Origin of the sequence: Nocardia sp. NPDC056100, assembly GCF_042266325.1 — a bacterium.
GTDB lineage: Bacteria > Actinomycetota > Actinomycetes > Mycobacteriales > Mycobacteriaceae > Nocardia.
Genome location: NZ_JBHJVY010000006.1, coordinates 1 through 56,912 on the forward strand (window position 1 = coordinate 1; position 56,912 = coordinate 56,912).

The following is a 56,912-nucleotide window of genomic DNA, read 5'->3' on the forward strand; positions in this document are numbered from 1 at the left end:
CGCGCACCCCCCCGGCGGGCGCCCTCCCCCGCCCCCCCCCCCCCGCCCGCCCCCCCCCACGCCGCACCCGTGTCCGGTGTACCCCGCTCGCGGTTCCGGCATAGGGTTTGCGGGGTGAGCAATCCGTTCTTCGAACCCAGCACCCTGCCGTATCAGCTGCCGCCGTTCGCGGAGATCCGCGAGGAGCATTATCTGCCCGCTTTCGAAGCGGGCATCGCGCAGAAGCTGGCCGAGATCGACGCCATCGCGGCCACGGCGACCGCGCCGACCTTCGCCGATACCGTGGTGGCGCTGGAGCTTTCGGGTGCGATCCTGACCCGGGTCGCGAATGTGTTCTTCAATATCTCCTCCTCGGATTCCACGCCGGGCAGTGAGGCCATCGAATCGGAGATGTCGCCGAAACTGGCCGCGCTCAGCGATGCCATGCTGCTGAATCAGGACCTGTTCGCCCGCATTCGCACGCTGTTCGACCAGCGTGACACGCTCGGGTTGAGCGCCGAGGAATCGCGACTGCTGGAGCGCTACTACAACCGATTCGTGCGGGCCGGTGCGGCGCTGAGCGCTTCCGAGCGGGATCAATTGCGCGCCTGGAATATGGAATTGGCCTCCGCCACCACCGAGTTCAAGCACAACATCATGGCCGCCACCAAGGCCGCGACCCTATTCCTGGACAGCGAAGGCGAATTGGCCGGGCTAGCGCCCGCCGCGGTCACCGCCGCCGCCGAGAACGCGCGCTCGCTCGACCACGATGGCTGGGCGCTGAGTTTGCAGAATGTGTCCAATCAGCCGGTGCTCGCCGAACTGGCCGATCGCGAAGTCCGCCGGCGCATGATGATGGCCTCGCTGGGTCGCGGCTTCGGCGATAATCCGAATGCCGAACTCGCGGGCCGTATCGCCCGCCTGCGTGCCGCGCGCGCCGCACTGCTCGGCTATCCGGATCACGCCTCGTATATCGTCGCCGATCAGACCGCCACCACCACCGACGCCGTCGAGGAAATGCTGAGCCAGCTCATCGGCCCCGCCGTCACCAATGCCGAACGCGAGGCGGCGGAATTGACGACCGCCATGCGCGCGGGCGAGGCGTCCGGCGATGCCGAATTGCGTTCCTGGGATTGGCAATTCTGGTCGGAGAAGGTGCGGGCCGAACGCTTCTCGGTCGACGCGGACGCCCTGCGCCCCTACCTCGAATTGGAGCGGGTACTGCGCGACGGCGTCTTCTACGCCGCCGAACAGGTGTACGGCCTGACGTTCTCGGAGCGCACCGATCTGGTCGGCTATCACCCCGAGGTGCGGGTTTTCGAGGTCTTCGACGCCGACGGCAGCGGCCTGGGCCTGTTCCTCGGTGATTTCTTCGCCCGCCCGTCCAAGCGCGGCGGCGCGTGGATGAATGAACTCGTCGGCCAGTCCGAGCTGATGGGCACCCGGGCCGTGGTGGTGAACAACCTCAATATCGTGAAGCCGCCCAAATCCGAACCGGCACTGCTGACCTGGGATAACGTCCGCACGCTCTTCCACGAGTTCGGCCACGCCCTGCACGGCCTGTTCTCCGATGTGCGGTACCCGTTCTTCGCCGGAACCGCCGTGCCACGGGATTTCGTGGAATTCCCGTCCCAGGTCAATGAGATGTGGGCGAGCCGCCCGGAAATCCTGGCCAACTACGCCCGGCATGTGGAGACCGGCGAGCCGATTCCCGCCGAACTACTCGAAAAGCGCGCGGCGGCAGAACGATTCGGCGAAGGCTTCCGCACCGTCGAATACCTCGGCGCGACCCTGCTGGATTGGGCCTGGCATCGCATTACCGCCGACCAGTCCGCCGATATCGACGCCGAGCTGTTCGAAGAGGCGGCGCTGCACAAGGCCGGGCTCGCACTCTCGGCGATTCCGCCGCGCTATCGCACCGGCTACTTCGCGCATATCTTCGCGGGCGGTTACGGCGCGGGCTACTACTCCTACATCTGGAGTGAGGTGCTCGACGCCGACACCGTGCAATGGTTCGAAGACGGTGCGGCGCCGATCCGCGAGAAGGGTGAGCGATTCCGCCGCGGCCTGCTCGCCAAGGGCGGATCGGTCGATCCGCTCGCGGCGTACGAAACATTCCGGGGGCGCGCTCCCGAAATCCAGCCGCTGCTGGCCCGGCGCGGTCTGACGGGCTAGTCAGCGAAAAGCATCGGCGTGCACCGTTGCCCACTGGGCGAAGGTGCGCGGTGCACGTCCGGTGATCTCCTCGACGGTGTTCCGCACAATGGATTCGTCGATCGCGCCGTCGACATAGAAATCGAAGAAGGCGTTCACGTAGTCGACCGGGGTGGTGCGCAGCATTTCCGTGCGCGCCTCCTCATCGGACAGTCCGACACAGTGCAGGTCCCGATCCAGGATCTGCGCGAGGATGGCCACCTGATCCGCGGGCCGCAACGCTTCCGGACCGGTAGGCCACAGGATTTCGCCGCGATAGCCGTCCTCGCGCAGCGCGTGCGAGGCCACCGCCGCCAGATCGTAGGAATCGAGCGAAGCGGTGCGGACCTCAGGGAACGGGGCACGCACCACATCACCCGCCGCGAGCTGCGGCAGCCAGCGCAATGCGTTCGAATCGAAGGCGCACGGCCGCAGAATCGTCCAGGCCGCACCGGATTCGGTGACCTCGCGCTCGGAGGCCATCATGTAGCGCGTCACCGCATTGCCGGTATCGCCGGTCGCCGCCGACACCCCGGACAGTTGCACGATATGTTCGACGCCCGCCTTCGCGGCCACCTGGGCGACGCCCGGATATCCCGGCAGCAGGAATAGCGCACGCGCGCCCTCGAATGCCGCCGCGAGACTGTCCGGAGCCGTCAGATCGGCCGCGCGGCTTTCGATTCCGGCCGGCAGCTCCGCCCGTTCCGGATCGCGCACCAGCGCCCGGACCGGCTCCCCGCCATCGGCGAGCGCCGCCACCAGATCCGCGCCGACATTGCCGGTCGCGCCCGTCACCACGATCATGCTCATCCCCTCAACGGTGGCTCCCCAACCGGTCGCCCAGATCAAGAAATACACGAAAGCAACACGGGTGGAACAGATTCGAAGTGAATACTTACGATAAGCGACGCCCGATCAAGCGCTTCGCACCGCCGGAACCGAGAAGATCTCCAGCAGCAAATCGGCGAAGGCCTCCGGCTCATCGGTGAAGCCGCTGTGACCGCCCGGGAATTCGGTGACCTCCATTCCGAGTTGGTCCGCCAGCACGGCCGCCGGGCGCGCGGGCAGGTGCAGGCCGGTGTCGCGGCCCGATGCCAGCACCAGGCGGTCGGTCACCGTCACCAGCGCGTCCATATGCGGGATATGTGAAGTGAACTGCCGCAGTTCGTGTTCCAGCATGATCGGGCCATTGGCGACGAGCCGCGCCATCATGGCCTGTGCTCGCGGCGGCAATTCCGAGGAGTCCGGCAACGGCTTCATCGTGCCGCCGATGCCCGCCAGGAATCGGGCACCGGCCGCACCCGGCCCTTCGGCGCGGAACAGCGCGTACACCTCATCGATGAAGGCGCGCTGTACCGCCGCATCGGGAAGGATTGCGAAACAGGGCGGTTCGTGCGCGACCAGCCGATGCACCCGCTCCGGATAGCCCGCGAGCAGATCCAGGCCGACGATCGCGCCGCTGCTGCCGCCGAAGACATAGGCGGGTTCATCGGTCAGGTGGGTGATCAGCCGGTGCACATCATCGCTCTGCACTTCGACGCGCTGATCCAGCGGTTCCCCCGCATCGATGGTGCTGCGCGAATACCCGCGCGGATCCAGGCAGGCGACCGTGAAGTGGGAGGCCAGTCGATCCGCGATCGGGTCCACCACCGCGGCGTCACCGCCGCCGCCCGGAATCAGCAGCAGCAATGGACCATCGCCGCGCACCTCGTAATAGATGGTCGCACCGGCCACGCGCAGGGTATCGGACCTCATATCGCCTTCTTCCTATGATTCGTAGGTTGAAACCTAATATACATAGGAACAAGGTTCGGGCAAACCCGGTTACAACGCCGCGAGACAGGCCTGCGCCACCTCCACGTCCTGATCCGCCGTACCGCCCGAAACACCGACCGCACCGATCACCCGCCCCCGCGCATCGGTGATGGGCAGGCCGCCACCGAAGGACACGAGCCCGTCATTGCTCAACTCGATGCCGTAGATCGGCCCGTCCGGGCGGGACAGCGTGCCCAGCAGGGCGCTCGGAATATGAAAGAGGATGGAGGTCTTGGCTTTCCGCTGCGCGAGATCGATGGAGCCGAGCATGGCGTCGTCCATCCGAACGAAGTGCAGCAGATGTCCGGCGGCATCCACGACCGCGATATTCATCGGAGTGTCGATGGCGGCGGCGGCCTTCAGTCCGGCGGCGGTGATGCGGGCCGCGGAGTAGAGCGAAATATTCGTCATGCCAATGAGATTCGCCGGACTCGGCACCTCCGACCAGGGTGCTGTCGTGGCTGGACTCGCCGTTCCGGGGGATGGCACCCCCAGGAACACCCGCTCCCGCAATGCGAGACTGACCCGGTGAGCGAGTTGGGCGAATTCCTCAAGGCCAAGCGGGCGGCGATATCCCCGGCGGATGTCGGCCTGCCGGCCATCGGAAATCCGCGCCGGGTCAAGGGATTACGCCGCGAAGAGGTGGCGCTGCTGGCCTCGGTCAGCGTCGACCACTACACGCGGCTGGAACAGGGGCGCGTCGCGGCTGCCTCGGAGAATCTACTGACGGGCATCGCGACCGCACTGCGGTTGAGCGCGGCCGAGCACGAATATCTGCGCATGCTGGTGCAGGCGCGGCCCGTGCGTGGCGGCCACGCCGCGCCGGAGGTGAGCCCGCCGCTGCGCGATCTGCTGGATACCCTCACCGCACCGGCGTTCGTCCTGGGTCCGCGCACCGACATCCTGGCCTGGAATGCCGCTGCCGCAGCGCTTTTCCTCGATTTCGGTGAGATTCCCGCCCACCAGCGCGCCCTGGTGCGGCTGGTATTCCTGGAACCGCGCATGCGGGCGGTGTTCCGCGATTGGGAGGCGGTGGCCGCCGAGGCCGTGGACCGGCTCCGGATGGCAGCGGCCCGCACCCCGGGCGATCCCCGGCTACTGAGCTTGGTCGGCGAATTATCGGTGTGCGACGCCGACTTCCGGCGCTGGTGGGCGGGGCACAGCGTACGGGCGGTGGCGGGCGGACGCAAACGCCTGCGCCATCCCGTGGTCGGCGATCTGGAATTGGATTGGCAAGTGCTACAGGTGCTTTCCGCCAGCGAACAGTCCCTGGTCACCTATACCGCGCCGATCGGCTCAGCGAGTCACGAGGCGCTGCGCATCCTGTCCTCGTGGGCGGCGCGACCGCCGGAAACGCGCACTAACGCCGCCGCGGCACCGCACACAGCCGAGGAAATCGACTCGGTCGATCCGAGCCGATGAATAACGTCCCGGCGTACCGTCTGCATTGGTATCCGCGCAGTTAGCTCGCTGGGAGAAACCATGACCTCACCCGCCCCCGTCACATCCGGATTCCTGACCGTCCCCGATGGTCGTCTCTACTACGAAACCCGAGGCAGCGGACCGCTTGTCGCCCTCGTCGGCGCGCCTATGGATTCGGTCCCGTTCGCCCCGCTGGCGGAACTGCTGGCGACCGATTACACGGTGCTGACGCCGGATCCGCGCGGGCACGGTCAGAGCACCCTCACCGATACCGAACAGGACTCCACCCCCGAATTGCGGGCCGATGATCTGGCTCGCCTGATCACCAACCTCGATGCGGGACCTGCCATCGTCATCGGGTCCAGCGGCGGTGCGATCACCGGTCTGGCGCTGGTCCTCGATCACCCCGAAGTGGTGAGCACGTTGATCGCGCATGAGCCGCCGCTGCGTGAGCTGCTCGACGATCGCGTCGAGCACCGCGCCGAGGCGGATGACATCATCGCCACCTATGCCCGCGGCGAGATTCTTCCCGCGGTCCGCAAGTTCTTCGCCAGCACCGGGCTGACGCTGCCGGAACCGGTTTTCCAGGAGGTCTTCGGCGGTGAGCGCAGCACCGAAGACCTTGCCTCCGAACGGTTTTTCTACCTGCACGAGTTTCAGGGCACCGCGGGCTGGCGGCCGGATCTGGACGGATTGCGCGCCACTCCCGTGCGGATCATCGTCGGGATCGGCGAAACGTCCGCAGGTCTGTTCTGTGATCGCACCTCGCGCCAGCTCACCGCCGCGCTCGATATCGAGCCCGAACTCTTTCCCGGCGGGCACGGCGGATTCATGGAGGATCCCGAAGCCTTCGCCAAACGCGTACGCGAGCTGCTGTAGTCAGGATTTGGGAGTGGGCGGGACCCTCCAGCGGGCGTAGGTGTTCTCCGGGGTGACGGTGATGAGGTCGGCGACCTCGACCAGGGGGTCGGGGATCTCGCCGTCGAAATGATCCAGGCTCGGGGTGATCACCGCATCGGCTTCGGCCTCGGTGATGGCCGTGCGCACCTCATCGATGAGTTCGCCCGTCTCCGGCCCCAGGACGAGTGTCTGACACAGGTCGTATCCCAAACGTTTTGCCAGCTGGTGCATTTGAGCCTTATCCCAGCGCTGGTGCGTGCCCGACACATCGTGGCGGAGAAATCCGATCGCCGCCGGTTGTTGCCGCATCTGCCCATCCCTTCGTGTCCGGGCCCGGTGAAACTCCACGTTATGGCACGGTCGTGCTTCGCATATTCGAAGTTGCCGAAGTGCCGGATAATTGCCGAGGTCAGGGATGCCCTGCACCCGGTGCCGGGGCTTGCACGGCGAGGATTCGGCCCGTCCTGTTTGCGAGTGTCATCCCTTCTGCCCCTTTCCATTCCGCCGCAACGATATACAGGGTTTCGGCTCCGAGCATGCAGGCGAACGGCGCACGGTCGAGTTCGACCCGGGCGAGGACCCGTCCGCCTTCCTCGATGCGCAGGCAGCGCTCCATCGCAGCCGCCCATACCGCGCCCTCGGCGTCGAGGCAGATACCGTCCGGATAGCCGTCCACCTCGGCCCATACGCGCCGGTTCACCAGGTCTCCGTCGGCGGCGATATCGAAGGCGGTCAGCCGTTTGGCATGCGATTCCGCGACGATCAGTGTCGAGCCGTCCGGGGTGATCACCATGCCATTGGGGAAACGCAGGTCATCGGCGATCTGCCGCACCGCGCCGTCCGGCGAAACCACTGCCAGCACACCGGGTTTGGGGTCCTCACCGCTCATCATGTCGAAGCCGATCGAGTTGATGTACGCGTTTCCGTGCGCGTCCACCACGATCTCGTTCCACGGATAGGGCGATACGTCGGCGAGTTCGGCGTGGATGACCAGCGTGCCGTCGGCCTCGCGACGTAACAGCTTGCGCCCCTGGTCATTCGACAGAATCAGCAACCGGCCGTCCGGCAGCCAATCGAAACAGAACGGTAAGCCCGACATCTTCAATTCGACGGTCGGCACTCCCGCCGCATCGACCGACATCACCTCACCGGCGAGCCAATCCGAGAGCCACAGCCGTCCCTCGTGCCACCGCGGCGATTCACCCACCGCCAATCCTTCCAACAGCACACTCGGCACCAACACCGGACTTTCAGCCATGCTCCACCTCCGAATAGAGTGATCCGCTACTTCAGACGTCGCAGCACGGCGAAAATCATCGCGTCCGATACCGGCTCGCCGTGGGCTACTGATCAGGGTTGGCGCGTTTGATCTTGGTTTGGCGCGGGAGCCAGGGGTTGCCGTCGGCGAGCAGGGCTCCGGAATCGACGAGCGATTTGACCCGCCAGAAGAGCGGGGAGTCGCCGACGTTCATATCCGCCATCACCGGGCCCACGGCTCGGGCGATGACGGTCCACTCCGATCCGGCGGCTTCGAGAATCGCGGCGTCATAGTGGTCGGCCGGGGCCGAGGACAGTCCGGCACGGGTGATGACGCGAAACGGCTGGTTCTGTTGTTCGAGGGTGTGCCAGTCGCGAATCGCCGCATCGTGTTCGGCTCGGGTGAGCGGCCGGATCTCGGAGAGCGATTTCGCCAGCGATTCCGGCGATTGCGCACCGACCGCGCCGGGAATCTCGACCACATCGAACGCCGTGTCGGGGCGGGTGGCGCAGATCTTGTGGAACATCGACTGTTCGGCGACGTTGTCGCGGCCGTACCAGATGACAGGTGACCGGGCGCTGTCCACCTGTTCCCAGAAGGCCGCAAGTTCCCCTGGCAGTTCGCCCAGCGGGGCGAAATGGCTGCCGGTTTGCGCGAGCACCATTTCGGTAAGCCAACCCCACCATTCGACGCGGACCGCGGGGTCATCGGGTTGCAGCGGTCCGCAGTCCAGACTGTCCGGGAATTCGATGACGGTGTCCTGGCGACGACCGGCATCGGCGTCGAGCGCGATGCGCAGGGATTCGGCAGCGGCGGAGCCGCCCACCACATGCAATCTATCCATCCTGCAAGTGTGCCTAGTGGTAGCTGATTCGCGCCTCAGGGTTTCCACCCAACATTGTCGCTAATCAGGGCATATCGATGACCGGCTCGGACCGTTCCCGTGCCCGGGTCAGCAGTTGCGGATCGTGGGCGTTGACGAGCGTGAGGGTGGGGTCGGCGGCGGTCCAAAGTTCTTTCAGGAGTTGATGGTTGGCGCGCACGCGAGACCAGTCGGCAGCGACCAGGCGTTCCATCGCGGTGAGGCTGAGCGGGGCCGTATCCGTACCGTCGAGTTGGGCGTGATGGTAGAAGGCGTCACCCGCGTGCAGAATCCACCGCGAACCGGCGTCGACGGCCACCGCGGCATGACCGCGCGTGTGCCCGGGGAGGTTGATCAGCACTACGCCCGGTGCGATGGCGGTGAGTTCCCGGGCGCTCTCGAAGCCGTGCCAGGCTTCGCCGGTCGGCTCGTAGGCGATGAGATCGGGGGTGTGTGAGCGCTGGGCGGGGCGGTAGCGCTGTCGTTCGACCAGGCTGCGCGGATGGCGGGCGGCGAGCGCTTCCGCATCGGTGAGATGCACTCGTGCCCAAGGGAAATCGGCGAGTCCGCCGACATGGTCGGCGTCGAAGTGGGTGAGCACGATATCCCGGACGTCCCGGGGATCGAACCCGAGTCCCCGGATCTGGGTGATTGCCGCCTCAGCCGGATCGAAGAGCGGCCGGACGTAGTGACGGGCGAGGCCGAAGCGCGCGCCGGGGGAGTCGGCGTCGTGCAGTCCGAGTCCCGAATCGACCAGTGCGAGAGCGTTTCCGGTCTCGATGAGCAGTACGTGACAGACCAGCCCGCCGGGTGCGGCTCGCGGGCGCATGGTGCCGCAGTTCAGGTGATGGACTCTCATCGGACCGCGAGATCCGCCGCCGGGGTGTCGACGAGCGCGGGGTTGGGATCGCCTGTCATGGCGAGTAATCCACGCAGGGCGCGAATGACCAGGGGCCAGGTGCGTGGGTCGCGCAGATTCAGTCCGCCGATGAGCTGTTTGAGCATGGTCAGGGTGTCGAAGTAGATGCGCTCGGCGATCAGCTTCTCGTCCGCGTCGAAGACGAAGTAGGCCGTCATGCGGGTGCGGTGCCGGGAACCGGTCGGCGGGATCGCGCCGAGCGGGCCCGAATGTGTTCCCAGTAGCCAGAATTCGACGATGACCGCATCGGCGCTGTGCCGCAGGGCGATGATCTCGTGATCCTGATCGGGGAAGGCGACACGAGTGTCGTGGTAGTAGCCGCGCACCGCGGTATCGCCGTCGTGGACGGTGAGCGTGGGAATGATCTCGTAGCGCGGATGCGGGAAGGTGGCGAGTACATCGTCCCAGTCCTGGCGCACCTCATCGTGGAAGTGGTCGAGGACGAGCTTTTCGCGCGCACGCAGCACTTCGGCGGACGGCATGGCGAACCGGTCGGTCATGAGGATCTCCTGTAAACCCACGACGTGGGAATAGTCGCCAGATTAAACCCACGCCGTGGAAATATGCAATGGTGGAACCATGACCGATCCGGCTATCCCACCTCGGCGCGGCCGCCCGCCGAAGCATGAGACGCAGCTCTCGCGCGCGGCGATCCAGTCGGCGGCGCTCACGGTGATCGATACCGAAGGCATCGCGGCGCTGGGTATGCGATCCGTCGGCCGGGTGCTCGGCGTGGACGCCAAGAGCCTGTACCACCATGTGGACGGTAAGGACGACCTGCTCGACGCCGTCGCCGAATACATTCTCGGCCAGCTGCGGATACCGCCGCAGACCGATTCGATCGAGGCCGATCTGCGTGCCCTCGCGCACGAATTCCGCCGTGTGACGCACGCGCATCCGGAGGCGGCGACGCTGGTGCTGACCCGTCAACTCTCCTCGACGGCCGGGCTCGCACCGACCAACGCGATTCTGGCCCTGCTGCGCCGAAGCGGAAGAGATCCGGGCGAATCGGTCCATCTATTGCGAACGCTGCTGGCCACTCTCATCGGAACCTTGCTTCGTGAGGTCTCCGCCGGGCCGACCTTCGGCACAGCCGATATCGAGGGCATCGCCGAACGCCGCCGCACCCTGGAGGAGTCCGGACTGCCGCAACTGGCCGCGGCCGCTTCCGAATTGGCTCGCTTCGACCGCGATCGCGAATTCGAGTACACCCTCGATCTCATGGTGCGGATGGTCACGCGGCCGGAATGAGACCGGCGTATTGCGCTGGTGCGCGCTGATTTTGATCACGATTCGCGCGAGATGCGACGAATGGCGGCAGGATGGCGGGATGCGTCTTCTGATTCAGCTTCGCCCGTCGGCCGAACTGGTTGCGGCGGTGGCAGATCCCGGGATCACGGTTCGCTCGTCCGAGGTGCTGGGCGAATCCGGCGGGTTCACGCTCGATGATTCGTATACGCCGGTGCTGCTGCCCGGGGTGGGGCCGATCGCCTCCGCATCCGGTGGGGCGACCTACTCGGCGGCGCTCGAGGACGCGACGGTGCTGGTGCGCGGGGAGATTCCCGATGACGAGATCACGCCCGGCATTCGGCTGTTGAATCGATCGGCCACGGTCACCGGGGTGTTCGCGGATCCGGTGATCGAGAACAACCTCACTTGCGGCGGAACTCCGGCCGTCGGAACCTGGCACGATATCGAATCACGTTTGCACACAACTCAACTCGGGACCGCGGGGCTTACCGGGGCGGGTGTGGCGCTGGCGATTCTCGATACCGGCATCAATGCCGCGTTCGTCGGCAAGGTGCGGGGCACACCGCCTGCCATCGATGCCAAGCGCAGTTGGAATCCCGCCGGTGTCACCGGTGCGCCGGGCGAGTTCCCGGTCGCGCACGGATCCATGTGCGCGTTCGACGCACTCATCGCCGCACCGCAGGCGACGTTCCTGGACTATCCCGTATTGCAGAGCGCCCGGCACGGCGGCAGCGTGATGGACGGCTTGCTCTCCGATGCGGTCGCCGCCTTCGCGCAGCTGCGGACCGTGCTGAGCGATCAGCCCGAAGCCACTCGCGCCCTGGTCGTCAGCAACAGCTGGGGGTCGTTCTCACCGCAGTGGGACTTCCCGGTCGGCAACCCCGGGAACTACTCCGACAATCCCTCGCACCCGTTCAACGTGATCGTGGGATCGCTCGAATCCGCCGGAGCCGATATCCTTTTCGCCGCCGGGAACTGCGGTCGCGACTGCCCCGACGGCCGCTGCGCGTACAAGGATCAACCCATCGGCGGCGCGAACTCGCACCTCAGCGCGCTGAGCATCGGCGGCGTCGACAACACCGGCACCCGCGTCGGCTACTCCTCCCAGGGCCCCGGCCGTCTCAGCGCCCGCAAACCCGATATCTGCTCGTACACGCACTTTCTCGGCTCAACGGCCTTCGGGGCCACCGAACCCGATACCGGCACCTCCGCCGCCTGCCCGGTCGCCGCGGGCGTAGTGGCCGCCATCCGCACCCAATGGTCCGCGACCGCCCTCCCACCTGCTCGTCTGCGAGACCTGTTGCGCAACACCGCAACCGATCGCGGCGCGCCAGGCTTCGACAACGACTACGGCTACGGTGTAGTCGACACGGCCGCTCTGCTCGCGGCACTGCAACGCACAGCCGCCTCCGTCTGATGACGGTGTTCGAGCGCGTCTGCGCCGCAGGAGAATTCGTGGTCTCCGCCGTCTCTCGCCGAATGCCCGGCGCATCGGCGGGCCCGGAAGGGATTTCGTTCGCGAAGGGCGGCCTGGCCCGCTACAACCTCGTGTACGCGACCGTCGAACCGAATCGCGATCTCGCACTGGACCTGTACACCCCCGATGCGGCGCGGTGGCCGGGGCCGCGCCCGACGGTCGTCTACATCCACGGCGGAGCCTTCGCCGCATTCGACAAGACCGGGTTGCTGCCCATCGCAGGCTTTCGCAACTCGCTGAGCATCTTCGCCGATCTGGTCGATCGAGGCTATGCGGTAGCGAGCCTGGACTACCGCCTATCCGGCGAGGCCCAATTCCCCCTACCGCTGCACGACGTGAAAGCCGGAGTCCGCTGGTTGCGTTCCACCGCAAAGGAATTCAACCTCGACCCCGACCGCTTCGCCTCCTGGGGCGAATCCGCCGGCGGCTGGTTCTCCGCCATGCTGGCCACCACCGGCGACGTAGCGGAACTCGAAGGCGAGGTAGGTGTCACCGGCCTCTCCAGCCGAGTCCAAGCCGCCGTCGACTGGTACGGCCCCACCGATTTCGCCCGCATGGACGACCACCTCATCCCACCGGTCCTGCTCCGCCACGACACCGAGAACTCACCCGAATCACACTTCCTGGGCCGCCTCCCTTCCCAATCTCCAGACCTCAACCGCGCCGCCAGCCCCCTGACCCACATCACCCCGAACACCGCCCCAATGCTCATCCAGCACGGCGCAATAGACCACATAGTCGCCCCCGACCAAAGCATCCTCCTCGACCGCGCCCTAACAGCAGCCCAGGTCCCACACAACCTGATCATCTACCCCCGCGCCGACCACCTCTTCCTCGGCTACGGCTTCCTATACCCCTCCCGAATAACAACCCCATTCTTCGACTTCCTCGACACTCACCTGTCGCCTGACCGTTGAGACTCGAAACGTGCGGTGTCCCATAGACATACCAGTCCGCTACCCTCGTCCGCGGTGGCGAGAAGCTTGCCGTCCGGGCTGAAGGCGATCGAGTTGGCAGTCGCGTCCAACTCACCGACCAAGGTCCCTGTCACCGGGTTCCACAGTCGCACTCCGCCATTGACCCAGCCATTGCGGCGGGCAGTCGCCAGGAGATGACCGGCGGGGTGGAAGGCGATCGCATGGGCACCTTCGTCGCCGATGCGGCGGATCTGCTCACTGCTGAGGCCCGACAACCACACACCGCTCTTACTAGCAGCGGCCAACAGATCACCGTCGGGGCTGATGGCGAGGTGCTCGACGAACCGCTGATTCTCGATCCGCAGATCGCGAATGCGCTCGCCCGTGGCCGAATCCCACAGCCGCACAGTCGGATTCTCCATGGGTTCCTTATCCCGGCGCTCGGTGCAGGTAGCCAGCACCCCCGGTCCCACCGCGATGGCGGTGACTCGCTTGGCGAAGCGGTCCGCGGGCTTATCCGGATCCAGGACCAGTACGGGGTCACCGGTGCCGATGCTCCACGTCGTCTCGCCCGCGAGCAGCGTGCCATCCGCGAGAAAGGCTACGCCACTGCCGTACTCGGATTCCGTACCGATTTCGCGCAGGCGATCTCCGGTGGCCGTGTCCCACAGGCCCGCTCTACCCCAGCCGTTCGCGGCGAGCATGGTGCCGTCCTCGCTGAAGGCGAGAGCAGAGACGAGGTACTCCGTATCCAGGGTGTGCAGGTGCTCGCCGCACGTGGCACTCCACAGGACGATCGCGTGGTTATTGCCGTCGCAGGTGGCCAGCATGGTGCCGTCCGGACTGAAAGCGACCGCCTGGAATCCTCCGGCGCAGTGCTCGAATGCTCGCAGTTCCAGCACCGGTCGCTCGCGGCGCAACTCCACTCGCAATCGCTCCTCGGCGACGTGGTCACCCGCGGCGATCAGCGCCCGAAGCTCGGCGACCGCTTCGTCGTATCGTCCCTGTATGAGCAGCAATCCGGCCAGTGCCCGGCGACCGATCGGATGACTCGTTCCACCCAGCAGATCTATGGCTTCATCGCGCAGATGGAGTCGGCGGACCCGCCACCGGTTCGCGGTCCATACCATGCGAATATCGATACCGTCGTGCTGCGGCAAACCCGGATCGAGATCGGTCAGCAGATCGACAGCCTCCGCGAAGCGCGCGTAGTCCCACAGTCTCTCTACCGCGTACACGAGTTGCGCTGCGGCGGACGAGTCTCCGGTCGCCGCGAGTTCCCGGAGCAGATCGAAGCGGCACTGGCTTGCCGCCCACGTCGCGGCCTTCCCATACCGGTGCGGTTCGGGCACACGCTCGAGCTGCGCGATGGCCTCCTCGACGTGCCCCTGCCCGGCAAGCAGCCGCGCCAGCCGCCTCCGAGCACCGACGCCGCCGGACTCGGCCACCACCCGCATCACCTCGATCGCCTCATCGAACCGCTTCTCCCGTGCCAGCCAATTCGCCAGTGCGCGAGCCGAATAGAGGTCTCCTCCCGCCATCCGCTCCCGAACGTCACCGATCCGCCCAGCACGGACCAGCGCAACAGCCAATTGCCTGCACCCCTGCGGATCCCCGTTATCGGCCCACTTCCGCAATTCCGCCAGCTGATCCGTCCTCGCCAGCCGGATCGCTGCCTGTCGTTTCAGAAACGAATCCACATCAGAGTCCTAGCACGCTGTATGCGGGTTCCGGAAACGAAAAAGTCCCGCCGCGAGAGTCGCGGCGGGACTGGGGGTTTCGGAGTCAGTGAGCGAAGGTGGCCGCGTGATCGGCGAGGTCCAGCAGGGGCTGGGGGAAGATGCCGAGGACGAGCGTTGCGGCTGCGGTCATGGCTATGACCGTTGTTGTGAGGGTGGGGGATACGACGGTTGGGGCGGTTGTGGGGGCGTCGGTGAAGAACATGAGGACGATTACTCGGATGTAGAAGAAGGCGGCGATGGCGCTGCTGAGGACGCCGACGATGACCAGGGGGGTCATGCCGCCCGCGGAGGCTGCGGCGAAGACGCTGAATTTGGCGATGAAGCCGCTTGTCAGCGGGATGCCGGCGAAGGAGAGGAGGAAGAGGGAGAAGATGGTGGCGAGCCAGGGGGAGCGGCGGCCCATGCCCGCCCAGGCGGGCAATGCGGTTGCCTCGTCGCCGTTTTCGTCGCGGACCAGGCTGACCACGGCGAAGGCGCCGAGGGTGCCGAGACCGTAGACGGCGAGATAGAACAGGACCGAGGAGACGCCGGAGGAGTTGGCCGCCACCAGGGCCGTGAGGATGAAGCCCGCGTGCGCCACCGAGGAGTAGGCGAGCATGCGCTTCATATCGGTCTGGGTGATGGCCAGGACCGCGCCGACGACCATGGTCGCGATGGCGACGGCCGCCAGGATCGGACGCCAGTCGTTGCGGAGGCCGGGGACCGCCACGTACAGCACGCGCAGCAGCGCACCGACAGCCGCGATTTTGGTTGCGGCGGCCATGAATCCGGTGATGGGGGTCGGTGCGCCCTGGTAGACATCCGGCACCCAGGACTGGAAGGGCACCGCGCCGATCTTGAAGAGCAGGCCGACGGCGAGCATGGCCACACCGAGAATGGCCAGGGTGTGCGAATTGCTGGTGTCGCGGGCCACCGCGTCGGCGATGCCGCCCATGCGCACGGTTCCGGCGTAGCCGTAGAGCAGTGCCATGCCGTAAAGGAAGAACGCAGAGGAGAACGCGCCGAGCAGGAAGTACTTCAGCGCCGCTTCCTGCGAGAGCAGCCGACGACGGCGAGCGAGCCCGCACAGCAGGTACAGCGGCAGCGAAAGCACTTCCAGCGCAATGAACATGGTGAGCAGATCATTGGAGGCCGGGAAGAGCATGAGCCCGGCGACCGCGAACAGCGTGAGCGGGAAGACCTCGGTGGTCGCCACGCCCGCCTTGGTCGCCGCGATCTCATCGGAGCTGCCCGGCATGGCGGCGGCCTGCGGTGCGAAGGCGTCCACCCCGCGCGAGGCGGCCAGACTCCAGGTGCCCGGTCCCTCCTTGTGTATCGGCATCCGATCCGCACGCCGCTCGGCGATCAGCAGCAGCCCGAGAATGGATACCACCAGAATCGTGCCCTGCAAGAACAGCGTCACGCCGTCGATGGCGACCGCGCCGACCACCGCGGTCGAATTGGTGCCGCGCAGCCCGATCACCGCGCCGAGCGCGACACCCATGCCGCCGAGCCCGAGCACCATATGCAGCACATACCGGGATGCCCTGGGCGCGAACGCCTCCACCAGCACCCCGACCACGGCCACACCGAACACGATCAACATCGGAGACAGATTGCGATACTCGATACTCGGTGCGGGCACGGCCGCGGCGAGGATCAGGGGTGTAGCACTCACTTGTGAGCACCTCCGCTAGACGTCTGGGCGGCTTCGGGTTTCACTGCCGGAGCCGGATCATGCTGTCCGATCGTGGTGAGCGTGCGCGCCACCGCCGGATCGATGCGATCGAGCACGGGCTTGGGGTACGCGCCCAGGAACAGCAGCGCGATGATCAGCGGCGCGACCACGAGCATCTCGCGCGGCAGCAGATCGTAAAGCCGCTCATTGCCCTTCTTCACCGGGCCGGTCATCATCCGCTGGTACATCCACAGGATGTACAGCGCGGCGAGAACCAGTGCGGTGGAGGCGAATATGGCCGCCACCGGGTACCGGGTGAACGTCCCGATCAACACCATGAACTCACTGATGAACGGCGCGAGCCCGGGCAGCGACAGCGTCGCCAGACCGGAGATGAAGAAGGTGCCCGCCAGAATCGGCGCGACCTTCTGCACCCCGCCGTATTCGGCGATGAGCCGGGTTCCCCTGCGCGACACCAGGAATCCCGCGATCAGGAACAGCGCCGCGGTGGAGATGCCGTGATTGACCATGTACAGCGTCGCCCCGGTCCCGCCCTGCGTGGTGAGCGCGAAGATGCCGAGAATGATGAATCCGAAGTGCGAGATCGAGGTGTACGCGATCAACCGCATGACATCGGTCTGCCCGATGGCCAGCAGCGCACCGTAGATGATGCCGATCACCGCGAGCACGCTGATCACCGGCGCGTAAGTCGCTGTGGCCGAAGGGAACAGCAGCAGGCAGTAGCGCAGCATGCCGAAGGTCCCGACCTTGTCGACCACCGCCATCATGAGCACCGCGCTGGCCGGGGTGGCGGCGACGGCCGCGTCCGGCAGCCAGGTGTGCAGCGGCCACAGCGGCGCTTTCACCGCGAACGCGAACATGAAGCCGAGGAACAGCGCGTTCAGCACCACCGGTCCGGCGCCGAGTTGCCCGGAATTGGCGGCCTCCATGACGGTCCGGAAGTCGAAGGTGCCATTTCCATTGCTGCCCAGCTTCTCTCGCGCGGTCAGCACATAGAGTCCGATGACCGCCGCCAGCATGATCAACCCGCCGAACAGGTTGTACAGCAGGAACTTCACCGCGGCCCGGGATCGCTGCGCCCGCACCGCCGGATCGCCGGTGCGCGGCCCGAATCCGCCGATGAGGAAGTACATCGGGATAAGCATGACCTCGAAGAACACGTAGAACAGCAGAATGTCCAGCGACACAAAGGAAATCAGCACCATTGCTTCCACGACGAGCATGAGCGCGACGTAGTAGTTCACGACGCGTGGCCCATTGCCTACTTCGCGTTCGTCCTGCCAGCCCGCGAGCATGAGCAGCGGCATGAGCCCGGCGGTGAGCAGCACCAGCACCAGTGCGATGCCGTCCATGCCGAGCGTGTAGCCCGCCCCGAACGCCGGAATCCATTCCCGCGATTCCACGAATTGGTATTGCGCCCCACCGGCTTCGAACTGGGTGGCGAGCCAGATCGCCACCCCGAGCGTGCCGACGGACACCGCGAGCGCGAACGATCGCGCTCCGGTGCGCCAGGCGGCGGGGAAGAACAGCACCAGCGCGGCTCCGACGAGCGGAACCGCCCAGAGCGTCGTCAGCCAGGGAAAGTCACTCAAAACAACCTCACCGCCAGCAGGGCGGCGGCCACCAGTGCCGCGCCGGTGAACATGGACAGGGCGTACGAGCGCACGAAACCGGTTTGCACGCGCCGAACTCGCGCGGACAGGCCGCCGATGACGGCGGCGGTGGTGTTGACCAGACCGTCGATCCCGCGATTGTCGACGAAGACCAGCGAACGGGTCAGATGCTGACCCGGGCGCATGAACGCGGCCTCGTTGAACGCGTCACCGTAGAGATCCTGTCGCGCGGCCGCGGTGAGCGGCGTTCCGGCAGGAGCGGTTTCGGGAACGGGATGCGCGGAGTACTGGTCGTAGGCCACCCATACGCCCGCCGCGACCACGGCCAGCGCGAAGAAGGTGATGGCCCACACCGGAATGATCGGTTCGCCGTGATGCGTGCCGACCACGGGAGCCAGCCAGTTCTGGAGCGAGGAACCGTAGGCGAGCAGCGCACCCGAGGCGACGGAACCGAAGGCCAGCAGAATCATCGGCCCGGTCATGGAAGCGGGCGACTCGTGGGGATGAGTGCCTTCCTTCCAACGCTTCTCACCGAAGAAGGTGAGCAGCATGACCCTGGTCATGTAGAACGCGGTGATACCCGCACCGGCGAGCGCCGCCAGCCCGGTGATGATGCCGCCGAATCCGCCATGCGCGAACGCCGCTTCGATGATCCGGTCCTTGGAGAAGAACCCCGCGAACGGCGGCACGCCGAGAATCGCGAGATACCCGAGCCCGAAGGTGACATAGGTGATCGGCAGCAGCTTGCGCAGTCCGCCGTACCGCCGCATATCGGTCTCATCGTTCATGGCATGCATGACCGATCCCGCGCCGAGGAACAGTCCGGCCTTGAAGAATCCGTGCGTGAGCAGATGCATGATGGCCGCCGCGTATCCGACCGGGCCGAGGCCCGCGGCGAGAATCATGTAGCCGATCTGGCTCATGGTGGACGCCGCGAGGGCCTTCTTGATGTCGTCCTTGGCACAGCCGATGATCGCGCCGTAGAGCAAAGTGACTGCGCCGACGGCCATTACGGCGGCCTGCGCGCCCGGGGCGAGATCGAAGATCGGATTGGATCGCGCGATCAGGTACACACCCGCGGTGACCATGGTGGCCGCGTGGATGAGCGCCGAGACAGGTGTCGGCCCCTCCATCGCGTCCCCGAGCCAGGCTTGCAGCGGCACCTGAGCGGATTTACCGCAGGCACCCAACAGCAGCAAAAGCCCGATGGCCGTGAGGGTTCCGTCGCTGGCCTGCGAGGCTGCCCCGAACACGGTTCGGAAGTCGATGCTCCCGAACGTCGCGAACATGATCATCAGCGCGATCGCCAGGCCCATATCACCGACGCGGTTCACCACGAACGCCTTCTTGGCAGCCGTTGCGGCAGAAGGCTTGTGGTACCAGAACCCGATCAGCAGATACGAGGCCAGACCCACGCCTTCCCAGCCGAGATACAGCACCAGGAAGTTGTCCGCGAGAACGAGCACCAGCATCGCGGCAAGGAACAGATTCAGGTAGGCGAAGAACCGCCGCCGTCCCTCATCGTGCGCCATGTACCCGATCGAATAGATGTGGATGAGCGATCCGACACCGGTGATCAGCAGTGCGAAGCACATCGACAGCTGATCCAATTGCAGTGCGGCATCGACCTTCAGCCCGGTGACCGGCACCCAGCTGAACAGGTTGTAATGCACCGCTCGGGTGGCATCGGAGCGACCGAGCATTTCCGAGAACGCCCATACCGCGACGCCGAAAGAGCCCAGCGCCAAGGCGGTTCCGACGATATGCCCCCACTTATCGCTGAATCGTCCCATCAGCAGCAGGAATACAGCGCCCGCGAGGGGCAGCGCGGGCAGCAGCCACAGCATCATCTGCGCAGTGTCCATGTCAGTACCGCAGCAGATTCGCATCGTCGACCGAGGTCGAGCGGCGGGCACGGAAGATGGTCATGATGATGGCCAGGCCGACCACGACCTCGGCGGCGGCGACCACCATGGTGAAGAAGGCGAACACCTGCCCGTCCAGATTGGCGTGCAGCCGGGCGAAGGTGACGAAGGCCAGATTGACCGCATTGAGCATGAGCTCGATGCACATGAACACCACGATGGCGTTGCGCCGCACCAGGACTCCGGCGGCGCCGATGGTGAAGAGCAGGGCGGAGAGATACAGATAGTTGTCCGGGTTCACCGCAAGCCTTCCTCGGGAGAATCGTTGCCGCCGTTGCCGCTCGTCGAGTGGTCACTGCCGTTGCCGACGGTCCGCACCACGGCTTCCTCATGGGCACGATTGCGGCGATGCCGCAGAATGCTGCTGACCGACAGCTCCTCGAAGGAGCCGTCCGGCAGTCGAGCAGGGGCGTCGACGGCATTGTGGCGGGCGTACACGCCGGGCGTCGGCAGCGGCGTGACCCGCCTACCGTCCCGGAAGCGTTCTTTGGACAGCGTGCGCTGATCGGTGCGCGGCCCGAACTTCTCCCGGTGCGCGAGCACCATCGCGCCGATGGTGGCGGTGATGAGCAGCGAACCGGTCAGCTCGAACGCCCATACGTAGCGCACGAACAGCAGTTCGGCGAGCGCCCCGATGGCATCGTTACCGCCGAGCCCCGGTCCGGTCTCGGCCACGCTGGTCTCGTTCATGCCGCGGGCGACCGCCGCGATGACCAGCATGCCGAAGCCGATGCCGACGATCAGCACGGCGATGCGCTGCCCGCGCAGGGTCTCCCGCAGCGATTCCGAGGAATCGACGCCGACCAGCATGAGCACGAACAGGAACAGCATCATGACCGCGCCGGTGTAGACGACGATCTGCACGATGCCCAGGAACAACGCGTTCTCGGCGATGTAGAACGCCGACAGCGTGATCATGGTGGCGGCCAGGCAGAGCGCGGAGTGCACGGCCTTGCGGGCGCACACCATGCCGAGCGCGCCCACCACCGCGATCACCGAGAGAATCCAGAACTGCACGGCCTCACCGGTGGAGGTGTGCGTGACCAGCTGCGGGGCAGGCTGGGCCAGGAGCGAGAGCACTACTTCTTCCCTCCTTCGACGCCAGCGAGTTCGCTTGGCGCACCGGGGACTTCACCGCGGTAGTAGGAACCCTCGTCCGCACCCGGGTACATGGCGTGCGGTGCGGGGGCCATACCCGGCTCCATCGGCGCGAGCAGATTCTTCTTCTCGAGAATGAGGTCGGCGCGATTGTCATCGGCCAGCTCGTACTCGTTGGTCATGGTCAGCGCCCGCGTCGGGCACGCCTCGATGCACAGGCCGCAGCCGATGCAGCGCAGGTAGTTGATCTGGTAGACGCGGCCGTAACGCTCACCGGGTGAGTAGCGCTCTTCCTCGGTGTTGTCCGCGCCTTCGACGAAGATCGCGTCCGCCGGGCAGGCCCACGCGCACAGCTCGCAGCCGATGCACTTCTCGAGTCCGTCCGGATGCCGATTGAGCTGGTGCCGGCCGTGATAGCGCGGCTGGGTCGGAGTCTTGACCTCCGGGTACAGCTCGGTGTTCGGCTTCTTGAACATGGTCGCGGCGGTGACGTAGAAGCCTCCGAGGGGCTCCAGCAGACCGGGCTTCTGCACCGGCGCGCTCGCCTCGGCGGGCATCGGCGGCACCGGGAAGTCCGAATACGCCGTTGTCGCATCGGCATCCGGTGCGGCCTTGTTCCGATCGTCGCCCGCGTGCCCGGCTTTCAGCACCAGCCCGAGCAGCAAAGCCGCGATCACGATGCCGCCGATGATCATGCCCGGCGTCTGGACGTGAATGCCCTCGTTCTGCAGCGCCCGCAGCGTGGCGACATACATGACCCACGCCAGCGATACCGGAATCAGCAGCTTCCAGCCCAGATTCATGAACTGGTCGTAGCGCAGGCGCGGCAGCGTGCCGCGCAGCCAGATGAAGACGAACAGGAAGCCCCACACCTTGGCGGTGAACCACAGCATGGGCCACCAGCCGGTGTTCGCGCCCGCCCACAGGCTGATCGGGAACGGCGCGTGCCAGCCGCCGAAGAACAGCGTGGTGGCCAGCGCGGAAACCGTTGCCATGTTGATGTACTCGGCCATCATGAACATGGCGAACTTGAGCGAGGAGTACTCGGTGTGGAAACCGCCGACCAGCTCACCCTCGGCCTCGGGGAGGTCGAAGGGCGCGCGGTTGGTCTCACCGACCATGGACACCGCGTAGATCAGGAACGACGGCAACAGCAGGAAGACGTACCAGGTGCCGAACTGCGCGCGCACGATATCCGAGGTGGCCATCGAGCCCGAGAGCAGGAACACCGCCGCGAAGCACAGCGCCATGGCGATCTCGTAGGAGATCACCTGCGCGGTGGAGCGCAGCCCGCCCAGCAGCGGATAGGTGGACCCGGAAGCCCAGCCCGCCAACACGATTCCGTACACGCCCACCGAGGCCATGGCCAGGATGTAGAGCACACCCACCGGCATATCGGTCAGCTGCAATGGCGTGCGATGCCCGAACATGGACACTTCGGGGCCGAACGGGATCACCGCGAACGCCATCACGGCCGGGATCAGCGAAATGATCGGCGCGAGAATGAAGATCGGCTTATCCACGATGGCCGGGATGATGTCCTCTTTGAGGAGCATCTTCACGCCGTCGGCGATCGATTGCAGTGATCCGCGCGGGCCGACCCGGTTGGGGCCGACGCGCATCTGCATGAACGCCACGATCTTTCGTTCGGCGTACACCGCGAGCATCGGGATCAGCAGCAGGAAGACGAAGATGCCGATCGATTTGATCAGCACCAGCCACCACGGATCATGGCCGAAAACGCTCAGGGTGTTGGCGGCCGGTGCGGGACCCGCGGCATAGGGTCCCGCGGCCGCCCACATCGATACGAGCTCACTCACGGTGGTCCTCCCGACGGATGCGCACGAGGTGGCCGGGTGTGGTGCCGAGCTGCACCAGCACATCGGCCCCGGGGGAATTCATGGGCAGCCATACGACCCGGTCCGGCATGTCGGTGATGACCAGCGGGAGGGTGATATGGCCGTGATCGTTGCCGACCGTCACCGGATCGCCTGTGGTGGCGCCGATTTCGGCGGCGGTGACATGCGAGAGCCGCACCACCGGCGTCCGGGCGGTGCCCGCCAGGTTCGGTTCGCCGTCCTGCAATCGACCGCGATCGATGAGCATGCGCCACGCGGACAGGATCGCGGTGCCCGAGGTGGTCTGCGCGATCGGCTGCGGGCGATGGGCAGGCGTCGCGGCGGCCGGACCGTCCCACGCGCCCAGATCCGCCAATTCCGCACGCGCACTGGAGACATCGGGCAGGCCCAGGCGAATGCCCATCTCCTGTGCGATGGCGTCCAGCACCCGGTGTTCGGGCATGGGCGCGGCCTCGCGGCGTACGGTCGAATCACGCAGGGCGGCATCGAATTGCCGGTGCCTGCCCTCCCAGGTGAGGAAGGTGCCCGCCTTCTCCATGGCCGAGGCCACCGGGAACACCACATCGGCGCGCTCGCTGATATCGCTGGCCCGAAGTTCCAGGCTCACAACGAAACTCGCGGCGTCGATGGCGGCCAGCGCGGCATGCGGATCGGGCATATCGCCGACCTCGACGCCGCCGATGAGCAGTGCGCCCAGCGTCGGTGCGGCGGCCAGGATGGCGGCGGTATCGCGACCCGGGTTCATGGGCAGTTCGTCCACGCCCCAGGCGTCGATGAGCTGGTGCCGCGCAACGGGATCCGCGACCGGGCGTCCGCCCGGAAGCAGCACGGGCAGCGCGCCCGCTTCCAGTGCGCCACGTTCACCCGCGCGGCGCGGAATCCACGCCAGCGCCGCCCCGGTGTCATCGGCCAGACGGGCGGCGGCGGAAACGCCACCGGGAATTCCGCCGAGCCTCTCACCGACCAGGATGAGCGCATCGGGCTCGCGCAACATGGTGGCGATGTGGTGCAGATGTCCGGGAGCCACTGCGACGGAATCGGTTTCGCCGGTGCGAATCGCCTCCAGCAGATGCGGTTCCTCGCCGGGGGTGGCCGGCAGCAGCGTGCCGTTCATGCGCTGCAGTCCGCGCGTGGTGTACGGCGCGAGCGAATAGACCTCGGTCCCGTTCTTGCGGGCGGCCTTGCGCAATCGCAGGTAAACCATCGGCGATTCCTCTTCGGCCTCGAAGCCGATGAGCAATACGATCGGAGCACGCTCCAGCGCGGCATAGTCGACGGTGATGCCCTGTCCGGCAACACGTGCCGCGAGGAAATCCGCCTCCTCCGCCGAATGTTCCCGGGATCGGAAGTCGATATCGTTGGTAGCCAAGCCGACTCGCGCGAACTTGGAGTACGCGTACGCGTCCTCCAGTGTCACGCGCCCGCCGACCAGCACGCCCGCGTTCCCGCGCGCCGCGGCCAGGCCGCGCGCGGCGTGCGCGATGGCCTCGGACCACGAGGCGGGTTGCAGGGTGCCGTCCCAGGTGCGCACCAGCGGGGTGGTGAGCCGATCCCGCTCGGTCGCGTACTGGAAGGCGAACCGGCCCTTATCGCAGTTCCATTCCTCATTGACCTGCGGATCGTCACCGGCCAAGCGGCGCATGACCTTTCCGCGCCGATGATCGGTGCGCTGGGCGCACCCCGAGGCGCAGTGCTCGCACACCGCCGGGCTGGACACCAGATCGAAGGGCCGCGCCCGGAATCGGTAGGTGCTGCCGGTGAGCGCGCCCACCGGGCAGATCTGCACGGTATTGCCGGAGAAATAGGAGTCCATCGGCTCACCGGCGGCGATTCCGACCTGTTGCAGCGCTCCGCGATCCATCAATTCGATGAACGGGTCACCGGCGACCTGCTGCGAGAACCGGGTGCACCGCGCGCACAGCACACAGCGCTCACGATCCAGCAGAATCGCCGAGGACAGCGGAATCGGCTTGGGATAGGTCCGCTTCTCCCCGTCGAACCGCGATTCGGCCCGTCCGGTGGACATGGCCTGGTTCTGCAGCGGGCATTCACCGCCCTTATCGCAGACCGGGCAGTCCAGGGGGTGATTGATGAGCAGCAGCTCCATCACGCCCTCCTGCGCCTTCTCGGCGGCGGGGGAGGACATCTGGGTGTGGATCACCATGCCCTCGGCCACCGTCTGGGTGCAGGAGGCGACCGGTTTGCGCTGGCCTTCGACCTCCACCAGACACTGGCGGCACGCGCCCACCGGATCGAGCAGCGGGTGATCACAGAAACGCGGGATCTGCACGCCGATCAACTCGGCCGCACGGATCACCAGCGTCCCCGCCGGAACGGAAACCGTGGTGCCGTCGATGATCACGCTCACCATATCGGTCGGCGTGACTCCGCTGGCATTGGAATTGGCTATCGCGGTCATCGCACTCCTTCAGCCCAGGCGGTGGACCGGGCTGGGTCGAACGGGCATGCGCCGAGGCGGATGTGCTCGACGTACTCATCGCGGAAGTACTTGAGAGAGGAGAAGATCGGGCTCGCCGCACCGTCGCCGAGGGCGCAGAAGGATTTGCCGTTGATGTTGTCGGCGATATCCATGAGCTTGTCCAGATCGGTCTCGTGACCGGTGCCCTTCTCCAGGCGTTCGAGCAGCTGGACCAGCCAGTAGGTGCCCTCGCGGCAGGGGGTGCATTTACCGCAGGATTCGTGGGCGTAGAACTCGGTCCAGCGCAGTACGGCACGCACCACACAGGTGGTGTCGTCGAAGATCTGCAATGCCTTGGTGCCGAGCATCGAACCCGCGGCGGCGACGCCTTCGTAGTCGAGGGGGACATCGAGGTGCTCTTCGGTGAAGATCGGGGTGGACGAGCCGCCCGGGGTCCAGAACTTCAACGTGTGGCCCGCGCGCACGCCGCCGGCGTGAGTCAGCAACTCGCGCAGCGTGATTCCCAGGGCCGCTTCATACTGCCCCGGTCGCGTCACGTGACCCGAGAGCGAGTAGAGGGTGAACCCCGGCGACTTCTCACTGCCGAAGGACCGGAACCAATCCACGCCATTGGCGAGGATGGACGGCACGGACGCAATGGATTCCACATTGTTGACCACGGTCGGGCAGGCGTACAGACCGGCCACGGCCGGGAACGGCGGACGCAGGCGCGGCTGACCGCGACGGCCTTCCAGGGAATCCAGCAGCGCGGTTTCCTCACCGCAGATGTACGCGCCCGCTCCGGCGTGCACGACGATGTCCAGGTTGTAGCCCGAACTCTGGATGTTCTCGCCGAGATACCCTGCGGCATAAGCCTGTTCGACCGCCGCCTGCAAACGCCGCAGCACCGTCACGACCTCACCGCGCACGTAGATGAACGCGTGCGAGGCGCGAATCGCGTAGGAGGCGATGATCACGCCCTCGACGAGGGTGTGCGGACTCGCCAGCATGAGCGGAATGTCCTTGCAGGTACCCGGTTCCGATTCATCGGCGTTGACCACCAGGTAGTGCGGTTTGGTCACCCCGTCCGGGCCGGGGCCCTGCGGGATGAAACCCCACTTCATACCGGTCGGGAAGCCCGCGCCGCCGCGCCCGCGCAGACCGGAGTCCTTGACGGTGGCAATGACCTCATCGGGCTGCATGCGCAGCGCCTTGGGCAGGCCGCGATAACCACCCTGGCTGCGATATGCCGCCAGGGTCCAGGAATCGGGTTCGCCCCAGTACCTGGACAGGACCGGGGTCAGTCCGCGCGGGGCGGCCTGGGTCTGCGTCACTTGCCGCCTCCGTTCGAATCCTGTTCGGCCGCATGCAGACCCGCGAGGGTGGCGGGTCCGGGTGCGCCATCGGTCGCACCGGGGCGCGAGTCCGGGTAGCCCGCGAGAATGCGGGCGGTCTCGCGGAAGGTGCACAGCGGGATACCGCTGCGCGAACCCGTCACCTGATCGCCCTTGCGCAGCGAATCCACCAGGCCGCGAGCCGATTCCGGCGTCTGGTTGTCGAAGAACTCCCAATTCACCATGACAACGGGTGCGTAATCGCACGCCGCGTTGCACTCGATGTGCTCCAGGGTGACCGCGCCGTCGGCGGTGGTCTCCCCGTGCTTGACACCCAAGTGCTGCTTCAGTTCCGAGAAGATCTCATCGCCGCCCATGACCGCGCACAGCGTGTTGGTGCACACCCCGACGTGGTAATCGCCGGTGCGCCCGCGCCGGTACATGGAGTAGAAGGTGGCGACCGCGGTCACCTCGGCATCGGTCAATCCCAGCTGCTCGGCACAGAATTCGATGCCGGTGCCCGAGACATAGCTCTCCACCGATTGCACGAGATGCAAGAGGGGCAGCAGTGCCGAACGCGGATGCGGATACCGCGCGATGATCTCCTTGGCCTCCAACTGGAGCCGGTCGTGCACCTCCTGCGGATACGGGATGGGGCGCACGGTCAGGTTGAGCAGAATCTCTGTCATCGGTCTACACCGCCCATAACCGGATCGATACTGGCCACCGAGGCGATGACGTCGGCGACCAGGCCGCCTTCGCACATCGCCGCCACCGCTTGCAGATTCGTGAAGGAAGGGTCGCGGTAGTGCACCCGGTACGGCCGGGTGCCGCCGTCGCTGATCATGTGCACGCCGAGCTCACCGCGCGGTGATTCGACCGCCGTGTACACCTGGCCGGGTGGAATGCGCAGCCCCTCGGTCACCAGTTTGAAGTGGTGGATCAGCGCTTCCATGGAGGTGCCCATGATCTTGCCGATGTGCTGCGGTGAGTTGCCGAGGCCGTCCGGCCCCAGTTGCAGATCGGCAGGCCATGCAATCTTCTTGTCCGCCACCATGATCGGGCCCGGTCGCAGCTTGTCCAGGCACTGCTCGACGATCTTGAGCGATTCCTTCATCTCATTGACGCGGATGAGGTAGCGGCCGTAGCAGTCGCAGCCGGTATCGGTCTGGACATCGAATTCGTATGTCTCGTAACCGCAGTACGGCTGGGCCTTGCGCAGATCGTGGGGGAGTCCGGTCGAGCGCAGCACCGGGCCGGTGATGCCCAGCGCCATACAGCCGGTCAGATCCAGCACGCCGACATTGCGGGTGCGGGCCTTCCAGATCGGGTTCTCATTGAGCAGCAGTTCCATATCCCGCAGGCGCTTCGGCAGCAGGGCCAGCAGCTCGCGCACCTTGGACACGCCGTCCTCGGGCAGATCCTGCGAGACGCCGCCGGGCCGGACATACGCGTGATTCATGCGCAGACCCGTGATGTTCTCGAAGACATCCAGGATCAGTTCGCGCTCGCGGAAGCCGAACAGCATGGGCGTGAGCGCGCCCAGCTCCATACCGCCGGTGGCGAGCGCCACCAGATGCGAGGAGATGCGGTTGAGTTCCATGAGCATGACGCGAATGACGCTGGCGCGCTCGGGAATATCGTCGGTGATGCCGAGCAGCTTCTCCACGCCCAGGCAGTACGCCGTCTCATTGAAGAACGGCGACAGATAGTCCATGCGCGTGACGAAGGTGACGCCCTGCACCCAGCTGCGGTATTCGAGATTCTTCTCGATGCCGGTGTGCAGGTAGCCGATACCGCAGCGGGCCTCGGTGACCGTCTCGCCCTCGATCTCCAGAATCAGGCGCAGCACCCCGTGTGTACTGGGGTGCTGTGGGCCCATATTCACGACTATGCGTTCCTCGGCGGCCCCGTCCAGGGCAGCGGAGATTTCGTCCCAGTCATTGCCGCCGACCGTGATGACGCGCTCGGGGCGCTCGCCGGTCTCGGGACGGGACTCGATATCGGTGTCGTGCATTAGGAGTACGCCCTCCGCTCGTCGGGCGGCGGGATGCGCGCACCCTTGTACTCGACCGGGATCCCGCCCAGCGGGTAGTCCTTGCGCTGGGGGTGACCGCGCCAGTCGTCGGGCATCGAAATCCTGGTCAGCGACGGGTGGCCGTCGAACAGGATGCCGAAGAAGTCATAGGTCTCGCGCTCGTGCCAATCCGTGGTGGGGTACACGGAGTAGAGCGAGGGCAGGTGCGGATCGGCGTCCGGCACCGAAACCTCCAGGCGCACACGGCGATTGTGTGTGATGGAGTTCAAGTGGTACACCGCGTGCAATTCACGTCCGGTGTCATCGGGGAAGTGCGCGCCGTTCACGCCCAGGCACAATTCGAAGCGCAGCGCCTCGTGGTTGCGCAGGGTGAGCGCCACCGCGGGCAGATGCTCGCGCCGCACGTGCAGGGTGAGTTCATCGCGGAAAACCACGATCTTCTCGATGGCGTCCTCGAATGTGCTGCCGGTATCGGCGAGCGCGTCGTGCAGCACGGCGACCAGCTCGTCGAAGTAACCGCCGTAGGGCGGCGCGCTGCCGCCGGGCAGGCTGACCGTGCGCACCAGGCGGCCGTAGCCGGAGGTGTCGCCGGTGCCGGTGACACCGAACATGCCCTTGCGCGTGCCGATCACCTCATCGGCCGGAGCCTGTGCGGGTTCGGTTGCGGCGCTCTGGGTTTCGTCCGGCTGCGGGGTAGCATCGCCAGGTTTCACGGCGTCCTCCGGAGGGCTTTCCGTGCCGGTCGGCGCATCGAACGTCATCGCAACAGCCCCTTCATCTGAATGGTGGTGGGGCTGGCGAGGGCGGCGGCCTCGGCGGCGCGCACGGCTTCCTCACGATTGACGCCGAGCGGCATTTCCTGAATCTTCTCGTGCAGCTTCAGGATCGCGTTCAACAGCATCTCCGGGCGCGGCGGGCAGCCGGGCAGGTAGATGTCCACCGGCACGATGTGATCCACACCCTGCACGACGGCGTAATTGTTGAACATGCCGCCCGAGGATGCGCAAACACCCATGGCCAGCACCCATTTCGGTTCGGTCATCTGGTCGTAGACCTGGCGCAGGACGGGGGCCATCTTCTGGCTCACCCGTCCGGCGACGATCATCAGGTCGGCCTGGCGCGGCGAGGCGCGGAACGCCTCCATACCGAAGCGGGCGATATCGAAACGCCCACCGCCCGTTGCCATCATCTCGATCGCGCAGCAGGCCAAGCCGAATGTCGCGGGCCACAGCGAACTCTTGCGCAGATAGCCGGCCAAATCTTCCACCGTGCTCAGCAGGAATCCGCTGGGCAGTTTCTCCTCGAGACCCATGTCGAACTACATCTCCCGGATCGGAACACCCCGCACGGGGCAGGCTGTTCTGGTTGGAATCCCCTGTGTGCGGCTCAGTCCCAGCTGAGCCCGCCTCGCCTCCACTCGTAGGCGTAGGCCACCGAGACGTTGAAGATGAACAGCGCCATCGCCGCCAGCCCGAACAGGCCGAGCGAATCGAAATGCACCGCCCACGGGTAGAGGAAGACGATTTCGATGTCGAAGATGATGAACAACATGGCGGTGAGGTAGTACTTCACCGGAAAGCGTTGTCCCGCACCATTTCCCGGGCCGCCACCGACGGCGTGCGGAGTCGGCTCGATACCGCACTCGTACGCTTCGAGTTTGGCGCGGTTATAGCGCTTGGGGCCGATCATGGCCGCAAGCAGAACTGAGAACACCCCGAACGCGGCGGCTACCGCGCCGAGGACAAGCGTCGGCACCTCGATATTCACAACAGCACTACCCCTCCTGCGGACTGACGCGTGTGGACGGCAGCTGCCGAGGCGGGCTGACATCGTTGTCCGCCGGGCCAGTCACACCAGGGCACCACTCGTCGAGGGCGCGGACTTCGGGGGACTGACGCGGCGGCTTCATTGATACCGGGGCCCGCGCTCGTGTGAGCTACGGCACAGCCTACAACTCAGACGAGAACATACATGACGTTTCGCGACGGTGTTTGATCGAATTCGGAACGGTCTTTCATGACCGATTCGACGGAATCGCGAATGTCACGTGACATAGATTTCCCCAGGTGACGGGGAGCGGAAAGATCAGGCCGCGGAACGGTTCCTGAATACACCGAGCACGGCGTCGGTCAACCGGATCGGATCGAGCGGATGCGAGACCGCGGCCTCGGCGCGCGACCAGTTCGCCAGCCACACATCATCCGGGCGGCCGGTCAGGACCACGATCGGCGGGCAGTCCGCGATCTCGTCCTTCAACTGTTTGGCCAGGCCCAGACCACCGGTCGGCGCGGATTCGCCGTCCAGAATGGCCAAATCGAGCTCACGCGCATCCATGCGCTCGATGACAATCGGACCCGTGGCCACCTCGAGATACTCGATCGGAGGCAATTCCGGATGCGGGCGTCTACCCAGAGCCAGCATCACCTGCCTCCGAGTATCGGCGTCACTGCTGTACACGAGAACCCGCAACGCGGCGGGACGCTTCGGTTCGGCCACGCACCGGATGGTACGGGTTAGGTATGACCGCTGGTGGCAGGTTCGCCGGAATCTCTCCGCGCGTCGCGGCGAAACTCCGGTGGATTGGGCGGCCGCGCCGAAGTATTACCGGACCGGGACGAGTCGGCGGGGCGGGTGTTGTCATGTGCGGCGGCACATTAACGTCGGACGGGACCGCCGCCGAACGAAAGAGGAGCCATGCCTGACGAAGCCGTGGATGTAGTCGTGATCGGAATGGGGCCGGGCGGTGAGGATCTGGCGACCCGGCTGGCGCATGCCGGACTCAATGTCATCGGTGTCGACGGGCGACTGGTCGGCGGGGAGTGCCCGTACTACGCGTGCGTGCCCACCAAGGCGATGGTGCGTGCGGCCGGGGCGCTGGCGGAGGCGCGGCGGGTGGGCGAGCTCGCGGGATCGGCTGCGGTGACACCGGATTGGGCTCCGGTGGCCGAGCGGATTCGCGATGAGATCACCGACAATTGGGACGATACCGCCGCGGTGGTGAAATTCGAGAAGGCCGGCGGGCACTTCGTGCGCGGCTGGGGGCGGATCAGCGCACCCGGTGAGGTCACCGTCGCGACCTCGGATGGAGATCGCATCTTTCGGGCTAGCCGGGGCATCGTACTGAATCCCGGTACCTCGCCCCAGGTTCCGGCATTGCCCGGTCTGGCCGAGACCCCGTACTGGACCAACCGTGAGGCCGTCGCGGTCACCGAGGTGCCCGAATCGCTCATCGTCATGGGCGGTGGTCCGGTGGGTGTGGAGTTCGCGCAGGTGTTCTCGCGCTTCGGTGCGAAGGTCACCGTGATCGCCAGTCATCTGGTGCCGCAGAACGAACCGGAAGCGGGGGAGTTGCTGGCGAAGGTCTTCGACTCCGAGGGCATCGCGGTCCGCAGTGGGCACGGCACGGCGGTGAGTCATGACGGTTCGCAGTTCACGGTCGAACTCGACAGTGGCGATCCGGTTCGCGCGCAGCAGCTGCTGATCGCCACCGGCCGCCGAATCGATTTGTCCGCCTTGGGCATCGGAGCCGTCGGCCTGGATGAATCGGCCCGCAGCATCACCGTGGACGAGCGCCTGCGCGCCGCTCCCGGTGTCTGGGCGATCGGCGATGTCGTCGGCCACGGCGCCTTCACCCATATGTCCATGTACCACTCTCGCATCGCGGCGGGCGATATCCTCGGCGACTCCGATGAGACCGCCGAGTATCACGCGGTCTCGCATGTCACCTTCACCGATCCGGAGATCGGCGGTGTCGGCATGACCGAGGCGCAGGCGCGCAAAGCCGGTCTGAATGTCCGCACCGGTTTCACCGAACTCCCGAATTCCACCCGCGGCTGGCTGCACAAGACCGGCAATGCGGGTTTCATCAAACTCGTAGAGGACGCCGATCGCGGCATCCTGGTGGGTGCCACGTCAGTGGGCCCTGACGGCGGCGAAGTTCTCGCAGTCTTGACCCTGGCAGTGCATGCGAAGGTGCCGACCAGCGTTTTCCGCCGAATGATCTTCGCCTACCCCACATTCCATCGCGCCGTCGAGGCCGCGCTGGATGCACTGTCTGCCAGTTAGGTTTCGACGCACAAAACGTTGCTGTTCACTCGCTCGCGAACGCGCCATCCTGATAGGCATCGATGGTTCGAGCAATTGGCGGTGGCATATGCGAATCTCCGAGATCCTGCGTCGCAAGGGACCCGATGTGGTCACTGTTGCACCCGATGCAACAGTGCGGGACCTGATCAGAGTGCTGGCAGAGAACAACGTCGGCGCGGTCGTGGTGTCCGACGATGGTGAACACATCGTCGGCATCGCCTCCGAACGCGATGTAGTCCGCCGCCTGCACACCCTCGGCGCCGACCTACTCGAGCGCTCGGTCTCGGAAATCATGACCGCGGTAGTCCACACCTGTTCCCCCGACGACCGCGTGGAGTCATTGAACGAGACCATGACCCAACACCGAGTCCGGCACCTACCGGTCCTGCAGGACGGCCGCATGGTCGGCATCGTCAGCATCGGCGACGTGGTGAAGAGCCAGATCTCCGAACTGGAAACCGAACGCGAACACCTGGTCAGGTACCTGCACGGCTGACAGCCAGTACGGTCTTCGGCGGTGCCGTCCGCTGTTCGAGCGCCCGATGCACCGCGGCGACCTCGGCCAGCGGAACCACCGCCAGACCGTCCTGCACCAGAATTCCCCGGTGCACCAGATCGGTCACGGCAGTGAGCACCGTCCCGATCCGCTCCGGAATTCGATGCGCGACACCACCCAGACTCAGACCCATGAGCTGGCGGGTGCCATGCCACGCCGAATCCGTGGAAATCACCGGATCCGCACCGCTGGCATTGCCGAGAATTACCTGACGCCCGAAAGGCGCGAGCAACTCCCATGCCCGCGTACGCAACTCACCGCCGACCGCGTCGATGACCACATCGACCCCGCGCCCCGCGGTCACCTCGGAAACCGTCTGTTCGAGCCGATCGGCAGCGGTCATATGGATCCACGCCTCGGGCTTGTCGACACTCGACGACCTGCTGCTCCTCACCGCGATAACCGTTGCGACCGGACTGATCGCGGCCAACCACCGAGTCATCGCGCCGACCCCGCCGCCGCCCAGCACCAGCACGGTGTCCGAAGGCGTCACGCGAGCGAGATCGTGCAGCGCCAGCCAAGCGGTGACCCCATTGGTCAGCACCGCGGCGGTCAGGGCCAAGTCCGCGTCCGCGGCCAGCGGCACGGCCATACTGCTGTGCGCGACCGCGAGTTCGGCGTATCCACCCGCCCGGTGTCCCCGGCCGAAGTCGTTGAGCAGCGCCGCGACCGGCTGTCCGACGCGGAAATCCCGCACGCCCGCACCGACCCCGCGGACATAGCCGGTGACCTCCAGCCCGGGCACGGACGGCGCGGGCAGCGCGAAGACGCCGGAGCGAAACAGCGTATCGACGAATCCGACTCCGGCATAAGCCACTTCGATCAGCAGCTCATCCGCGCCCGGCGTCGGTTCCGCTATCTCGGCGAGGCGTAATGCCTCCGGCGGTCCGGGAGCATCGACCACAACCGCCCACATCATCGTGAATTCCCCATGGTGCGGCCAACATCCGTCGTGGCCGCTATATGCCCGGCCTGCGCACTGTTCACGTGGGTGTGCGGGTCAGTCGCTCAACCGTTCACGGTGAGAGTGCGCGCTCCCGTCGCCACATCGGTGGCGGCGGCCAGGTCGAGGCGTATTTCGAGGTCCGGGGCTGCTGCCGGGCCGTCGTGGTGGGTGATGCCGTGTTCGGTGATGACGTAGTGGAGTGTGGTTTCGCCGATGTGGATGGTGGCGGTGCCCAGTGGAAGTACTTGGGCGACAGCGCGTCCCAGGGGGAGTGCGAACCAGTGGGCGCGGACCGCGTCGGTGGGGCGGCGGTCGCCGAGGTGGTCGGTACCCCAGGTGGAGAGTGCGTCCAGGGCGGGACGCAGGGCCATGCCGGTGGGGGTGAGTTCGTACAGCGCGGTCGAGGCGCGGGGGCCGGCTTTGCCGCGGGTGAGGATGTCGTCGCGTTCGAGTTCTTTGAGGCGGGCGGCGAGGACGTCGGTGCTGATGCCGGGGAGGTCGGCGAACAGATCGCTGTAGCGGCGGGGGCCGGAGCAGAGTTCGCGGACGATCAGGAGGTTCCAGCGGTCGCCGACTATGTCGAGGGCGCGGCTGACGGCGCAGTAGTGGTCGTAGCTTCGGCGGGGCACGGATCTACTGTAACTTCTAACTTGGAAAAACAAAGTGCAAACTTGGAAATTCCAAGTAAGGTATGCCGCAAGCGCATTCAGAAGGGACTTCCATGCAGGTCAAGCAGTCGAGCAAGCTGTCGGGTGTGTCGTATGAGATCCGCGGGCCGGTGGCTGAGCATGCGGCACGGCTGGAGGCGGAGGGTCATCATGTGGTGAAACTCAATACCGGCAACCCGCTGCCGTTCGGGTTCGAGGCACCCGCTGAACTGCTGCATGACATGGTGCGGAACCTGCCGGTGTCCAGCGGCTACTCGTCATCGAAAGGGCTGCTCTCGGCGCGGCGCGCGGTAGTGCAGTACTACCAGACGCTCGGGGTGACCGGGGTCGACGTCGAAGAGGTGTTCCTCGGCAACGGCGTCTCCGAACTCATCATGATGGCGATGACCGCACTGCTGGAGAACGGTGACGAAGTCCTGGTTCCCGCACCGGACTTCCCGCTCTGGACCGCCGCCACCGCGCTCAATGGCGGTAAGCCCGTGCACTACATCTGCGATGAGGGTTCCGACTGGTTCCCGGATGTGGCGGATATCGAATCCAAGGTCACCGACCGCACCCGCGCGATCGTGCTGATCAACCCCAATAATCCGACGGGAGCGGTGTATTCGCCCGAGGTGGTGCGCGAGGTGCTCGAGGTCGCGCGGCGGCACAACCTGGTGGTGTTCTCCGATGAGATCTACGACAAGATCCTCTACGACGATCTGCAGCACACCGCGACCGCCTCACTCGCTCCCGATCTGCTGGTGCTGACCTTCTCCGGACTGTCGAAGTCCTACCGCGCGGCCGGATTCCGCTCCGGCTGGCTGGTGGTCTCCGGTCCGATCGAGCACGCGCAGAACTATCTAGAGGGTCTGACCATGCTCGCGGGTCTGCGGTTGTGCGCGAATGTGCCTGCGCAGCAGGCGATTCAGGCCGCGCTCGGGGGACACCAGAGCATCTACGACCTCACCCTGCCCGGTGGCCGCCTGCGCGAACAGCGTGACCGTGCGTGGGAGGCGCTCAATACGATCCCGGGCGTCTCATGCGTGAAGGCCAAGGGCGCGCTGTACGCGTTCCCGCGCATCGACCTCGATATGTATCCGATCCACGATGACGAGCAGTTCGTATTGGACCTGTTGCTCCAGGAGAAGATCCACATCGTGCAGGGCACCGGCTTCAACTGGCCGCGCCCCGATCACTTCCGCATCGTCACCCTCCCGTACGCCGATGACCTGGAGGCGATCATCGAGCGCATCGGCCGCTTCCTGGCCACCTACAAGCAGTGAGCCGGACGCGAAAAAAGTTTTCGAGAAATGTCCGGAGATACGTCGAGGGGACGTGATTGGCTCCGACCTGTAGGTGAAACAAGCTCACCAACACCCCAGGAGCCCATCATGACCACCACCGTCAGCACCTTCCTCTGGTTCGACAACCAGGCCGAGGAGGCCGCCGAGTTCTACACCGGCCTCGTCGCGGACTCCCGCATCACCGATATCTCCCGCGGCCCCGACGGCACGGCCTTCGTCGTCACCCTCGAACTCGCCGGGCACGCCCTGACCCTGCTGAACGGCGGCCCGGGCCACACCTTCACCGACGCCGCCTCCCTCCAGGTCGTCGTCGACGGCCAGGACGAGGTCGACCGCCTGTGGGCCGCCTTCACCGCCGACGGCGAGCCCGGCCCGTGCGGTTGGCTCACCGATAAGTACGGCTTCTCCTGGCAGATCGTCCCCTCGGGCCTGCCCGCCCTGCTGAGCGGAGCCGAACCCTCCCGCATGATGGCCGTCAACGCCGTGATGCGGACCATGACCAAGATCGACCTCAAGGCCCTGCAGGACGCGTACGACAACGCCTGACCCAGACCAACGCAATTCGGCCGGTTCCACGGAACCGGCCGAAGCGTTGTGCACCACTCTATTTGAGCGCCACCCGCGCGCCACCCGAGAACGCCGAGTCGTGCAGTTCGATGGCCGCCGGAACCGTTCCCTTCGGCACATCGAACGGGATCGACACCGATAACTTGTTCCCCGGATTGATTTCCGCCGTGAGGCTCGTATTCACGGCCAACTCCGCGGCCGTGTCATTGCTGTACTGCTTTCCCTGATCGTCGATCAGTTTCTGATTATCGCCGAAGTAGCTTTGCGCCTTGTCTCCGGTATTGGTGATATCGACGTGCACGACGACGTACTCGCCCTGCGCGGTCTTGCGAAGAATCTCATTGTCGCCCAACGCCGCGACGGCCGGATCCACCGAAGTGACAATGAAGGCGAACTTACCGTCGCGCACTTCCGAGCCCGCAGCGGCCGCCGACGTGCGCTTATCCTCGCTCTTCGACACCTCGTGCGCCGCGGTGCTGAAAATCGCGACACACCCGCCGAAGAACAGGACGATTACCCCGAGTATCACCCACGGCCATATCTTTCGTTTTCGCGGCGGCGGTGCGGGATACCCCTGCCCGTACATGGGCTGACCACCCGGAGGCGGGGGCGGGGGTTGTTGAGGATTCGACATGGCACCCTCGATTCACTATCCGGCAAGGGCCGACCCTCCCTTGCAGTGGGATCGATCAATGGTGCCAATTATGAACCGGCGCTTGAACTCCAACACGCGTTCCAGGAATTGGCTGATCTTTATGGCACGAATCGTCGCTAATGGGCCAGCTTTTCGGACAAATCAGATAAGCAGATGACCAGTACTGCAATTGCGATGGCACCGCCGCAGACCAGGACGGTCGATGGGGAGGTGCGATCGAGGAGGAGGCCGCCTGCCAGGGCTCCGGCGCAGAAGGTGGCTTGGAATGAGGCGGTGAACAGGGTTGAGGAGACCTCGGCGTGGTCGGGAGAGGCGGTGGCGAACCAGGTTTGCAGGATGACGGGGATGCCGCCGTATCCGATACCCCAGACGGTCAGCAGGGCTGCGGCGGCGAATTCCCGGTGGCCGAATACCGGCAGGAGTAATAGGGCGGCTGCCATCAGGGTCGCGGCTGCTCCGAGTGCGGCGCGTGGGCTGCGGCCGACCAGGTTGCCGCCCAGGAAGTTTCCGGCGATGCCCGCGATTCCGTAGATGAGCAGCAGTGCGGTGACGTTGCCGATGCCGGTGACCTGTTCGAGGAAGGGGGTCACGTAGGTGTAGGTCCCGAATTGGGCCGTGACGATGAGAACCGTTGCGAGGAGGGCGAATCGGGTGCCTGCGGCGGTCAGGCCCGTGCGCAGTGTCGACCAGCCGAGTTCCTGATGCGCGGGTAGTGCGGGGACCGCGAAGGCGAGCAGTGCGAGCACCGCGGCCGACAGGATGGCCAGCACCACGAACGCGGCTCGCCATCCGGCGATATCTCCTATGAACGTCCCCACCGGGACTCCCAGTACCGAGCCCAGCGGCACCGCGGCGAAGATCACCGCTGTCGCCCGCGCCGCGGCTTCCGGCGGCACCAGCCTGCTCGCCAATCCCGCTGCGATGGACCAGTATCCGCCGATGGTGATTCCGAGCAGCACCCGAGAAGCCAGCACCATCCAGAACGCCGGGGCGACGGCCGCGATCAGATTGGCCGCCACCAGCAGGAGGGTGCAGACGATGAGCAGGCGTTGGCGGTCGACCCGCGCTCCCGCGACGCCGACCACCGGGGCCGAGATGGCGGCGAGCAGGCCGGGCATGGTCATCATCAGCCCGGCCATGCCGTCGGACACGGTGAAATCCGCGCCGATCGCGGTGAGCAATCCGATCGGCAGGATCTCGGTTGTCACGATCGCGAAGATTCCGAGCATGACCGCGAGGACGCCGAGCCATCGGACGAATCCCGGCTTGGCGACCGAGGAGGGTGCGAGAAGTATGGACACGCAGTCCACTTCACCAACCCGATGATCCGATCACCGGCGGTTCCCGGCCACCATAGTTCGCGGCGTCACCGGGGAGGCGGTGGCGACGCGCGGCCCCCGGTTCACGGTGATCGACCGGCCGATCAAGTGGTCAGTCCGAGTCGGGCTGCTGGTCCAATGCTTCGATCAGGGTGCCGAGCGATGACATGAGCGCCTCGCGCTGCGGCTGATCCAGATTGCCCATCGCGGCGGCGAAGCGCTGGATGCGGGCCGAGGTGAGGCCGGTGACCAGGTTGTGCGCCTGGGCGGTCGCGCTCAGCAGTTGGGCGCGGCCGTCCTCCGGATCGGCTTCGCGGACGATATAGCCCGCCTTCTCCAGGCCCGTCACCATGCGGGACATGGTTGGCGCGCTGACCCTTTCGATATTGGCCAGATCGCTGAGCCGCATCGGTCCGCCGCGCGCCACCGAGGCCAGCGCCGACGCCGCGCCCGGACTGAGCGAACCCAGGTCACCCGAATGGCGCAGCAGCCGGAGCAGGCGGCCGATGGTGTGGTAGAGCTCGGCCGCCTCGGTCAGCTGATCGGGGTCGGCGACACTCGTGTGCTGGTGCAGTGCGGCCTCCTCGATCAAGGGTCAGATTCCCGCGCGGTCGGCTTCGCGGAGTTCTTCGACTTCGTCGGGAACCTTCCCGCTGCCCGCGAACCACGATGCCACCGCACCGATCAGCATCATAAGTGCGGCCGCGAGGAACACGACCACCAGACCCGAGTGGAAGGGGCCGGAAATCAAGTGCGGGAAGAACTCCTGGCCGGTCAACACGTCGGAGTTCACGCCCGGCTTGTCGAGCGTGCCGCTCGGGCCCAGCAGTTCCTTGAACGGGTTGTAGCCCAGGAACGTCGCGAAGAGGCTGCCGACGGGCGGCATATCCGCGATCTGACCCGCCACCGCGGGGGAGACGCCCTGTTCACGCAGCCCGGAATCCATTGCGCCGGGCAGAGTTCCGGACAGGCCGACGATCATGAGCGAGAAGAACACGCCGATCGACAGCGCCATGCCACCGTTCATGAGGGTGCCGCGCATGCCCGAGGCCACACCGCGCTGCGATGCCGGAACCGATGACATGATCTCCGCGGTATTCGGCGAGGTGAAGATGCCGGTGCCGAGACCGTTCAACAGAATGATCAGCGCGAACAGCCAGTAGTTGAAGTCCACCGGAATCACCACGAGCAGTACGAACGTGACCGCGGCGAGCAGCAGGCCACCGGCCGCGAAGTACCGCGCGCCGTATTTGTCGCTGAGCCAGCCCGAGATCGGTCCCGCCACCAGGAATCCGGCGGTCAACGGCAGCATGTAGATGCCGGCCCACAGGGGAGTGGATTCGAAGTCGTAGCCGTGCAACGGCAACCAGATGCCCTGCAACCAGATGATCAGCATGAACTGCATGCCGCCGCGTCCCACCGAGGCCATCAGACCCGCGAGATTACCGAGCCCGAACGCGCGATTCTTGAACAGCGACAGCTGGAACATCGGCTGCGCGACCCGGGATTCGATGTAGCAGAACAGCACCAGCAGCGCGATACCGCCGAATACGGCGGCCAGCACCAGCGGGTTGTCCCAGCCGGTCTTCGAATCACCGTGCGGCTGAATGCCATAGGTGATGCCGGTGAGCAGTGCGGTCAGACCCAGCGCGAAGGTGATGGTGCCCGGCAAATCCAGCGATCCGGCGGTGCGCATGCCGTTGTCGTGCAGCGAGCGATAGGACCACACCGTGCCCAGGATGCCGAACGGAATGGTGACCCAGAAGATCGCCTTCCAATCCCACTCGGACAGAATGCCGCCGATGAGCAGGCCCAGGAACGAACCGGCAACGGCCGCAACCTGATTGATGCCCAGCGCCACACCGCGTCGATTCGCCGGGAACGCATCGGTGAGGATCGCCGCGGAGTTCGCCATCAACATGGCACCGCCGACGCCCTGCACCACTCGCCAGCCGATCAGCCAGATGGCTCCCGCCCCGTGTGTGAACGGATCGAATGACAGCGCGACCGCGCAGATCGTGAACACCACGAACCCGAGGTTGTAGATCTTCACTCGCCCGAACATGTCGCCGAGCCGCCCGAACAGCACCACCAGCACGGCCGAGGTGAGCAGGAAGCCCATGAGCAGCCACAGCAGATAGCTGACATTGCCGGGCTCCAGCGGATTCAGATCGATGCCGCGGAAGATCGCGGGCAGCGAGATGATGACGATCGAGGAGTTGATGGTCACCATCAACATGCCCAGGGTGGTGTTCGACAACGCCACCCACTTGTAATGCGGATGATCGCGATCCACCCGGAGCCGCCTCCGAATGGTCTGAACATCACCGCTGTCGAGGTCGGTGGTCGGCGCACCCATGCAGAGCCTCCAAAACTGAATCGAACGAACTCGTCCAATATAGTTGCATAAGGCTAACTAACGAAATGGTGACGTGTCCCACTGGCCGGATCATGCCCCGGACATGGGTGAACAGCGCGGTGGCGGCACCGCGCGATGATCAGCGTTCGGTCAGAGCGTGAGCTGCTCGGATTGCCAGTCGCGGCCGAACAGCGAGAGCTGCGGCGAGGCGGACTCGACATCGGCATTGAGACTGCGCAGGCAGCGCACGCAGGTGACGGCGGCTCGGGTCGGCTGCAACGCCGACGGCGACCAACCCGCGACTCCGGTGTGGCACAACAGTTCCGGGACTTCCTCGGTGCCGAACCAGGTGCCCAGGCCGACCGCGTGCACGGTGCGGCCGTTGCGGACGATGGCGTGCACCCCGGGGTCGCCGAATTTCGCCCGTGCGGTTGCGGCCAAGGGGGCGATATCGGTCATGAACTGGACCATACGGACGCCCTACGACAAACTACGACAACTTCGCCGTTGGGGACCGCTATCGCTGGTCTATCGGGCCCAGGACGGGCTTGATATCCAGGATCGGCGTACCGTCCACCGCTTCCAGATCGCGGACCCGAACTCGGGTGCCGTCGATCGACACGATCGTGACCGTGTGCAGCCCGATCGGGTTCGGGCGATGCGGGGACCGCGTCGCGAAGACACCGGTTTCGGCACGGGTCAGATCTCCGCGCGGGTGCACGACCAGCTGATCGCGAGCGGCCCGGTCCAGCCAGGTGAGGACGACGATTTCCGCACCGGCGCTCAGGCCGGTCAGCGCGGGAGCGAATTCCGCCGCCAGCACCAGATCGCAGTCGGGAGCGCCCTCGTCACCCTGTCGTGGCGCGGCGTCGAGCTCGGTCAGCGGTGATTCCACGCGGCCGATGGGGTGAAACATCTGATCCGCCATGGTCGATACCTCTCGTTTGGTTTGTCATTGCGATACTGCCATCGCCTATCACGAAGCAGCACAACATCTTCGAAGTTTCCCGGCGAGGGATACGCTGTGTCGCCACACAAAGGAGATGGAGCGTGGAGTTCCCGCTGTACGGCGTCGCCGACGACCGTGTCGAGGCCGCACTGACCGATATCGATCGGCGAATCTGGAAGTCCTGGTACACGATTCGATACGACTCGCGCGATCCGGTCACGGAGCTGTGGGGGATGGTCGACGCACTGCTGGACTACGTCGGAGCGGAATCGATCAAAGATCGCGGTGTACACGCCGAGCCCGCGCGTATCGCGATTCGCACCGCCGCCGAAGCCGCGTTCGGGGCGATCTGTCTGGAGCGGTGGCCCGGCGGCAACCAGGACATTCGATTGCTGATGATCAATGAGGCCATCTCTTCAGAGAGGCAGGATTTCCGCCATCTGACCGAGGGGATCCCGACGGTGTCCCGATGGATGGAGTCGTACTGGTTGATGATCCTGGGCGGACAGGTCGCCCTGCAGGGCGCGGTCCTGGTAGAGGATCACGCACCGGAGGTGGCCGACGTTTGCGGCGACAGCGTCGAAGGGCTCGTCGTGATGGCGCTGTCCGCGTATATCGCCGGACCGTTTCCGGAGTCCTACGTATGCCTGCCACCGCCCACCGTTCGACAGCATCACCTCGATCGCCTGGCAGCGGTACCGATCACCGCGGGTTCGGAGGCCGGAATGCTGCGGGCGCTGCTGGCCGATGACGAAGCGGCATTCGAGCAGGAGCGGGAGAAATGGCTGGCCTGGCATCGCGAGCAGTTCGGCGCTGATCCGGAGCCCCGGGATCTGCTGCCACTGTCCGTGATGGGGTTGACCGCGCTGGCCGTGCACGCGCACGGCTGGCGGGCCCAGGCCGACACGGGCTGGCTGCCGCCCGGGCTGCCCATCGAGATCGATGGCGTCCCCGCCGTACTGACCGTCTCGGTTCCGGCGCATCCCGGCGAACGGCGGAGTACGTCCCAGCTCGCGCGAACGCTGAGAAATCTTGTCGCCGACGCGATCTCGAACCTGGAGCGATCACCCCGGTCCATCTTCTCGGCGTTCGCTTTGGCGGAGTTCTCCCTGCGGGCACAGTGCGCGGCCTACTCGCACGGGGACAGCCCGCACGAGGCGCGCATGGCGGCCATCCACGCCTTGCAACTGGGCTGCGCGATGCTGGAGCTCACCGCACGCACCGAAGGTATCGTCGAATGCGAGATCGACGGCTACATCCGTCGCATTCGCGCACTCGGACCGTGCTCCGAGCAGCGGGTCGAGCATTGGACTACGACCTTCTACCTGGGCCTGATCTGCGCGGATCCGGAACGCTTACAACAGCTTTCGCGCATCCCGATCGCCTCCCTGCGCTCACCGCGCGTCTTCGAGGAAGAGTTTCACTTCCGCTGGGTACAGACGCTGCAAGCCTGGTTCGCCGATGAGCCCGACTGGACCGATCGGCTCGGCGAGGCGATCACACTGTCCCGGCCCGAAGTCGCGACAACCGTCCCGACCGACTACCTCAGCCTGGTCCTCTACCAGCCGATCAGCCTCTTCCACATCCTGCACCGCCGCGACGAGCGCGCCTTCAACGACGCCCTGACCCGCGCCCTGCGCCTGCACCGCGACTACTGGACCGACAGAGAACACCCCGAAACCCTCGAAGCCGACCTCGCCCTGGGCCCTCTCGCCATAGCCTGCCTCGCCCAGGACTGCGGCCACGCCATCAACGTGAGATCCGACTACCTGCCCCATGTCCTGCTACAGCGAGGCTGGCCGCAAGACTACGGAATCAGCATTGGGGCGTAATGAGATTCGAGACGGGTCGGCTAGGCGAATGGGCCGTCAGTAGCGGCGGTAGGCGGGGTTGAAGCCGCGGCGGCGGGAGCGCACGAAGAGGAAGAAGAACAGGGGGAAGATGAAGAAGGGGAAGATGTGGGTGGTGGCGGCCAGCACCACGGCGAGGATCAGGACCGAGATCAGGGCTACCGGGACGAACGCGCGGGGTGGGCGCGGGGGAGTTTGGGGTGTGGGCGGGCGGATGGGGGAGGTTTGGGGGAGGTCGGTGAAGAGGACCGAGAGGTCGGCTGTGGTTTTGGCGGCGTAGGCGCGGGCTACCCGGTCGTCGTATTCGTCGACGTCGAGGCGGCCGGCGGTGAAATGTTTGCCGAGGGCTTCGGCGGCTTGCTCGCGTTCGGCCGTGCCCACGCGCAGGGCGGGCGGTCCGAATACCGCGGGGCTGAAATCGGTCATGTCCAACCACCTCACCGGGAGAATCAAATTCGCTGTCCACCACAGTAGGCCGAAAATCGAGGGTCGGCTTGCGACCCCGGGCGTATTCCGGTGTACGACCGTGGGCGTACGCGGCCCGGATCAGGCGGCGCGGAATGCTTTCTCGCCAACCCGTTCCGGATCGGTGATGTGGGACAGGAACAGGCGGGCGGCCGGGGTCGGTGTGCGGGTGGTGACGGCGTGCCAGGGACGGGTGAGTGGTGTGCCTTCGATCGGCAGCACTTCCAGATGGCGGTCCGCGAGATCGTTCTCGATGGCGTCGCTGTGGATCAGCGTGATGCCCAGACCTTCCCGCGCGGCCGCCAGCGCCGCGCCGTGGGTGCCGAGAGTCAGTGTCGGAGGGCGTATTTGGAGTCTGTCGAAGAGCGCGAGCGTGGTGTCGCGGGTACCCGAGCCCGCACCGCGCAGTAGCCAGGTCGCCTCGGCGGGATCCGGCCAGCGGCCCGGCGCGCCCACCACGACCAGCTCGCAGGGTCTTCGGGCGCGGGTGACCAGCCCGGCCTCACGCGGCGGACGCCCGGCGACCACGAGATCGGTTTCGTGGTGGGTCAATTCGACGAACAGCACGTCGCGGGGCTGAATCGACAGTCCCAGCTCGATATCGGGGTACCGGTTCCGGAACGAGGCCAGCAGCCGCAGCAGCACGTACTCACCGGCCGTGGCCACCACCCCGATGCGCAGCCGCCCGGTCTCGGCCTCGCGCACCGCCGCATGCGCCTCCTTCATGAGTCCGAGGATGCTGCGGCAATAGTCGGCGTACACCCGCCCGGCTTCGGTGAGCGCGATACCGCGGCCGGATTTCGCAATCAGTTTGGCGCCCAACTGTTTCTCGATGTGCGCAACCGCCGCCGACGCGGCGGCTTCGGTGATGTGCAACTGCGCGGCGGCCCGCCGGATACTGCTGTGCCGGGCCACGGCGAGAAACGTTTCCATGCGGACAGCGCTCACCGTACCCATCGTCAAACGGTAGCAAACACGACAAAATGGTTGAGGGAGACGAGAAACAATCGAATTGTTTGTCGATAACACTGCCGTCATCCTGGGAATCGCAAGTCGCCCAACCCCCTTCGCAGGAGGAATGATGGCCGTAACCGATGATCAGGATGGCACCCGCGGCCGGTGGGATCCGGGCGTACAGTCCTACGCGTCGATGGGATACTACAACCCCGACTATGAGCCCAAGGACACCGATGTCCTGGCCGTCTTCCGGGTCACCCCGCAGAAGGGCGTCGACCCGATCGAAGCCTCGGCCGCCGTCGCGGGCGAATCCTCCACCGCCACATGGACTGTCGTGTGGACCGACCGCCTCACCGCGCACAGCCGCTATCAGGCCAAGTGCTACCGCGTCGACGAGGTACCGGGCCGCCCGGGCGAGTACTTCGCCTATGTGGCATACGATCTCGACCTCTTCGAAGAGGGTTCGATCACCAATCTGACCTCCTCGGTCATCGGCAATGTATTCGGTTTCAAACCGCTGGCGGCATTGCGCCTGGAGGACATGCGAATTCCCGTTGCATACGTGAAGACCTTTCAGGGTCCGCCGCACGGAATCGTTATGGAACGGGAATACCTGAATAAGTACGGCCGCCCGCTGCTGGGCGCGACGGTGAAACCGAAACTCGGTCTCTCGGCCCGCAACTACGGCCGCGTGGTCTATGAAGCCTGCAGGGGCGGACTCGATTTCACCAAGGACGACGAGAACATCAACTCGCAGCCGTTCATGCGCTGGCGCGATCGCTACCTGTACGCCATGGAGGGCGTCAATCGCGCGATCGCCGATACCGGTGAGCTCAAAGGGCATTACCTCAATGTCACCGCCGCCGATATGGAAGACATGTACGAGCGCGCGGAATTCGCCAAATCGCTCGGCAGCGTCATCATCATGATGGATCTGACGGTCGGCTACACCGCCATGCAGTCGATGTCCAAGTGGGCCAGGCGCAATGGCATGCTGCTGCACCTGCACCGCGCCGGCCACTCCACCTACACCAGGCAGAAGACGCACGGCGTGAGCTTCCGTGTACTGGCCAAGTGGTGCCGCCTGATCGGCGTGGATCACCTGCACGCGGGCACGGTCGTCGGCAAGCTGGAAGGCGATCCGCATACGGTCAAGGGCTTCTATGACACGTTGCGGGACAACCACGTTCCCGCGAATCCGGCCAATGGCATCTTCTTCGATCAGGATTGGGCGAGCCTGCCCGGCGTCATGCCGGTGGCCTCCGGCGGTATTCACGCCGGGCAGATGCATCAGCTGCTCGATCTGTTCGGCGATGACGTCTGCCTGCAATTCGGCGGCGGCACCATCGGCCATCCCATGGGCATCGCCGCGGGTGCGGAAGCCAATCGCGTCGCACTCGAGGTAATCGTCAAGGCGCGCAACGAAGGTCGCGATCTGCTCAAGGAGGGCCCGGATATCCTGCGCCGCGCCGCCGAGACCAATCACCCGCTGGAAGTCGCGCTCAAGACCTGGGGTGATGTCACCTTCGACTACACCTCCACCGACGCACCCGACGCCATTCCGACCGCTACACGCTGAAAGGCATCGAACCGCAATGCAACTGCGCCACGGCACCTTCGCGCACCTGCCGGATTTCAGCGATGAGGAAATCGCGGCCCAGGTCCGCTACGCCCTGCTCAACAATTGGCCGGTATCCATCGAATACACCGATGATCCGCACCCGCGCAATGTCTACTGGGAGATGTGGGGCCTGCCCCTGTTCGACCTGGACGAGCCCGACGGCGTGCTCGCCGAGATCAATGCCTGCCGCGCCACCTTCCCGCGGCACTACATCCGGGTCAACGCCTACGACGCCACCTACGGGCGGCAGAGCACCGCGCTGAGCTTCCTGGTGCAGCGTCCGGCCGAGGAACCGGGCTTCCGGCTGGAGCGCACCGATGCGGCCGATCGCAGTCAGCGCTACGGCTACCACGCGTACGCCCTGGATGACCGTCCCGGCCAACGTTACGGCGGCTGAACATAATTCGGATCGGGAGGACCTATCGTGAGTACAGCGCATCCCGCGGTTCCGGGCGATCGGGCACCTGCAGCCGGCCGCTCGGGCAACGGGTTCCAAATGCATCGGCCCGGGGCCACGAACCCCGCACCGCTGCGCGGATCGGCCGCCGACCCCTCGTCACCGCAGGATGCGGCGGCCGACCATCTAGCCGATGACGCGCTGCTGGACCTCTCGACCGATATCGCGGGCAAGGATGTCGAGGACACCCTGACCCGCCTGGACGCCGAGCTCATCGGATTGGCCAATGTGAAGCGCCGGGTGCGGGAGATCGCGGCACTGCTGCTCATCGACCGCGCCCGCCAGCGCTTCGGATTGCAGGCCACCCGGCCCACCATGCATATGAGCTTCACCGGAGGGCCGGGCACCGGTAAGACCACGGTCGCCCTGCGCATGGCCGAGATGCTGCATTCGCTCGGCTATATCCGTAAACCCAAGGTGCACACCGTCACCCGTGATGATCTGGTCGGCCAGTTCATCGGGCACACCGCACCCAAGACCAAGGAAGCCCTCGCCAAAGCCGCCGGGGGCGTCCTGTTCATCGATGAGGCGTACTACCTGTTCCGGCCGGAGAACGAACGCGATTACGGCCAGGAGGTGATCGAGATCCTGCTGCAGGAGATGGAGAACGAACGCACCTCGCTCGTGGTCATTTTCGCGGGCTATCCGGATCGCATGGACACCTTCTTCTCCGCCAATCCGGGCCTGTCCTCACGGGTGGCGCACCATATCGAATTCCCGGATTACACCCATGCGGAACTGCTGGCCATCGCCGAGCTCATGGTGGCCCAGGAGAACTTCCACTTCGATACCGCGGCGACGCAGGCGTTTTCGCGCTATCTGGAACTCCGCATGACCCGCCCGCGCTTCGCCAACGCCCGTAGCGTGCGCAATGCCCTGGACCGCTGCCGGCTGCGCCAGGCCAAGCGGCTCGTCGAACTGCACCGGCCGCTGAGCCGGACCGATCTGATCACGTTGACCGACAACGACGTCTACGGCAGCAGCGTGTTCGCGGACGCCACCGCACCGGAGGTGGCCACCACGTGAGGAATTGAGCAGGGGTATGCCTGAAGGTCTGAAAACCCTCACCCGCTACACCATCGAGCAGGAGCACCGGCACCCCGGATCATCGGGGGAGTTCTCGGCGCTCCTGAACGTATTGGCCACCGCCACCAAGATCATCGCGAATCAGGTGACACGGGGCGCCATCGTCGGATCGCTCGGCGCGTACGAACCGGATAACCTCCCGGTCACCGTGCATCGCAAGATGGACGCCATCGCGCACGACGTCATGGTGGCCGAAAGCCAGTGGAGCGGACCACTTTCGGCGCTGGTGTCCGAGCAGATGCGTGAATTCCACGCGGTGCCCTCGGAAGTGCGGCGCGGTAAGTACCTGCTCGCCTTCGACGCCCTCGACGGCTCCAGCAATATCGATGTGAACCTGCCCGTGGGAACGATATTCAGCGTGCTGCGCGCCCCGGAGGACGGCCGGGCGGCCATCGCCACGGACTTCCTGCAACCCGGCGTACAACAGGTGTGCGCCGGGTTCACGCTGTACGGGCCCGCCACCATGCTGGTGCTCACCACCGGCAATGGCGTGGACGGCTTCACCCTCGATCGCGAGGTGGGCGCGTTCGTGCTCACCCACCCGCGCATGCGAATCCCGGACGACACTTCGGGTTTCGCCATCAACGCCGCCAATGAGCGCTTCTGGGAGCGTCCGGTGCGCCGTTACGTCCACGAATGCCTGCAGGGCGTCGAAGGCCCGCGCGGACGGGATTTCAATATGCGCTGGGTCGCGTCGCTGGTCGCGGACACCTTCCACATCCTCACGCGCGGCGGGCTCTACATGTACCCCCGCGATACCCGCAATCCCGACCGCCCCGGCCGGGTCTCACTGCTGTACGGCGCCAGCCCGATCGCCTTCATCGTCGAACAGGCGGGCGGCGCGGCCACCACGGGACACGAGCGGATCCTGCAGGTGCAGCCCAATGAGCTGCATCAGCGGATCCCGTTCATCTTCGGCTCGCGCAACGAGGTCGAGCGCATCGAGCGCTATCACTCCGAACCCGATGAGGGGCCGAGTTTCGACGCCTCACTGTTCGGATCGCGCTCGCTCTTCCGCCCGGCTCGTTAGCGGCGAAATCAGCTGTCCGGCAATCCAGGAGGTGCCATGTCGGTCAAACATCCCGTGGTCGCGATCACCGGGTCATCCGGTGCGGGAACGACCAGCGTCACGCGGACCTTTCAGGAGATATTCCGCCGCGAGGGAATCAGCGCGGTCATCGTCGAAGGGGATTCGTTCCATCGCTTCGACCGCAATGAAATGCAGTTGGCCATGGCCGAAGCCGAGCAGAATCGCAATCTCGGATTCTCGCACTTCGGCCCGGAGGCGAACCTGCTCGGGGAATTGGAACGGCTCTTCCGCGACTACGGCGAAACCGGGGTGGGCGCGGTCCGGCGCTATCTGCACGACGAGGGCGAGGCCAAACCCTATGGGCAGCCGCCCGGTACGTTCACCCCCTGGGAGGAACTGCCGCCGGGCAGCGATCTGCTGTTCTATGAGGGCTTGCACGGAGCCGCCACCACCGAGGGCATCGATGTCGCGCAATACACCGACCTATTGGTCGGGGTGGTGCCCATCATCAATCTGGAGTGGATTCAGAAGGTGCACCGCGACAAGACCGAACGCGGTTACTCCAGTGAGGCCATCATCGATACGATCCTGCGCCGCATGCCCGATTACGTGAAACACATTTGCCCGCAGTTCTCCCGGACCTATGTGAACTTCCAGCGGGTGCCGACCGTGGACACCTCGAATCCGTTCACGACCCGCTCGATTCCGACCGCGGACGAGAGTTTCGTGGTCATTCGCTTCGCCGATCCGAAGGTGATCGATTTCCCATATCTGCTGTCCATGCTGCACGATTCGTTCATGTCGCGGCCCAACAGCATTGTGGTGCCGGGCGGGAAAATGGACCTCGCCATGCAGCTCATCTTCACCCCGCTGATCCTGCGGCTGATGGACAAACGGCCCAAACGATTGCGCTGAAAACGGCTCGGGACAAAAGAATCCGGCGGCCGCTCTCCGAGGAGAGCGACCGCCGGGAGGTGAATTCTATTGCGTCAGAGCGCCTTCGGGACGTCCTTCGCATTGCTCTTGACCGTGAAGGCGCTGAATATCTCCATGATGCCGATGAAGATCAACCACCAGCCCGCCACCAGGGTCAGGGTCAGGATCGAGGTGAACGGCACCGCGATCAGCCAGCCACCACCGATCACCAGCATGATGCCGAAGAAGATCGCCCAGCCGCGGCCCGGCATACCGTCCGCGGAGATGCCCGCGATCAGTGAGGAGACGCCGCGGAAGATCCAGCTGATGCCGATCCAGATGGCCAGCAGCAGGACCGCGGTGGCCTCGCCCTTGTCGCGCCAATTGTGGAAGCATAGGAAGCCCAGGATCAGCGAAAGAATCGCGCTGATGAAGGACAGGATTCGCATTCCGGCGCTCAGGTGCACGCCGAAGGCCGCGATGAGTTGGAAGAGCCCGGACACAATCAGATAGACGCCGAAGAGAACGCCCGCCACCAGAATGGTTTTGCCGGGCCAGGCCAGGATCAGGATCCCCAGCACCACCGAGAGGATGCCGGTGACCAGGATCGACTGCCAGGCGCTCCGGGCCAGAGCATGCACCGGCCCTTCCATAACTTCCTCTTTGCTGGTTGTCATGTTTCGGAGAATATGCCCAGGTAAGTCACTTTGCGGTTAAGTTGCCCGGTGTGGTGTCAGGTTGTGATGCGGCGCAAGCGACGTCGGTTCGGCGTTTCTCCTCGTTCCGGCAGTAGCGCACATCGGCTCGCCAGGTGTAGATCGCGACCAACATCGATCCGATGACCGCCGCATCCAGCATGTATTCACCGGACACCGGAATACTGACCAGTCCACCGATGAGCGCGCCGAGCGCGAAAGACCCGTATTGCACGGCATATCCGGCCCAGTCGCGCACCGTACCGCCACCCGCCACATGCCGCTCGATACCCTGCGCGAGTTTCACCAGCGTGCCGGTGACATAACTGACCGGAATGGATACCTCACCGTTCTTCACGAAAGAGGTGTTCAGCGCGCCCATTCCGAAGGCGACGGCCAGAATCGGCGTCAGGCCGATTCCGCGTTCGCCGAGAATGTGATCACCGACGGCCGCGACCATCAGCGCCGCGGTGGTCAGCATGGTCGCGCCGTGCGGGTGATTGCGCCACCAGTACCGGCGGCACATCGAGGCCACGAAAACACCCAGCACGAAACACCCGATGAGCAGGGCCGCACCCGCCGCGAGGGTGTGATCGCCGACGAAATTACCGATGATGGCGCGTTCGGTATTGCCGGTCATGAAGGTGACGAAATAGCCCGCGGAGTGGGCGTAGGCGGCCGCGCCGATGTATCCGGCGAGCATCGACAGGACAGAGGACAGTCGGGTCTCGAGATCCCAGAAGGGACCCGGTGAGACGCCCTGGCTGGCAGTCATGGCAACAGGCTAGCAACCAATTCTGAGGTCTTCCTGGATGTTCCGATCGGGCCGAACGCGTCGGCTCGACGGTGCGGTACAGTACTGATGTTAACCGGAATTCACATCCGGTAGGCAGGTACGAACAAGGAGAAGCCATGACTTCCGCCGTCATAGTCGACGTCGTCCGCACGCCCTCCGGAAAAGGGAAATCCGGTGGTGGACTATCGGAAGTGCATCCCGCGACCCTCTTCGCCGGGGTCCTGGAGACGCTCGTCGAGCGCACCGGAATCGATCCGGCGCTGATCGATGATGTGATCGGCGGTTGCGTCACACAATCGGGTGAGCAGGCGTTCAATATCTCCCGGACGGCGGCACTGGCGGCCGGATTCCCGGAAACTGTGCCGGCCACCACAGTCGACCGGCAGTGCGGGTCGAGCCAGCAGGCTGCGCACTTCGCGGCGCAGGGCGTGATCGCCGGGGCGTACGACATCGCCATCGCCGGTGGCGTGGAATCCATGTCGCGCGCGCCCATGTTCTCCAATGCGCAGGGGAAGGACGCCAATCGCGCACCGCTGGCACATCGGTACCCGAATGGGCTTGTGCAGCAGGGCATCGCGGCCGAGATCATCGCCGCGCGCTGGAAGTTCGATCGGGCCGCACTCGATGAATTCGCGGCACGGTCGCACCAATTGGCCGCTGTCACCGCGGCTTCCGGCGGGTTCGACAATGAGATCGTCGCCGCGGGCACGCTGACCGCCGATGAGACGATTCGGCCGACCACCTCGGTCGAGGGGCTGTCCGGGCTGAAGCCCGCGTTCACCGACGCCGAGTTCAAGGCTCGCTTTCCGGAGATCGACTGGTCGATCACCCCGGGCAATTCGTCACCGCTCACCGACGGCTCGTCCGCCGCACTGATCATGAGCGAGGAGAAGGCGAATCAGCTCGGCCTGAAGGCACGGGCGCGGTTCCACTCGTTCGCGGTGGTCGGCGATGATCCGCTGCTCATGCTGACCGCGGTCATTCCGGCCACCCGCAAGGTGCTCGCGCGAGCGGGATTGAGCATCAACGATATCGACGCCTACGAGGTCAATGAGGCGTTCGCGCCGGTGCCGCTGGTGTGGGCGCATGAGCTCGGCGCGGATCCAGCCAAGTTGAACCCGCGCGGCGGTGCGATCGCGCTCGGGCATCCGCTCGGCGCGTCCGGGGTGCGCATTCTGGCGACGATGCTCAACCATCTGGAGCAGACCGGCGGGCGCTATGGCCTGATGACCATGTGCGAGGCGGGCGGGCTGGCCAACGCCACGATTATCGAACGCCTCTGATCCGGCGCGGGGAAACCCGCACTCGCGCAGCCTGATTCGAATCGAGGGCTGAGCGCGCCCGCCGGGGCAGCCGAATTCCACGGGCGACCCGGCGGGCTCAGCACCGCCCTCGTTCTGGGCATCGCGCCGAGTTACCAGCAGTTCACGACTACCGCGGTGTGGGGCCCGCGGTTCGCGTGCCAGCCGGGCGAGAGATTGTTGGGACACGGTCCGGCGGAGATGGGGAAGCGTGAGTGCGCGCGGTACCGCCGTTCACGAGAATGTCGGCGCGGGGTCGTACGGTGATCTCGGCTTCGGTGTCGTCGAGAGGTGGGTGCGGTGCGGGTTTCCTGGGATCAGGTGTTCGCGTGGCGTATGAGTCGGCAGTTCATCGACGCGCGCGATGGGGCAGATGCCGTTACGGTGGTGGGCCGATTGGCCGGGGTACAGGCGCAGGTGACTTCGGCGGCCGAAACCGCCGTGGCGCTCCGGACCGCGAAGGGTAAGCCCGGCGCGGTGGTCAAGGCGCTGGGGGATGGGAAACTGGTCAAGACCTGGGCCATGCGCGGCACCCTGCACGCGCTCACCCCTGATATCGCGGCCGGGGCGCTATCGCTCATGGGTTCGGCCCGCACCTGGGAAAAGCCTTCCTGGACAAAGGTTTACGGTGCGACCCCACAGGATGTCGCGGCACTGGTCGACGCGGTGGGGGAGATCCTCGACGGAGCGATCCTGTCGCGCGATGAGTTGGTGTCCGCGATCGTCGCCGAACCCCGGTTCCACCCGCTCGGCGAGCAATTGCGCTCCGGCTGGGGCTCGGTGCTCAAACCGCTGGCCTGGCAGGGCGCGCTGTGCCACGGTCCCGCCGACGGCAATTCGATCACCTTCGCCAGCCCCGCGCATCTGATTCCCGGCTGGAAGGGGATTCCGGATCCCGATGCCGCCGCACCCGAGGTCATCGCGGCGTATCTCGGGGCATACGGTCCCGCCGCACCGGAAACCTTCGACGCCTGGCTCTCGCGCGGCAATATCAAGAAGCCTGTGCTGCGCCGCTGGTTCGCCGAAATGGGCGACCGGATCACCGAAATCGAGGTCGAGGGGCGCAAGGGATACATCCTCACCGAACACGCCGAAGCTCTGGCCACCACCGAATCCGCACACTCCGTGCGGCTGCTGGGCGCGTTCGATCAATACGTTCTCGGCCCCGGAACCGCCGATACCGCACTGCTTTCCGCCGAACATCGCGCCAAGGTGAGCCGCACCGCGGGGTGGATCTCCCCGCTGGTCCTGATCGACGGCCGCATCGCCGGAACCTGGGAGATCTCGGGCACCGACCTCATCGTCTCGATGTTCGACGACGCCCCAGCGCCCGTGTCGGAACTATCCGCCGAGGCCGAGGGCATCGCCCGCGCCCTGGGTGTCGCGGACCTCGCCATCTCGGTGAAGTAAGTCCGGCGGTACCGTCCTTCGCGCTCCGCCGCCTCCGACGATCGGTTCGCCGGGCGATGCTCACCGCCCCGTAGTCGGCAGGAGGTCCGGGGTTCGCGCGCCGGGGCCGAGCTGTAGTCGCAGGTCGCGGCGCTGTACGTGCTCGCCGCAGGATGAGCAGACCGGTTCGACGGTCATGGTGTGGCCGCAGCCCCTGTGCACGGTCTCGATCGGCGGGCCGTCCGGGGCTGCGAAGGTGTCGCCCCACTGGCGCATGGCGGCGATGACCGTCCAGAGCGCGCGGCCCTTCTCGGTGAGCCGGTAGTCGTAGCGCGGCGGGTTCTCCTGGTACGGCTCGCGCGTGATGATGTCTTGCGCCACAAGGTATTCCAGGCGCTGGGTGAGGACATTGCGGGCGATTCCCAGGCGTGAGCGGAAGTCGTCGAACCGGGTGACGCCGAAGAGCGCGTCGCGGACGATCAGCAGTGTCCACCATTCGCCGACGGCTTCCAGGCACTGGGCGATGGAGCAGTTCATGTCCTCGAAGCTGGTTCGGCGCATACCTCCACCATAGTCGGTTGCTTGAAAGAACTCACCCGGCTATGGTGCGTTTCATGATGCAACTCACTGGCCCTCCCGGCCGCAGCCGTGGCGAATCCAGCCACGGTCAGGACACCGGAACCCGGCGACCGACAGGGGAACGAGCGTGAATACCGCTGTAGCCGAACAGGACCGCAAGACCGTCGATTCGCGGCTGGTGCTGGGCATCGTCGCGATCGGCGTACTGCTGTCCAGCCTGGATCTGTTCATCGTGAACGTGGCGCTGCCCGAGATCGCCGCGGACTTCAGTGGCTCGCATATCTCCGGACTGTCCTGGGTGCTGAACGCCTACGCCATCGTGTTCGCGGCGCTGCTGGTGCCCGCCGGGCGATTGGGTGATCGCGGCGGGAACCGCACCACCTTCCTGGTCGGGCTCGGTCTGTTCATTCTCGGTTCGGCGCTGTGCGCGGTGGCCTGGAATACCGGCGCGCTGGTGGGTTTCCGGGTGGTGCAGGCCATCGGCGGCGCGATGCTCACCCCGGCCTCGCTCGGGCTGGTACTGGCGGCGACTCCGCCGGAGCGCCGCGCCATGGCGGTGCGACTGTGGGTCGCGTTCGGCGGTCTCGGCGCGGCGCTGGGTCCGGTATTGGGCGGGTTGCTCGTCGAAATCGATTGGCGCTGGGTGTTTCTGGTGAATGTGCCGATCGGGCTCGCGGCGCTGGTCGTCGGCTGGCGGCTGCTGCCGAATCCGGCCGGTGACGGCGGTGCGCTGCCCGACGGGTTCGGCGCGCTCATGCTGGTCGCCTCGGTGGCGGCGCTGATCCTGGCGCTGGTGAAGGGCGAGGATTGGGGCTGGGGTTCGGCCGGGGTGATCGGGGGACTGGTCGCGGCGTTCGTTTTCGGGCTCGCTTTCGTGCTGTCGTCGCGGCGGCATCACAGTCCGGTGGTGGATCCCGCACTGCTGCGGCTGCCGAATTTCGCTCTCATGGTGGGCAATTCGATGCTGTTCAATATCGCCTTCGCGGGCATGCTGCTCTCGGTGGTGCTGTGGGCGCAGAACGTGTGGGGGTGGTCGGCGCTCCAGACCGGTCTTGCCATCGCACCCGGGCCGCTGGTGGTGCCGATCGTGGCGGTGCTGGCCGGAAAGGTCATCGCCAAGCTCGGCGCGGGGCCGGTGATCCTGCTCGGCGGCGTGCTGTTCGCGGCCGGAATCCTATGGTGGACAGTGTCTGTCACGCTGACGCCGAACTTCGCGGGCGGTCTGCTCGGGGGCATGCTGCTGACCGGACTCGGCGTCGGTCTCACCCTGCCGACCAGCTTCGCCACCGGCACCGCCGGGTTGCCGCCGCAGCGATTCGCCACCGGCTCAGCGGTATTGAGCATGGCGCGTCAGCTGGGATTGGCCATCGGGGTGGCGATTCTGGTCGCGGTGCTCGGCACCCCGGCCGGACCGGACGCGACGCTGGAGGCGTTCCAGCGCGGCTGGTACGTCATCGCCGGTGCTGCTGTCGCTGCCGGAATCGTCGGTCTGGCCGCACGACTGCCGCGGCCGGCCGCCTGATTCGCATCGGCGGCACCCGCGCATCCGACCGGAGGCGGGTGTCGCCCCGGTACATCTCAGGGCCGGACTCAGGGGTTGTCCCGATGGTCCGGGCGCAACCCGGCCCCTACGGTCGAACTATGCGAATCATGCCGATCGTGACCGCTTTCGGACTCCTTG

General features: G+C 65.8%; 56 protein-coding genes (1 of these 56 running past the window's edge). 20 read left to right on the forward strand and 36 right to left on the reverse strand.

Translation table 11 applies throughout. The annotated features are described in order from the left end of the window. Positions 1 to 114: 114 nt before the first annotated feature. On the forward strand, positions 115 to 2,154 hold the full coding sequence (locus ACFC0O_RS39050; protein WP_375967152.1) for a M3 family metallopeptidase: 2,040 nt from the start codon (positions 115 to 117) through the stop codon (positions 2,152 to 2,154). On the opposite strand, the gene ACFC0O_RS39055 is transcribed toward ACFC0O_RS39050, so the two are convergent. The 3 genes from ACFC0O_RS39055 to ACFC0O_RS39065 form a co-directional block, all read right to left on the reverse strand. Then, on the reverse strand, positions 2,155 to 2,982 hold the full coding sequence (locus tag ACFC0O_RS39055; RefSeq protein ID WP_375967153.1) for an NAD(P)H-binding protein: 828 nt from the start codon (positions 2,980 to 2,982) through the stop codon (positions 2,155 to 2,157). Between the two features lie 105 nt (positions 2,983 to 3,087). Then, positions 3,088 to 3,927 (reverse strand): alpha/beta fold hydrolase, encoded by an 840-nt coding sequence (locus ACFC0O_RS39060; protein WP_375967154.1) that lies wholly within the window; start codon positions 3,925 to 3,927, stop codon positions 3,088 to 3,090. 69 nt (positions 3,928 to 3,996) lie between these two features. Further along, entirely contained in the window at positions 3,997 to 4,398 is a 402-nt protein-coding gene (locus tag ACFC0O_RS39065) for a heme-binding protein (protein ID WP_375967155.1), read from the reverse strand. 117 nt (positions 4,399 to 4,515) lie between these two features. Here ACFC0O_RS39065 and ACFC0O_RS39070 point away from each other — a divergent pair, with 117 nt between their 5' ends. Both ACFC0O_RS39070 and ACFC0O_RS39075 read left to right on the forward strand, forming a co-directional pair. Further along, on the forward strand, positions 4,516 to 5,409 hold the full coding sequence (locus ACFC0O_RS39070; RefSeq protein ID WP_375967156.1) for a helix-turn-helix domain-containing protein: 894 nt from the start codon (positions 4,516 to 4,518) through the stop codon (positions 5,407 to 5,409). Between the two features lie 60 nt (positions 5,410 to 5,469). Continuing rightward, complete coding sequence (locus ACFC0O_RS39075) at positions 5,470 to 6,288, forward strand: alpha/beta fold hydrolase (RefSeq protein WP_375967157.1); 819 nt, start codon at positions 5,470 to 5,472, stop codon at positions 6,286 to 6,288. On the opposite strand, the gene ACFC0O_RS39080 is transcribed toward ACFC0O_RS39075, so the two are convergent. The 5 genes from ACFC0O_RS39080 to ACFC0O_RS39100 form a co-directional block, all read right to left on the reverse strand. Then, the gene (locus tag ACFC0O_RS39080; protein ID WP_364634570.1) at positions 6,289 to 6,618 is read right to left on the reverse strand and encodes a hypothetical protein; all 330 of its coding nucleotides are present in this window, start codon (positions 6,616 to 6,618) and stop codon (positions 6,289 to 6,291) included. A 100-nt stretch (positions 6,619 to 6,718) separates the two neighbouring features. Further along, positions 6,719 to 7,567 (reverse strand): SMP-30/gluconolactonase/LRE family protein, encoded by an 849-nt coding sequence (locus ACFC0O_RS39085; RefSeq protein ID WP_375967159.1) that lies wholly within the window; start codon positions 7,565 to 7,567, stop codon positions 6,719 to 6,721. Positions 7,568 to 7,652: 85 nt separating this feature from the next. After that, positions 7,653 to 8,411, reverse strand: coding sequence for a DUF3658 domain-containing protein (locus tag ACFC0O_RS39090; RefSeq protein WP_375967160.1), 759 nt, complete (start codon positions 8,409 to 8,411; stop codon positions 7,653 to 7,655). 64 nt (positions 8,412 to 8,475) lie between these two features. Next, complete coding sequence (locus tag ACFC0O_RS39095) at positions 8,476 to 9,288, reverse strand: MBL fold metallo-hydrolase (RefSeq protein ID WP_375967162.1); 813 nt, start codon at positions 9,286 to 9,288, stop codon at positions 8,476 to 8,478. Beyond that, entirely contained in the window at positions 9,285 to 9,848 is a 564-nt protein-coding gene (locus tag ACFC0O_RS39100) for an ester cyclase (protein WP_375967163.1), read from the reverse strand. The genes ACFC0O_RS39095 and ACFC0O_RS39100 overlap by 4 nt, the downstream gene beginning before the upstream one ends. A gap of 79 nt (positions 9,849 to 9,927) precedes the next feature. Here ACFC0O_RS39100 and ACFC0O_RS39105 point away from each other — a divergent pair, with 79 nt between their 5' ends. The 3 genes from ACFC0O_RS39105 to ACFC0O_RS39115 all read left to right on the forward strand — a co-directional run bounded on the left by ACFC0O_RS39105 (position 9,928) and on the right by ACFC0O_RS39115 (position 12,993). Then, positions 9,928 to 10,599: a TetR/AcrR family transcriptional regulator gene (locus ACFC0O_RS39105; protein WP_375967165.1), complete on the forward strand. Its 672-nt coding sequence runs from the start codon at positions 9,928 to 9,930 to the stop codon at positions 10,597 to 10,599. 79 nt (positions 10,600 to 10,678) lie between these two features. Continuing rightward, the gene (locus tag ACFC0O_RS39110) at positions 10,679 to 12,016 is read left to right on the forward strand and encodes a S8 family serine peptidase (RefSeq protein WP_375967167.1); all 1,338 of its coding nucleotides are present in this window, start codon (positions 10,679 to 10,681) and stop codon (positions 12,014 to 12,016) included. Continuing rightward, on the forward strand, positions 12,016 to 12,993 hold the full coding sequence (locus tag ACFC0O_RS39115) for an alpha/beta hydrolase fold domain-containing protein (RefSeq protein WP_375967169.1): 978 nt from the start codon (positions 12,016 to 12,018) through the stop codon (positions 12,991 to 12,993). Before ACFC0O_RS39110 ends, ACFC0O_RS39115 begins: the two co-directional genes overlap by 1 nt. On the opposite strand, the gene ACFC0O_RS39120 is transcribed toward ACFC0O_RS39115, so the two are convergent. From ACFC0O_RS39120 to ACFC0O_RS39190, 15 genes are all read right to left on the reverse strand, one after another. Continuing rightward, complete coding sequence (locus tag ACFC0O_RS39120) at positions 12,972 to 14,693, reverse strand: WD40 repeat domain-containing protein (protein WP_375967170.1); 1,722 nt, start codon at positions 14,691 to 14,693, stop codon at positions 12,972 to 12,974. The two genes, ACFC0O_RS39115 and ACFC0O_RS39120, sit on opposite strands and share 22 nt — an antisense overlap. Positions 14,694 to 14,778: 85 nt before the next feature. Beyond that, entirely contained in the window at positions 14,779 to 16,392 is a 1,614-nt protein-coding gene (gene nuoN, locus ACFC0O_RS39125; RefSeq protein WP_375967171.1) for an NADH-quinone oxidoreductase subunit NuoN, read from the reverse strand. Further along, the gene (locus ACFC0O_RS39130) at positions 16,389 to 18,005 is read right to left on the reverse strand and encodes an NADH-quinone oxidoreductase subunit M (protein ID WP_364634537.1); all 1,617 of its coding nucleotides are present in this window, start codon (positions 18,003 to 18,005) and stop codon (positions 16,389 to 16,391) included. The genes nuoN and ACFC0O_RS39130 overlap by 4 nt, the downstream gene beginning before the upstream one ends. Next, positions 18,002 to 19,873, reverse strand: coding sequence for an NADH-quinone oxidoreductase subunit L (nuoL, locus tag ACFC0O_RS39135; RefSeq protein WP_375967752.1), 1,872 nt, complete (start codon positions 19,871 to 19,873; stop codon positions 18,002 to 18,004). The genes ACFC0O_RS39130 and nuoL overlap by 4 nt, the downstream gene beginning before the upstream one ends. Before the next feature lie 19 nt (positions 19,874 to 19,892). Further along, positions 19,893 to 20,192: an NADH-quinone oxidoreductase subunit NuoK gene (nuoK, locus tag ACFC0O_RS39140; RefSeq protein ID WP_067563639.1), complete on the reverse strand. Its 300-nt coding sequence runs from the start codon at positions 20,190 to 20,192 to the stop codon at positions 19,893 to 19,895. Next, positions 20,189 to 21,031: an NADH-quinone oxidoreductase subunit J gene (locus ACFC0O_RS39145; RefSeq protein ID WP_375967172.1), complete on the reverse strand. Its 843-nt coding sequence runs from the start codon at positions 21,029 to 21,031 to the stop codon at positions 20,189 to 20,191. The genes nuoK and ACFC0O_RS39145 overlap by 4 nt, the downstream gene beginning before the upstream one ends. After that, entirely contained in the window at positions 21,031 to 22,851 is a 1,821-nt protein-coding gene (gene nuoH / locus ACFC0O_RS39150) for an NADH-quinone oxidoreductase subunit NuoH (protein ID WP_364636037.1), read from the reverse strand. Before nuoH ends, ACFC0O_RS39145 begins: the two co-directional genes overlap by 1 nt. A gap of 10 nt (positions 22,852 to 22,861) precedes the next feature. Continuing rightward, entirely contained in the window at positions 22,862 to 25,327 is a 2,466-nt protein-coding gene (locus tag ACFC0O_RS39155; RefSeq protein WP_375967174.1) for an NADH-quinone oxidoreductase subunit G, read from the reverse strand. Beyond that, positions 25,324 to 26,661, reverse strand: a complete 1,338-nt coding sequence (gene nuoF, locus ACFC0O_RS39160) for an NADH-quinone oxidoreductase subunit NuoF (protein WP_375967175.1) — start codon at positions 26,659 to 26,661, stop codon at positions 25,324 to 25,326. Before nuoF ends, ACFC0O_RS39155 begins: the two co-directional genes overlap by 4 nt. After that, on the reverse strand, positions 26,658 to 27,350 hold the full coding sequence (gene nuoE / locus ACFC0O_RS39165; RefSeq protein ID WP_375967177.1) for an NADH-quinone oxidoreductase subunit NuoE: 693 nt from the start codon (positions 27,348 to 27,350) through the stop codon (positions 26,658 to 26,660). The genes nuoF and nuoE overlap by 4 nt, the downstream gene beginning before the upstream one ends. Then, entirely contained in the window at positions 27,347 to 28,678 is a 1,332-nt protein-coding gene (gene nuoD / locus ACFC0O_RS39170; RefSeq protein WP_375967178.1) for an NADH dehydrogenase (quinone) subunit D, read from the reverse strand. Before nuoD ends, nuoE begins: the two co-directional genes overlap by 4 nt. After that, positions 28,678 to 29,460, reverse strand: coding sequence for an NADH-quinone oxidoreductase subunit C (locus ACFC0O_RS39175; RefSeq protein WP_375967180.1), 783 nt, complete (start codon positions 29,458 to 29,460; stop codon positions 28,678 to 28,680). The genes nuoD and ACFC0O_RS39175 overlap by 1 nt, the downstream gene beginning before the upstream one ends. Beyond that, positions 29,457 to 30,011, reverse strand: coding sequence for an NADH-quinone oxidoreductase subunit B family protein (locus ACFC0O_RS39180; protein WP_330180717.1), 555 nt, complete (start codon positions 30,009 to 30,011; stop codon positions 29,457 to 29,459). The genes ACFC0O_RS39175 and ACFC0O_RS39180 overlap by 4 nt, the downstream gene beginning before the upstream one ends. Before the next feature lie 74 nt (positions 30,012 to 30,085). Continuing rightward, positions 30,086 to 30,466, reverse strand: a complete 381-nt coding sequence (locus ACFC0O_RS39185; RefSeq protein ID WP_364634516.1) for an NADH-quinone oxidoreductase subunit A — start codon at positions 30,464 to 30,466, stop codon at positions 30,086 to 30,088. A gap of 318 nt (positions 30,467 to 30,784) precedes the next feature. Next, complete coding sequence (locus ACFC0O_RS39190) at positions 30,785 to 31,195, reverse strand: hypothetical protein (RefSeq protein WP_375967181.1); 411 nt, start codon at positions 31,193 to 31,195, stop codon at positions 30,785 to 30,787. A 198-nt stretch (positions 31,196 to 31,393) separates the two neighbouring features. On the opposite strand from ACFC0O_RS39190, the gene ACFC0O_RS39195 reads away from it, so the two are divergent. Beyond that, positions 31,394 to 32,764 (forward strand): dihydrolipoyl dehydrogenase family protein, encoded by a 1,371-nt coding sequence (locus tag ACFC0O_RS39195; protein WP_375967182.1) that lies wholly within the window; start codon positions 31,394 to 31,396, stop codon positions 32,762 to 32,764. 88 nt (positions 32,765 to 32,852) lie between these two features. After that, on the forward strand, positions 32,853 to 33,281 hold the full coding sequence (locus ACFC0O_RS39200; RefSeq protein ID WP_375967183.1) for a CBS domain-containing protein: 429 nt from the start codon (positions 32,853 to 32,855) through the stop codon (positions 33,279 to 33,281). Here ACFC0O_RS39200 and ACFC0O_RS39205 read toward each other — a convergent pair. Together ACFC0O_RS39205 and ACFC0O_RS39210 are read right to left on the reverse strand one after the other, a co-directional pair. After that, complete coding sequence (locus tag ACFC0O_RS39205; protein ID WP_375967184.1) at positions 33,262 to 34,260, reverse strand: zinc-binding alcohol dehydrogenase family protein; 999 nt, start codon at positions 34,258 to 34,260, stop codon at positions 33,262 to 33,264. The two genes, ACFC0O_RS39200 and ACFC0O_RS39205, sit on opposite strands and share 20 nt — an antisense overlap. Positions 34,261 to 34,349: 89 nt before the next feature. Beyond that, entirely contained in the window at positions 34,350 to 34,916 is a 567-nt protein-coding gene (locus tag ACFC0O_RS39210; RefSeq protein ID WP_375967185.1) for a winged helix-turn-helix transcriptional regulator, read from the reverse strand. Between the two features lie 92 nt (positions 34,917 to 35,008). Here ACFC0O_RS39210 and ACFC0O_RS39215 point away from each other — a divergent pair, with 92 nt between their 5' ends. Continuing rightward, positions 35,009 to 36,220, forward strand: coding sequence for a pyridoxal phosphate-dependent aminotransferase (locus ACFC0O_RS39215; RefSeq protein WP_375967187.1), 1,212 nt, complete (start codon positions 35,009 to 35,011; stop codon positions 36,218 to 36,220). Positions 36,221 to 36,328: 108 nt separating this feature from the next. Continuing rightward, positions 36,329 to 36,787: a VOC family protein gene (locus ACFC0O_RS39220; RefSeq protein ID WP_375967188.1), complete on the forward strand. Its 459-nt coding sequence runs from the start codon at positions 36,329 to 36,331 to the stop codon at positions 36,785 to 36,787. Between the two features lie 58 nt (positions 36,788 to 36,845). Here ACFC0O_RS39220 and ACFC0O_RS39225 read toward each other — a convergent pair whose 3' ends face one another. From ACFC0O_RS39225 to tsaA, 6 genes are all read right to left on the reverse strand, one after another. Further along, the gene (locus ACFC0O_RS39225; protein WP_375967190.1) at positions 36,846 to 37,337 is read right to left on the reverse strand and encodes a DUF4352 domain-containing protein; all 492 of its coding nucleotides are present in this window, start codon (positions 37,335 to 37,337) and stop codon (positions 36,846 to 36,848) included. A 242-nt stretch (positions 37,338 to 37,579) separates the two neighbouring features. Further along, complete coding sequence (locus ACFC0O_RS39230) at positions 37,580 to 38,764, reverse strand: MFS transporter (RefSeq protein WP_375967191.1); 1,185 nt, start codon at positions 38,762 to 38,764, stop codon at positions 37,580 to 37,582. 130 nt (positions 38,765 to 38,894) lie between these two features. Continuing rightward, positions 38,895 to 39,374 carry a MarR family transcriptional regulator gene (locus ACFC0O_RS39235; RefSeq protein WP_364634492.1) on the reverse strand — a complete coding sequence of 160 codons (480 nt, stop codon included), beginning with the start codon at positions 39,372 to 39,374 and terminating at the stop codon, positions 38,895 to 38,897. Between the two features lie 3 nt (positions 39,375 to 39,377). Continuing rightward, entirely contained in the window at positions 39,378 to 41,141 is a 1,764-nt protein-coding gene (locus ACFC0O_RS39240; RefSeq protein ID WP_375967192.1) for an MFS transporter, read from the reverse strand. Positions 41,142 to 41,291: 150 nt separating this feature from the next. Beyond that, a complete protein-coding gene (locus ACFC0O_RS39245) occupies positions 41,292 to 41,600 on the reverse strand; it encodes a hypothetical protein (RefSeq protein WP_364634485.1) in 309 nt (102 codons plus the stop codon). A gap of 58 nt (positions 41,601 to 41,658) precedes the next feature. Next, complete coding sequence (gene tsaA / locus ACFC0O_RS39250) at positions 41,659 to 42,069, reverse strand: tRNA (N6-threonylcarbamoyladenosine(37)-N6)-methyltransferase TrmO (RefSeq protein WP_375967193.1); 411 nt, start codon at positions 42,067 to 42,069, stop codon at positions 41,659 to 41,661. A gap of 122 nt (positions 42,070 to 42,191) precedes the next feature. Here tsaA and ACFC0O_RS39255 point away from each other — a divergent pair, with 122 nt between their 5' ends. Continuing rightward, a complete protein-coding gene (locus tag ACFC0O_RS39255; protein WP_375967195.1) occupies positions 42,192 to 43,922 on the forward strand; it encodes an Imm49 family immunity protein in 1,731 nt (576 codons plus the stop codon). A 36-nt stretch (positions 43,923 to 43,958) separates the two neighbouring features. On the opposite strand, the gene ACFC0O_RS39260 is transcribed toward ACFC0O_RS39255, so the two are convergent. After that, positions 43,959 to 44,366 (reverse strand): DUF1707 domain-containing protein, encoded by a 408-nt coding sequence (locus tag ACFC0O_RS39260; RefSeq protein WP_375967196.1) that lies wholly within the window; start codon positions 44,364 to 44,366, stop codon positions 43,959 to 43,961. 120 nt (positions 44,367 to 44,486) lie between these two features. Next, entirely contained in the window at positions 44,487 to 45,362 is an 876-nt protein-coding gene (locus ACFC0O_RS39265) for a LysR family transcriptional regulator (RefSeq protein WP_375967197.1), read from the reverse strand. A gap of 124 nt (positions 45,363 to 45,486) precedes the next feature. Between ACFC0O_RS39265 and ACFC0O_RS39270 the strand changes: the two genes are divergently transcribed. The 5 genes from ACFC0O_RS39270 to ACFC0O_RS39290 are packed head-to-tail and all read left to right on the forward strand — an operon-like array spanning position 45,487 to position 50,471. Beyond that, the gene (locus ACFC0O_RS39270) at positions 45,487 to 46,941 is read left to right on the forward strand and encodes a form I ribulose bisphosphate carboxylase large subunit (RefSeq protein ID WP_375967199.1); all 1,455 of its coding nucleotides are present in this window, start codon (positions 45,487 to 45,489) and stop codon (positions 46,939 to 46,941) included. A gap of 16 nt (positions 46,942 to 46,957) precedes the next feature. After that, entirely contained in the window at positions 46,958 to 47,380 is a 423-nt protein-coding gene (locus tag ACFC0O_RS39275) for a ribulose bisphosphate carboxylase small subunit (protein WP_364634461.1), read from the forward strand. 27 nt (positions 47,381 to 47,407) lie between these two features. Continuing rightward, positions 47,408 to 48,466 carry an AAA family ATPase gene (locus tag ACFC0O_RS39280; RefSeq protein ID WP_364634458.1) on the forward strand — a complete coding sequence of 353 codons (1,059 nt, stop codon included), beginning with the start codon at positions 47,408 to 47,410 and terminating at the stop codon, positions 48,464 to 48,466. A 16-nt stretch (positions 48,467 to 48,482) separates the two neighbouring features. After that, positions 48,483 to 49,556 carry a class 1 fructose-bisphosphatase gene (locus tag ACFC0O_RS39285; RefSeq protein WP_375967200.1) on the forward strand — a complete coding sequence of 358 codons (1,074 nt, stop codon included), beginning with the start codon at positions 48,483 to 48,485 and terminating at the stop codon, positions 49,554 to 49,556. A 36-nt stretch (positions 49,557 to 49,592) separates the two neighbouring features. Beyond that, the gene (locus ACFC0O_RS39290) at positions 49,593 to 50,471 is read left to right on the forward strand and encodes a phosphoribulokinase (protein WP_364634452.1); all 879 of its coding nucleotides are present in this window, start codon (positions 49,593 to 49,595) and stop codon (positions 50,469 to 50,471) included. A 74-nt stretch (positions 50,472 to 50,545) separates the two neighbouring features. On the opposite strand, the gene ACFC0O_RS39295 is transcribed toward ACFC0O_RS39290, so the two are convergent. Both ACFC0O_RS39295 and ACFC0O_RS39300 read right to left on the reverse strand, forming a co-directional pair. Then, positions 50,546 to 51,148 carry an HdeD family acid-resistance protein gene (locus ACFC0O_RS39295; protein WP_375967202.1) on the reverse strand — a complete coding sequence of 201 codons (603 nt, stop codon included), beginning with the start codon at positions 51,146 to 51,148 and terminating at the stop codon, positions 50,546 to 50,548. 25 nt (positions 51,149 to 51,173) lie between these two features. After that, positions 51,174 to 51,941, reverse strand: a complete 768-nt coding sequence (locus ACFC0O_RS39300) for a YoaK family protein (RefSeq protein WP_375967203.1) — start codon at positions 51,939 to 51,941, stop codon at positions 51,174 to 51,176. 137 nt (positions 51,942 to 52,078) lie between these two features. Here ACFC0O_RS39300 and ACFC0O_RS39305 point away from each other — a divergent pair, with 137 nt between their 5' ends. Both ACFC0O_RS39305 and ACFC0O_RS39310 read left to right on the forward strand, forming a co-directional pair. After that, the gene (locus tag ACFC0O_RS39305; protein ID WP_375967204.1) at positions 52,079 to 53,245 is read left to right on the forward strand and encodes a thiolase family protein; all 1,167 of its coding nucleotides are present in this window, start codon (positions 52,079 to 52,081) and stop codon (positions 53,243 to 53,245) included. Positions 53,246 to 53,563: 318 nt separating this feature from the next. Further along, a complete protein-coding gene (locus ACFC0O_RS39310; protein WP_375967206.1) occupies positions 53,564 to 54,673 on the forward strand; it encodes a winged helix DNA-binding domain-containing protein in 1,110 nt (369 codons plus the stop codon). A gap of 60 nt (positions 54,674 to 54,733) precedes the next feature. Here ACFC0O_RS39310 and ACFC0O_RS39315 read toward each other — a convergent pair whose 3' ends face one another. After that, positions 54,734 to 55,213, reverse strand: coding sequence for a winged helix-turn-helix transcriptional regulator (locus tag ACFC0O_RS39315; RefSeq protein ID WP_375967208.1), 480 nt, complete (start codon positions 55,211 to 55,213; stop codon positions 54,734 to 54,736). 145 nt (positions 55,214 to 55,358) lie between these two features. Between ACFC0O_RS39315 and ACFC0O_RS39320 the strand changes: the two genes are divergently transcribed. Together ACFC0O_RS39320 and ACFC0O_RS39325 are read left to right on the forward strand one after the other, a co-directional pair. Further along, complete coding sequence (locus tag ACFC0O_RS39320; RefSeq protein WP_375967209.1) at positions 55,359 to 56,753, forward strand: MFS transporter; 1,395 nt, start codon at positions 55,359 to 55,361, stop codon at positions 56,751 to 56,753. Positions 56,754 to 56,872: 119 nt separating this feature from the next. Beyond that, positions 56,873 to 56,912: the 5' end (the start) of a serine hydrolase domain-containing protein gene (locus tag ACFC0O_RS39325; RefSeq protein WP_375967211.1), read on the forward strand. Its footprint extends 1,109 nt past the window's final position; the window shows 40 of its 1,149 coding nt (coding positions 1–40); the start codon lies at positions 56,873 to 56,875; the stop codon falls past the right edge of the window.

Coding starts and splice junctions, on each gene's coding strand:
- ACFC0O_RS39085 (WP_375967159.1), bottom strand. CDS start 7,567: ATGGCTGAAAGTCCGGTGTTGGTGCCGAGTGTGCTGTTGGAAGGATTG.
- ACFC0O_RS39285 (WP_375967200.1), top strand. CDS start 48,483: ATGCCTGAAGGTCTGAAAACCCTCACCCGCTACACCATCGAGCAGGAG.
- ACFC0O_RS39300 (WP_375967203.1), bottom strand. CDS start 51,941: ATGACTGCCAGCCAGGGCGTCTCACCGGGTCCCTTCTGGGATCTCGAG.
- ACFC0O_RS39075 (WP_375967157.1), top strand. CDS start 5,470: ATGACCTCACCCGCCCCCGTCACATCCGGATTCCTGACCGTCCCCGAT.
- ACFC0O_RS39240 (WP_375967192.1), bottom strand. CDS start 41,141: ATGGGTGCGCCGACCACCGACCTCGACAGCGGTGATGTTCAGACCATT.
- ACFC0O_RS39095 (WP_375967162.1), bottom strand. CDS start 9,288: ATGAGAGTCCATCACCTGAACTGCGGCACCATGCGCCCGCGAGCCGCA.
- ACFC0O_RS39295 (WP_375967202.1), bottom strand. CDS start 51,148: ATGACAACCAGCAAAGAGGAAGTTATGGAAGGGCCGGTGCATGCTCTG.
- ACFC0O_RS39060 (WP_375967154.1), bottom strand. CDS start 3,927: ATGAGGTCCGATACCCTGCGCGTGGCCGGTGCGACCATCTATTACGAG.
- ACFC0O_RS39315 (WP_375967208.1), bottom strand. CDS start 55,213: ATGCGCCGAACCAGCTTCGAGGACATGAACTGCTCCATCGCCCAGTGC.
- ACFC0O_RS39055 (WP_375967153.1), bottom strand. CDS start 2,982: ATGAGCATGATCGTGGTGACGGGCGCGACCGGCAATGTCGGCGCGGAT.
- ACFC0O_RS39245 (WP_364634485.1), bottom strand. CDS start 41,600: ATGACCGATATCGCCCCCTTGGCCGCAACCGCACGGGCGAAATTCGGC.
- ACFC0O_RS39080 (WP_364634570.1), bottom strand. CDS start 6,618: ATGCGGCAACAACCGGCGGCGATCGGATTTCTCCGCCACGATGTGTCG.
- ACFC0O_RS39220 (WP_375967188.1), top strand. CDS start 36,329: ATGACCACCACCGTCAGCACCTTCCTCTGGTTCGACAACCAGGCCGAG.
- ACFC0O_RS39200 (WP_375967183.1), top strand. CDS start 32,853: ATGCGAATCTCCGAGATCCTGCGTCGCAAGGGACCCGATGTGGTCACT.
- ACFC0O_RS39155 (WP_375967174.1), bottom strand. CDS start 25,327: ATGACCGCGATAGCCAATTCCAATGCCAGCGGAGTCACGCCGACCGAT.
- tsaA (WP_375967193.1), bottom strand. CDS start 42,069: ATGGCGGATCAGATGTTTCACCCCATCGGCCGCGTGGAATCACCGCTG.
- ACFC0O_RS39110 (WP_375967167.1), top strand. CDS start 10,679: ATGCGTCTTCTGATTCAGCTTCGCCCGTCGGCCGAACTGGTTGCGGCG.
- ACFC0O_RS39065 (WP_375967155.1), bottom strand. CDS start 4,398: ATGACGAATATTTCGCTCTACTCCGCGGCCCGCATCACCGCCGCCGGA.
- nuoH (WP_364636037.1), bottom strand. CDS start 22,851: ATGTGGGCGGCCGCGGGACCCTATGCCGCGGGTCCCGCACCGGCCGCC.
- ACFC0O_RS39265 (WP_375967197.1), bottom strand. CDS start 45,362: ATGGGTACGGTGAGCGCTGTCCGCATGGAAACGTTTCTCGCCGTGGCC.
- ACFC0O_RS39100 (WP_375967163.1), bottom strand. CDS start 9,848: ATGACCGACCGGTTCGCCATGCCGTCCGCCGAAGTGCTGCGTGCGCGC.
- ACFC0O_RS39260 (WP_375967196.1), bottom strand. CDS start 44,366: ATGACCGATTTCAGCCCCGCGGTATTCGGACCGCCCGCCCTGCGCGTG.
- nuoD (WP_375967178.1), bottom strand. CDS start 28,678: ATGCACGACACCGATATCGAGTCCCGTCCCGAGACCGGCGAGCGCCCC.
- ACFC0O_RS39115 (WP_375967169.1), top strand. CDS start 12,016: ATGACGGTGTTCGAGCGCGTCTGCGCCGCAGGAGAATTCGTGGTCTCC.
- ACFC0O_RS39290 (WP_364634452.1), top strand. CDS start 49,593: ATGTCGGTCAAACATCCCGTGGTCGCGATCACCGGGTCATCCGGTGCG.
- ACFC0O_RS39090 (WP_375967160.1), bottom strand. CDS start 8,411: ATGGATAGATTGCATGTGGTGGGCGGCTCCGCCGCTGCCGAATCCCTG.
- ACFC0O_RS39270 (WP_375967199.1), top strand. CDS start 45,487: ATGGCCGTAACCGATGATCAGGATGGCACCCGCGGCCGGTGGGATCCG.
- ACFC0O_RS39205 (WP_375967184.1), bottom strand. CDS start 34,260: ATGATGTGGGCGGTTGTGGTCGATGCTCCCGGACCGCCGGAGGCATTA.
- ACFC0O_RS39215 (WP_375967187.1), top strand. CDS start 35,009: ATGCAGGTCAAGCAGTCGAGCAAGCTGTCGGGTGTGTCGTATGAGATC.
- ACFC0O_RS39305 (WP_375967204.1), top strand. CDS start 52,079: ATGACTTCCGCCGTCATAGTCGACGTCGTCCGCACGCCCTCCGGAAAA.
- ACFC0O_RS39180 (WP_330180717.1), bottom strand. CDS start 30,011: ATGGGTCTCGAGGAGAAACTGCCCAGCGGATTCCTGCTGAGCACGGTG.
- ACFC0O_RS39175 (WP_375967180.1), bottom strand. CDS start 29,460: ATGACGTTCGATGCGCCGACCGGCACGGAAAGCCCTCCGGAGGACGCC.
- nuoL (WP_375967752.1), bottom strand. CDS start 19,873: ATGCTGTGGCTGCTGCCCGCGCTGCCCCTCGCGGGCGCTGTATTCCTG.
- nuoE (WP_375967177.1), bottom strand. CDS start 27,350: ATGACAGAGATTCTGCTCAACCTGACCGTGCGCCCCATCCCGTATCCG.
- ACFC0O_RS39195 (WP_375967182.1), top strand. CDS start 31,394: ATGCCTGACGAAGCCGTGGATGTAGTCGTGATCGGAATGGGGCCGGGC.
- ACFC0O_RS39105 (WP_375967165.1), top strand. CDS start 9,928: ATGACCGATCCGGCTATCCCACCTCGGCGCGGCCGCCCGCCGAAGCAT.
- ACFC0O_RS39275 (WP_364634461.1), top strand. CDS start 46,958: ATGCAACTGCGCCACGGCACCTTCGCGCACCTGCCGGATTTCAGCGAT.